The sequence below is a fragment of the Bradyrhizobium sp. 4 genome, from assembly GCF_023100905.1.
Classification (GTDB): domain Bacteria; phylum Pseudomonadota; class Alphaproteobacteria; order Rhizobiales; family Xanthobacteraceae; genus Bradyrhizobium.
The window spans coordinates 2,219,718-2,276,564 of the sequence record NZ_CP064686.1; the positions used below are offsets into that span (position 1 = coordinate 2,219,718).

51 protein-coding genes and 1 pseudogene (2 of these 52 running past the window's edge) are annotated in these 56,847 nt (G+C 64.2%); 30 read left to right on the plus strand and 22 right to left on the minus strand.

The features are described 5' to 3' along the window. The 3 genes in view from IVB45_RS10190 to IVB45_RS10200 are tightly spaced (at most 14 nt apart) and all read right to left on the minus strand, a layout consistent with a single transcriptional unit that may run on beyond the window. Positions 1-7: the 5' portion of an SDR family oxidoreductase gene (locus tag IVB45_RS10190; protein ID WP_247360089.1), read on the minus strand. 794 nt of this gene lie to the left of the window's left edge; only the first 7 of its 801 coding nucleotides appear in the window; it begins with the start codon at positions 5-7; its stop codon lies off the left edge, out of view. A gap of 1 nt (position 8) precedes the next feature. Continuing rightward, positions 9-563 carry a carboxymuconolactone decarboxylase family protein gene (locus IVB45_RS10195; protein WP_247360088.1) on the minus strand — a complete coding sequence of 185 codons (555 nt, stop codon included), beginning with the start codon at positions 561-563 and terminating at the stop codon, positions 9-11. A gap of 14 nt (positions 564-577) precedes the next feature. Beyond that, a complete protein-coding gene (locus IVB45_RS10200) occupies positions 578-1,390 on the minus strand; it encodes an SDR family oxidoreductase (RefSeq protein ID WP_247360087.1) in 813 nt (270 codons plus the stop codon). Between the two features lie 233 nt (positions 1,391-1,623). On the opposite strand from IVB45_RS10200, the gene IVB45_RS10205 reads away from it, so the two are divergent. Genes IVB45_RS10205 through cyoD form a run of 4 tightly spaced genes read left to right on the plus strand, consistent with a single transcriptional unit; the run spans position 1,624 to position 5,474 of the window. Beyond that, the gene (locus IVB45_RS10205; RefSeq protein ID WP_027568765.1) at positions 1,624-2,457 is read left to right on the plus strand and encodes a ubiquinol oxidase subunit II; all 834 of its coding nucleotides are present in this window, start codon (positions 1,624-1,626) and stop codon (positions 2,455-2,457) included. Next, positions 2,447-4,447: a cytochrome o ubiquinol oxidase subunit I gene (cyoB, locus tag IVB45_RS10210; protein WP_247360175.1), complete on the plus strand. Its 2,001-nt coding sequence runs from the start codon at positions 2,447-2,449 to the stop codon at positions 4,445-4,447. Before IVB45_RS10205 ends, cyoB begins: the two co-directional genes overlap by 11 nt. Continuing rightward, positions 4,447-5,088, plus strand: coding sequence for a cytochrome (ubi)quinol oxidase subunit III (locus IVB45_RS10215; protein ID WP_247360086.1), 642 nt, complete (start codon positions 4,447-4,449; stop codon positions 5,086-5,088). The genes cyoB and IVB45_RS10215 overlap by 1 nt, the downstream gene beginning before the upstream one ends. Next, a complete protein-coding gene (gene cyoD, locus IVB45_RS10220; RefSeq protein ID WP_018457172.1) occupies positions 5,085-5,474 on the plus strand; it encodes a cytochrome o ubiquinol oxidase subunit IV in 390 nt (129 codons plus the stop codon). Before IVB45_RS10215 ends, cyoD begins: the two co-directional genes overlap by 4 nt. 217 nt (positions 5,475-5,691) lie before the next feature. On the opposite strand, the gene IVB45_RS10225 is transcribed toward cyoD, so the two are convergent. Continuing rightward, positions 5,692-6,480: a thermonuclease family protein gene (locus tag IVB45_RS10225; RefSeq protein ID WP_247360085.1), complete on the minus strand. Its 789-nt coding sequence runs from the start codon at positions 6,478-6,480 to the stop codon at positions 5,692-5,694. 196 nt (positions 6,481-6,676) lie between these two features. Here IVB45_RS10225 and IVB45_RS10230 point away from each other — a divergent pair, with 196 nt between their 5' ends. The 4 genes from IVB45_RS10230 to IVB45_RS10245 all read left to right on the plus strand — a co-directional run bounded on the left by IVB45_RS10230 (position 6,677) and on the right by IVB45_RS10245 (position 11,630). Continuing rightward, positions 6,677-8,275, plus strand: a complete 1,599-nt coding sequence (locus IVB45_RS10230) for a GMC family oxidoreductase (protein WP_247360084.1) — start codon at positions 6,677-6,679, stop codon at positions 8,273-8,275. Positions 8,276-8,282: 7 nt separating this feature from the next. Next, positions 8,283-8,732 carry a gluconate 2-dehydrogenase subunit 3 family protein gene (locus tag IVB45_RS10235; RefSeq protein ID WP_247360083.1) on the plus strand — a complete coding sequence of 150 codons (450 nt, stop codon included), beginning with the start codon at positions 8,283-8,285 and terminating at the stop codon, positions 8,730-8,732. A 91-nt stretch (positions 8,733-8,823) separates the two neighbouring features. Beyond that, positions 8,824-9,843: a trypsin-like peptidase domain-containing protein gene (locus IVB45_RS10240; protein ID WP_247360082.1), complete on the plus strand. Its 1,020-nt coding sequence runs from the start codon at positions 8,824-8,826 to the stop codon at positions 9,841-9,843. A 59-nt stretch (positions 9,844-9,902) separates the two neighbouring features. After that, on the plus strand, positions 9,903-11,630 hold the full coding sequence (locus tag IVB45_RS10245; protein ID WP_247360081.1) for an FAD-dependent oxidoreductase: 1,728 nt from the start codon (positions 9,903-9,905) through the stop codon (positions 11,628-11,630). Between the two features lie 122 nt (positions 11,631-11,752). Here the strand turns inward: IVB45_RS10245 and IVB45_RS10250 are convergent, their stop codons facing one another. Then, a complete protein-coding gene (locus IVB45_RS10250; RefSeq protein ID WP_247360080.1) occupies positions 11,753-15,229 on the minus strand; it encodes an indolepyruvate ferredoxin oxidoreductase family protein in 3,477 nt (1,158 codons plus the stop codon). 188 nt (positions 15,230-15,417) lie between these two features. Here IVB45_RS10250 and IVB45_RS10255 point away from each other — a divergent pair, with 188 nt between their 5' ends. The 3 genes from IVB45_RS10255 to IVB45_RS10265 all read left to right on the plus strand — a co-directional run bounded on the left by IVB45_RS10255 (position 15,418) and on the right by IVB45_RS10265 (position 18,958). Continuing rightward, a complete protein-coding gene (locus IVB45_RS10255; protein ID WP_247360079.1) occupies positions 15,418-16,386 on the plus strand; it encodes a hypothetical protein in 969 nt (322 codons plus the stop codon). 204 nt (positions 16,387-16,590) lie between these two features. Further along, complete coding sequence (locus IVB45_RS10260) at positions 16,591-17,292, plus strand: isochorismatase family cysteine hydrolase (protein WP_247360078.1); 702 nt, start codon at positions 16,591-16,593, stop codon at positions 17,290-17,292. A gap of 10 nt (positions 17,293-17,302) precedes the next feature. After that, the gene (locus IVB45_RS10265) at positions 17,303-18,958 is read left to right on the plus strand and encodes a regulator (protein ID WP_247360077.1); all 1,656 of its coding nucleotides are present in this window, start codon (positions 17,303-17,305) and stop codon (positions 18,956-18,958) included. Here IVB45_RS10265 and IVB45_RS10270 read toward each other — a convergent pair whose 3' ends face one another. The 10 genes from IVB45_RS10270 to IVB45_RS10315 form a co-directional block, all read right to left on the minus strand. Beyond that, positions 18,959-19,783: a carbohydrate ABC transporter permease gene (locus tag IVB45_RS10270; protein ID WP_247360076.1), complete on the minus strand. Its 825-nt coding sequence runs from the start codon at positions 19,781-19,783 to the stop codon at positions 18,959-18,961. It abuts the gene before it with no gap. Then, positions 19,780-20,718, minus strand: a complete 939-nt coding sequence (locus IVB45_RS10275; protein ID WP_018457161.1) for a sugar ABC transporter permease — start codon at positions 20,716-20,718, stop codon at positions 19,780-19,782. The genes IVB45_RS10270 and IVB45_RS10275 overlap by 4 nt, the downstream gene beginning before the upstream one ends. After that, positions 20,715-22,037, minus strand: coding sequence for an extracellular solute-binding protein (locus IVB45_RS10280; RefSeq protein ID WP_026233315.1), 1,323 nt, complete (start codon positions 22,035-22,037; stop codon positions 20,715-20,717). Before IVB45_RS10280 ends, IVB45_RS10275 begins: the two co-directional genes overlap by 4 nt. Positions 22,038-22,115: 78 nt before the next feature. Continuing rightward, positions 22,116-22,895: a sulfur oxidation c-type cytochrome SoxA gene (gene soxA / locus IVB45_RS10285; RefSeq protein WP_247360075.1), complete on the minus strand. Its 780-nt coding sequence runs from the start codon at positions 22,893-22,895 to the stop codon at positions 22,116-22,118. After that, positions 22,892-23,209, minus strand: coding sequence for a thiosulfate oxidation carrier complex protein SoxZ (gene soxZ / locus IVB45_RS10290; RefSeq protein WP_027568779.1), 318 nt, complete (start codon positions 23,207-23,209; stop codon positions 22,892-22,894). Before soxZ ends, soxA begins: the two co-directional genes overlap by 4 nt. Next, complete coding sequence (locus tag IVB45_RS10295; RefSeq protein ID WP_027568780.1) at positions 23,209-23,676, minus strand: SoxY-related AACIE arm protein; 468 nt, start codon at positions 23,674-23,676, stop codon at positions 23,209-23,211. The genes soxZ and IVB45_RS10295 overlap by 1 nt, the downstream gene beginning before the upstream one ends. 8 nt (positions 23,677-23,684) lie before the next feature. Next, complete coding sequence (gene soxX / locus IVB45_RS10300; protein WP_247360074.1) at positions 23,685-24,137, minus strand: sulfur oxidation c-type cytochrome SoxX; 453 nt, start codon at positions 24,135-24,137, stop codon at positions 23,685-23,687. Beyond that, positions 24,130-25,401: an NAD(P)/FAD-dependent oxidoreductase gene (locus IVB45_RS10305; protein ID WP_247360073.1), complete on the minus strand. Its 1,272-nt coding sequence runs from the start codon at positions 25,399-25,401 to the stop codon at positions 24,130-24,132. The genes soxX and IVB45_RS10305 overlap by 8 nt, the downstream gene beginning before the upstream one ends. Before the next feature lie 54 nt (positions 25,402-25,455). Continuing rightward, positions 25,456-27,642: a molybdopterin cofactor-binding domain-containing protein gene (locus tag IVB45_RS10310; RefSeq protein WP_247360072.1), complete on the minus strand. Its 2,187-nt coding sequence runs from the start codon at positions 27,640-27,642 to the stop codon at positions 25,456-25,458. 11 nt (positions 27,643-27,653) lie between these two features. Next, on the minus strand, positions 27,654-28,103 hold the full coding sequence (locus IVB45_RS10315) for a (2Fe-2S)-binding protein (RefSeq protein WP_247360071.1): 450 nt from the start codon (positions 28,101-28,103) through the stop codon (positions 27,654-27,656). Between the two features lie 257 nt (positions 28,104-28,360). On the opposite strand from IVB45_RS10315, the gene IVB45_RS10320 reads away from it, so the two are divergent. Continuing rightward, complete coding sequence (locus IVB45_RS10320) at positions 28,361-29,980, plus strand: B12-binding domain-containing radical SAM protein (protein ID WP_247360070.1); 1,620 nt, start codon at positions 28,361-28,363, stop codon at positions 29,978-29,980. Between the two features lie 4 nt (positions 29,981-29,984). Here the strand turns inward: IVB45_RS10320 and IVB45_RS10325 are convergent, their stop codons facing one another. Further along, positions 29,985-31,373, minus strand: coding sequence for an MFS transporter (locus IVB45_RS10325; RefSeq protein ID WP_247360069.1), 1,389 nt, complete (start codon positions 31,371-31,373; stop codon positions 29,985-29,987). A gap of 169 nt (positions 31,374-31,542) precedes the next feature. Between IVB45_RS10325 and IVB45_RS10330 the strand changes: the two genes are divergently transcribed. Both IVB45_RS10330 and IVB45_RS10335 read left to right on the plus strand, forming a co-directional pair. Continuing rightward, a complete protein-coding gene (locus tag IVB45_RS10330; RefSeq protein ID WP_247360068.1) occupies positions 31,543-32,604 on the plus strand; it encodes an isocitrate/isopropylmalate family dehydrogenase in 1,062 nt (353 codons plus the stop codon). Positions 32,605-32,845: 241 nt separating this feature from the next. After that, positions 32,846-33,199 (plus strand): UBP-type zinc finger domain-containing protein, encoded by a 354-nt coding sequence (locus IVB45_RS10335; protein ID WP_247360067.1) that lies wholly within the window; start codon positions 32,846-32,848, stop codon positions 33,197-33,199. Between the two features lie 111 nt (positions 33,200-33,310). Here IVB45_RS10335 and IVB45_RS10340 read toward each other — a convergent pair whose 3' ends face one another. Then, positions 33,311-34,054: an SDR family oxidoreductase gene (locus IVB45_RS10340; protein WP_247360066.1), complete on the minus strand. Its 744-nt coding sequence runs from the start codon at positions 34,052-34,054 to the stop codon at positions 33,311-33,313. A 162-nt stretch (positions 34,055-34,216) separates the two neighbouring features. Here IVB45_RS10340 and IVB45_RS10345 point away from each other — a divergent pair, with 162 nt between their 5' ends. The 5 genes and pseudogenes from IVB45_RS10345 (at position 34,217) to IVB45_RS10365 (ending at position 40,354) form a co-directional block, all read left to right on the plus strand. Then, positions 34,217-34,987: a methyltransferase domain-containing protein gene (locus IVB45_RS10345; protein ID WP_027568788.1), complete on the plus strand. Its 771-nt coding sequence runs from the start codon at positions 34,217-34,219 to the stop codon at positions 34,985-34,987. Between the two features lie 183 nt (positions 34,988-35,170). Next, positions 35,171-36,172: a DctP family TRAP transporter solute-binding subunit gene (locus IVB45_RS10350; RefSeq protein WP_247360065.1), complete on the plus strand. Its 1,002-nt coding sequence runs from the start codon at positions 35,171-35,173 to the stop codon at positions 36,170-36,172. 151 nt (positions 36,173-36,323) lie between these two features. Beyond that, positions 36,324-36,800: pseudogene (locus IVB45_RS39045) on the plus strand (TRAP transporter small permease subunit); the annotation flags it as partial. Between the two features lie 219 nt (positions 36,801-37,019). Then, entirely contained in the window at positions 37,020-38,300 is a 1,281-nt protein-coding gene (locus IVB45_RS39050) for a TRAP transporter large permease subunit (protein ID WP_245287869.1), read from the plus strand. A gap of 122 nt (positions 38,301-38,422) precedes the next feature. After that, positions 38,423-40,354: an alkyl sulfatase dimerization domain-containing protein gene (locus IVB45_RS10365; protein ID WP_247360064.1), complete on the plus strand. Its 1,932-nt coding sequence runs from the start codon at positions 38,423-38,425 to the stop codon at positions 40,352-40,354. 184 nt (positions 40,355-40,538) lie between these two features. Here the strand turns inward: IVB45_RS10365 and IVB45_RS10370 are convergent, their stop codons facing one another. Continuing rightward, positions 40,539-41,609, minus strand: coding sequence for a glycosyltransferase family 4 protein (locus tag IVB45_RS10370; protein WP_247360063.1), 1,071 nt, complete (start codon positions 41,607-41,609; stop codon positions 40,539-40,541). Between the two features lie 277 nt (positions 41,610-41,886). Here IVB45_RS10370 and IVB45_RS10375 point away from each other — a divergent pair, with 277 nt between their 5' ends. Genes IVB45_RS10375 through IVB45_RS10390 form a run of 4 tightly spaced genes read left to right on the plus strand, consistent with a single transcriptional unit; the run spans position 41,887 to position 47,792 of the window. Continuing rightward, positions 41,887-43,650 carry an ABC transporter ATP-binding protein gene (locus IVB45_RS10375; protein WP_247360062.1) on the plus strand — a complete coding sequence of 588 codons (1,764 nt, stop codon included), beginning with the start codon at positions 41,887-41,889 and terminating at the stop codon, positions 43,648-43,650. 56 nt (positions 43,651-43,706) lie between these two features. Continuing rightward, positions 43,707-45,911: an amylo-alpha-1,6-glucosidase gene (locus IVB45_RS10380; protein ID WP_247288461.1), complete on the plus strand. Its 2,205-nt coding sequence runs from the start codon at positions 43,707-43,709 to the stop codon at positions 45,909-45,911. Between the two features lie 22 nt (positions 45,912-45,933). Further along, entirely contained in the window at positions 45,934-46,455 is a 522-nt protein-coding gene (locus tag IVB45_RS10385) for a PRC-barrel domain-containing protein (RefSeq protein ID WP_027568795.1), read from the plus strand. Between the two features lie 23 nt (positions 46,456-46,478). Then, the gene (locus IVB45_RS10390; RefSeq protein WP_247288462.1) at positions 46,479-47,792 is read left to right on the plus strand and encodes an MFS transporter; all 1,314 of its coding nucleotides are present in this window, start codon (positions 46,479-46,481) and stop codon (positions 47,790-47,792) included. Between the two features lie 38 nt (positions 47,793-47,830). Here IVB45_RS10390 and IVB45_RS10395 read toward each other — a convergent pair whose 3' ends face one another. From IVB45_RS10395 to fixL, 4 genes are all read right to left on the minus strand, one after another. After that, positions 47,831-48,532 (minus strand): helix-turn-helix domain-containing protein, encoded by a 702-nt coding sequence (locus IVB45_RS10395; protein ID WP_007594028.1) that lies wholly within the window; start codon positions 48,530-48,532, stop codon positions 47,831-47,833. An 84-nt stretch (positions 48,533-48,616) separates the two neighbouring features. Then, positions 48,617-49,057, minus strand: a complete 441-nt coding sequence (locus IVB45_RS10400) for a response regulator (RefSeq protein WP_247288463.1) — start codon at positions 49,055-49,057, stop codon at positions 48,617-48,619. Positions 49,058-49,115: 58 nt separating this feature from the next. Then, positions 49,116-49,733 carry a response regulator FixJ gene (gene fixJ, locus IVB45_RS10405; RefSeq protein ID WP_247288464.1) on the minus strand — a complete coding sequence of 206 codons (618 nt, stop codon included), beginning with the start codon at positions 49,731-49,733 and terminating at the stop codon, positions 49,116-49,118. A 3-nt stretch (positions 49,734-49,736) separates the two neighbouring features. After that, complete coding sequence (gene fixL, locus IVB45_RS10410) at positions 49,737-51,254, minus strand: sensor protein FixL (protein ID WP_247288465.1); 1,518 nt, start codon at positions 51,252-51,254, stop codon at positions 49,737-49,739. A gap of 204 nt (positions 51,255-51,458) precedes the next feature. Between fixL and IVB45_RS10415 the strand changes: the two genes are divergently transcribed. The 7 genes from IVB45_RS10415 to ccoG all read left to right on the plus strand — a co-directional run. Continuing rightward, a complete protein-coding gene (locus IVB45_RS10415; protein ID WP_247360061.1) occupies positions 51,459-52,292 on the plus strand; it encodes a universal stress protein in 834 nt (277 codons plus the stop codon). A 38-nt stretch (positions 52,293-52,330) separates the two neighbouring features. Next, positions 52,331-52,756 (plus strand): CBS domain-containing protein, encoded by a 426-nt coding sequence (locus IVB45_RS10420; RefSeq protein ID WP_247360060.1) that lies wholly within the window; start codon positions 52,331-52,333, stop codon positions 52,754-52,756. A gap of 322 nt (positions 52,757-53,078) precedes the next feature. Next, a complete protein-coding gene (gene ccoN / locus IVB45_RS10425) occupies positions 53,079-54,728 on the plus strand; it encodes a cytochrome-c oxidase, cbb3-type subunit I (protein ID WP_247360059.1) in 1,650 nt (549 codons plus the stop codon). Between the two features lie 10 nt (positions 54,729-54,738). Then, positions 54,739-55,473 (plus strand): cytochrome-c oxidase, cbb3-type subunit II, encoded by a 735-nt coding sequence (gene ccoO, locus IVB45_RS10430; protein ID WP_007594017.1) that lies wholly within the window; start codon positions 54,739-54,741, stop codon positions 55,471-55,473. 13 nt (positions 55,474-55,486) lie between these two features. Beyond that, the gene (locus IVB45_RS10435) at positions 55,487-55,651 is read left to right on the plus strand and encodes a CcoQ/FixQ family Cbb3-type cytochrome c oxidase assembly chaperone (RefSeq protein ID WP_007594016.1); all 165 of its coding nucleotides are present in this window, start codon (positions 55,487-55,489) and stop codon (positions 55,649-55,651) included. Between the two features lie 6 nt (positions 55,652-55,657). Continuing rightward, complete coding sequence (ccoP, locus tag IVB45_RS10440) at positions 55,658-56,533, plus strand: cytochrome-c oxidase, cbb3-type subunit III (RefSeq protein WP_027568802.1); 876 nt, start codon at positions 55,658-55,660, stop codon at positions 56,531-56,533. Between the two features lie 111 nt (positions 56,534-56,644). Next, positions 56,645-56,847 carry the 5' end (the start) of a cytochrome c oxidase accessory protein CcoG gene (gene ccoG, locus IVB45_RS10445; protein WP_247360058.1) on the plus strand. The gene runs 1,264 nt beyond the window's last position, so the window shows 203 of its 1,467 coding nt (coding positions 1-203); it begins with the start codon at positions 56,645-56,647; its stop codon lies off the right edge, out of view.

Here is a 56,847-nt window from a genome sequence, read left to right on the forward strand (position 1 = left end):
AGCGCATGTCAGTTCACTCCCGGAATCGGGTACTGCTGGAGTACCTCTTTGTAATATGGCTCGTTGTCGATCTTCATGGTGGCGAGCACGCGCACCACACCGCAATAGAATGCGATGGTCAGCACGAGGTCGACCATGTGCTCGTCCGAGAGATGCTGCCTGATCTCGGCAAAGGTCGCATCCGACATCGCGAGCTCGCGCACCATCTCGCGGGCACCTTTCAGGATCGCCTTGGCCTGTGGCTCGAGCGTCGAGGGCTTGCCCTCGGTCTCAGCCATCAGGCCGGTGATGTCATCATCGGTGACGCCGAACTCCTTGCCGATCTTCACGTGGTGAGTGAACTCGTATTCCGACTTCTCCATCCAGCCGACCTGGAGGATCGCAAGCTCCCGCAGGCGCCGGTCGAGCTTGCTCTTGAAGCGGATGTAGCCGCCGATGCCGTTGAAGGCGCGCGCCATCTCCGGCGAGTTGACCAACAGCTTGTGCAAATTGGTGTTGCGCTTGAGCATGTCGCGATATTCGGGCGCGACCTGATCGGCCTCGAGATAGGGCAGGCGGGCCATCCCTGATATTCCTTTCAGTGTTCTTGTGATTCACGTTCGGGCGCTTGCAGCGTCACCCCGCCGTCCACCACCAGCACCTGTCCGGTGATATAGCGCGCAAAATTGCTGAGCAGGAATTTGACGGCATGGCCAACGTCCCAGCCGGTGCCTTCCGTTTTCAGCAAAGACGCCTTGGCCCGCTGGGCGCGCGCCTGTTCGCTCATGCCGCGGCCATAGACCATCGGCGTGTACATCGGCCCGGGGCAGATGCAATTGACGCGGATGTTGTCGCGGCCGTGATCGACCGCCATTGCGCGGGTCAGGCCGATGATCGCGGCTTTCGAGGTCGAATAGGTCGTCAGGCCGCGCGGCCGCAGCGCCGAGATCGAGGAGATGTTGACGATCGCGCCGCCCCGCGCGGTCTTGATCATGGCAGGGATCGCGTGCTTGGAGAGCAGGAACATGCTCTCGACATTGACCTGCATGACGCGGCGATATTGCTCGGGCGCTTCGTCGACCACGCTGCCGCGGCTGCCGATGCCGACATTGTTGTCGAGGAAATCGAGCTGGCCCCAGCGGTCGAGCGCGGCTTCGACCAGCGTCCTGCAATCGCTCTCGCTGGTGACGTCGCCGCCATGCGCCGCGGCCATGCCGCCTTCGGCTGCGATCATCTCCGCGGTGCGTTCGGCGAGCTTGAGGTCGCGATCGGCCACCAGCACTTTGGCGCCGGCGCGAGCCAGTAGAATTGCGGCGGCGCGACCGTTGCCGATGCCGTCGCCGGCAGCGCCGCCGCCGCTGACCAGCGCCACCTTGCCGGCGAGACCGGGATCGTCCTCGGGCCCCTGCATGTCGTTTCATCCCGATTATTTTCGTGCACTCTAGCAATCGCCCCGAGCGGAGAGAAGGGCCGGGCTCCCGCTTTCATGTCATTGACATCGCATGGAATTGCATGCCGCCGCACGAGAAGGGCGAACGATCGACCCGCGCCGTTAGGAACCGACCTCACGAGATCGCGTTTGTTGCGGAGCCTTTCCCGCGTTAGGCTCTGTCCCGGGGCTTCCCAACCGCCAGTGGCTTGCCGATGAATCTGCTCGATCCACAAGGGCCTGTGGCTGCGGCCAACAGCACCATCCTGGTCGATTCCGTCTTCATCATGCTCGCGATCGTGGTGCCGACCATCATCGCCATCCTGGCCTTTGCATTCTGGTTTCGCGCCTCGAATCCCAAAGCAAAGTTTCAGCCCGACTTCGTCTATTCCGGGCGGGTGGAGATGGTGGTGTGGGCGATCCCCGCGCTCACCGTGATCCTGCTCGGCGGCGTCGCCTGGATCGGCTCGCACCAGCTCGATCCCGCGGCACCCGTGCCCGGCACCGGCAGCCCGGTTCGCATCCAGGCCGTCTCGCTCGACTGGAAATGGCTCTTCATCTATCCGGACCAGCGCATCGCCACCGTCAATACGCTGACGGTGCCGGCAGGCGCCGAGCTGAATTTCCAGCTGACGTCGTCGAGCGTGATGAACACCTTCTTCATCCCGCAACTCGGCAGCATGATCTACACCATGAACGGCATGGTGACGAAGCTGAACCTGCGCGCCGACAATGAGGGCAAGCTCCAGGGGTTGTCGGCACATTTCTCCGGCGACGGGTTTCCGGACATGATGTTCGACGTCAACGTGGTCTCGCCGCTCGCCTTTCCGGATTGGGTGGCGACCACGGCGAAGAGCGATGCTGTCCTCAATGAGGACAGCTACAAGAAGCTGATGCAGCAAGGCATCGAAAAGGGCAGGCCGACCTACCGGCTGGATGACCCCAGGCTGTTTGATCTGATCGCGACCCAGCACATTCCCCCGGGACCGGGTCCGGAACTCGCATCCGAGGCCGGTCGGTCGCACAGTGGAGGCCATGATGCTCGGTAAGCTCGATTGGTCGGCCATTCCGTTCGATCAGCCGATCCCCCTGATCGCGGGCGCCGTGGTGTTGGTCGGGATTCTCGCCGTGCTGGCCTGGGTCGTGGTGAAGGGGCATCTGCCCTATCTCTGGCACGAGTGGATCACCAGCGTCGACCACAAGCGGATCGGCGTGATGTACATCCTGCTGGCCTCGGTGATGCTACTGCGCGGCGGCAGCGACGCCATCATGATGCGGATCCAGCAGGCGGTGGCCTACCAGTCGCAAGGCTATCTGCCGCCGGAGCACTACAATCAGATATTCTCCGCGCACGGCACCATCATGATCTTCTTCGTGGCGATGCCGTTCGTGATCGGACTGATGAATCTCATCGTGCCGCTCCAGCTTGGCGTACGAGATGTCGCTTTCCCGACGCTCAATTCGGTCGGCTTCTGGCTGACCGCGACCGGTGCGCTGCTGGTCAATCTCTCGCTCGTGATCGGCGAGTTCGCCCGGACCGGCTGGCTCGCGTTTCCGCCGCTGTCGGAGCTGTCCTACTCGCCGGGCGTCGGCGTCGATTATTACGCGTGGTCGCTGCAGATCTCCGGCATCGGCACGTTGGTTGCCGGCATCAATCTCGTGACGACGGTGCTGAAGCTGCGCACCAAGGGCATGAACTATCTGCGCATGCCGATGTTCTGCTGGACCACGCTGGCCTCGAACCTCCTGATCGTCGCGGCTTTCCCGATTTTGACCGCCACCCTCGCGATGCTGCTGCTCGACCGCTATCTCGGCTTCCACTTCTTCACCAATGAGGCCGGCGGCAATGTCATGATGTTCATGAATCTGATCTGGGCCTGGGGGCATCCCGAGGTCTACATCCTGGTGCTGCCGGCCTTCGGCATCTTCTCCGAGGTGGTCTCGACCTTCTCCGGCAAGGCGCTGTTTGGCTATCGCTCGATGGTGCTGGCGACCATGGCGATCTGCGTCATCTCCTTCATGGTCTGGCTGCATCACTTCTTCACGATGGGAGCGGGCCCCGACGTCAACGCTATCTTCGGCATTGCCAGCATGATCATCGCGATACCGACCGGGGTGAAGATCTACAACTGGCTGTTCACGATGTATGGCGGCCGCATCCGCTTCGAGACGCCGATGCTGTGGTCGATAGGCTTCATGGTCACCTTCATCATCGGCGGATTGACGGGCGTATTGGTCGCGGTGCCGCCGGCCGATTTCATCCTCCACAACAGCATGTTCCTGGTCGCGCACTTCCACAACGTCATCATCGGCGGCGTGCTGTTCGGAGCCTTCGCCGGCTTTGAGTACTGGTTCCCAAAGGCGTTCGGCTTTCGCCTCAACGACCGCTGGGGCAAGCTCGCGTTCTGGTTCACTTTCCTCGGCTTCTACGTCACCTTCATCCCGCTCTACGTCGCCGGCATGCTCGGCATGACACGGCGCATGCAGCACTATGACGTCGCGGCGTGGCGGCCCTGGATGCTGGTTGCAGCCGTCGGCATGGCCGTGCTGACGATTGGCGTGATCTGCCAGATCGTGCAGCTCGTGGTCAGCATCCGCAACCGCGAAGCCCTGCGCGACCGCACCGGTGATCCCTGGGACGGCCGTTCGCTGGAATGGGCGACGTCGTCGCCGCCGCCGGTTTTCAACTTCGCTTTCAACCCCGATGTGCGCGGCGAGGATGCCTACTGGGATCTGAAGACCCATGCCAAGCAGCAATCCCTCGGTCATGATGCGCCCGAGTATCATGACATCGAGATGCCCAGGAACTCGCCGACCGGGTTCGTCTGCGCGTTCTTCGCCACGGTCATGGGCTTTGCGCTGATCTGGCACATTTGGTGGATGGTGATCTTGGGCGGTATCGGAGCGTTCGCGACCTTCGTCGTGTTCGCCTGGCGCGACCATGACGAATACGTCATTCCGGCCGAGGAGGTCGCGGCGATAGACCGCGTCAACCTCGAGGAGCGGCGTAGCCTCGTCAGCATGGCGGGGACAGTCTGATGTCAATGACCGCGACCGCCGGCCGTGCGCACGCCGATCCCCATCACATCGGGCTCGTCATCGGGCATCCCGGCCCGGCGCCGAAGCGCATCGTGACCGCCTATGGCTTCTGGGTCTTCCTGCTCTCCGACATCGTGATGTTCTCCTGCTTCTTTGCGGCCTATGCGGTGCTGGCCGACCAGACCGCCGGCGGTCCGAAGGGTTCGGAGATATTCGAGCAGCGGAACGTCGCGATCGAGACTGTCTGCCTGCTGCTGTCGAGTTTCACGTGCGGCATGGCGAGCATCGCAGCCGATGTGCGAAACCGGTTCTGGTTCTATCTCGGGATGGCGGTGACGTGTTTGCTCGGCCTCATCTTTCTCGTCATTGAGTTTCGCGAATTCGCTGATCTCGTTGCCCGAGGCTATGGCCCATCGCGCAGCGCTTTCCTGACCTCGTTCTTCTCGCTGGTCGGCTGCCACGGCCTCCACGTCTCGGCCGGCATATTGTGGCTTCTCACCATGATGGCCCAGGTCTTCGCAAAGGGTTTTCGTGCCGACGTGCTGCGCCGGATGATGTGCTTCGCGCTGTTCTGGCATGCGCTTGACATCGTCTGGGTCGGAGTCTTCTCCGTTGTCTATTTGCTTGGGAGTGGCGTATGAGCGATCAGACGCATATGCCGGCCGGCCATGACCTTGCGCCGGGCGATGAGGAGCAACACAGTGTCGGCACGCGCATCCTCGGTTACGTGGTCGGTCTTGTTCTGGCGCTGCTGCTGACGGCGACCTCGTTCTTCATCGCCGGCACGGATCTGGTCTGGCAGCCTTCCATTCCCGTCGCGCTGATCGTGCTGGCGATCGCGCAGATGGGCGTGCACCTCGTGTTCTTCCTGCACATCACCACCGGCCCCGATAACACCAACAACGTGCTGGCGCTGGCTTTCGGACTGTTGGTGGTCTTCCTGGTGGTCGGTGGCACTGTCTGGATCATGGCGCATCTGAATGCGAACATGCCGGCCATGGATCAGATCATGCCGATGCGCCGCTAAGGGCGCACAAAAAAGAAGAGCCGCTTGTTGTGACAAGCGGCCCAAGTCTAGGGAGGAAACGCCCGAGCAAAGCAATCGGGCCGGAGCCGGATTGCCGCCAAGGAAACGCTCGCGCAAAGCGCTTGCGTACGCTTACAAATGCAGCAACTCCCGATAGAGTTCAATTCCGGATGAATACTGTCTCCGGTTGCCGCTCACGGGTGCGTGATGGGCTTCGTTATTTCGGCCGCCGGCAATTGTAGGCCTTGCGGAAGCCCGCAGCCTGGGCGTCGTCCTCCGAGCAGAACCAGCGGTCCGGTTTGGTGGTCGCGGGGTAGCTCGGGCAGCCCCGTAAATGGTAGATGCCGATGTTGCCGGTCACGCGCGCGCGGACCGCAAGCTTGCCTTTGATGCCACAGCTCGGCGGCATCGTCAGATCCTCGGGAAACAACACCGCGCGAATCTCCTTGTCGCGATCGGCGCGGCAGGCTGCGCCCAGGAGCGCGCCGTCCTTCTTGCCGGTGCGGAATTCTTGCGGTGCAACAAAGCAGCCCTTCCAGATTCCGGCCGAGGTTGATTTCGCGTCGGCCGCGGCCGACTTGATGTTCGCCTTGACCGGCTCGCGGGCGATGGCAAAGCCCAGCTTGACCAGCTGCTCGTTCAAGCTGGTCTTGTCGCCTTCGGCCGTGCAGATCGCGCGGTGCCGCTTGCCAAAACTCTTTTCCGGTCCGACATCGTCGCAACGCACCGATCGCTTGCCAATCAGCTTGGCGAGCTGGTCGCGGGCCTCGATGCCGCAGGTCCAGGGATCGGCGTGATCGTCGATGCAGACCTGGTCCAGCTCGGGTGCGTCGACGCCGTCGAGGCGGTAGGTGACGTCGCCGAGCTGGATGGCGTTGCCATCGCGGACCGTCGCGGCGGCGGTCAGCGCCGAGGCCGGGCCGGAGGTGCCCAGAAATCCGGACAGGGCAATAAAGGAAACGAGCGCAAAAGCGCGGGCGCTGGCAAAGGACTTTCGGAAGGACATAAGGTCTCGCTATCGATGGCTCGTGCGCCTTGTTCCTAGCATCCGGATGTTGCGATACCAATGGTCTGCGCCCCGCGAAGTGCGACATTCCGGCCTCGCGGCTTTACTCAGCCGTAGCTCTGATCCTATCGTTCGCCGGCCTTGCGGAGCGGAGGCCGAATCGCCCGGGAAGCGGCGAAGGGAGGAAAAATTTGCGATGAAAGACCCCGTGGACGTCCTGATCATCGGCGCCGGCGCTTCCGGCGCGGCGGTGGCGTGGTCGCTGGCCGAGACCAAGATGCATATTCTCTGCCTGGAGCAGGGCGGCTGGATGAACCCGGCGGAATATCCCAGCACGGGCCGGGACTGGGAGGCCAAGTTCTACGGCGAGTGGTCGTCCAGCCCCAACGTCCGCGGCCGCCCCGAAGACTATCCGATCAACGACGACGATTCGCCGATCAAAGTCGTCAACTATAATGCGGTCGGCGGCTCGACGGTGATGTACACCGCGCACTGGCCGCGGCTGCATCCCTCCGATTTCAAGGTGAGGACGCTCGACGGCGTCGCCGACGACTGGCCGATCGACTACGACGCGCTGACCCCGTTCTTCGAAGAGAACGACCGGATGATGGGCACGTCCGGCCTGTCGGGCGATCCGCTCTCACCGCTGACGCATCCGCCGATGCCGCAACAGCCGATGGGGTTGTCCGGTGCGATCATCGGCAAGACCATGAACAAGCTCGGCTGGCACTGGTGGCCGTCGGATACGACAGTCGCGACCATGGACTACGAGGGCCGCGCGCGCTGCATCAATCTCGGCCATTGCACGCCAGCCTGCGCGCAAGGCGCCAAGTCCTCGACCGACATCACCTATTGGCCGCACGCGGTCCGCGCCGGCGTCGAGCTGCGGACGCACTGCCGGGTGCGTGAGATCACCACCGACGAGAACGGCATGGCCACCGGCGTGGTCTATTACGACAAGGACGGCGTCGAGCAGTTCCAGCCGGCGCATGTCGTCATCATCGCCTGCAACGGCGTCGGCACGCCGCGGCTGCTGCTGAATTCGGCATCGAATCGCTTTCCGAACGGGCTTGCCAATTCGTCCGGCCTCGTCGGCAAGAACCTGATGTTCCATCCTTATGCGCAGATCTACGGCTACATAAAAGAGCCGACCGATAGCAACCGCGCGCCGCCGACCTGCCTGTGGAGCAAGGAATGGTATGACACGGACCTCTCGCGCGGCTTCGTGCGCGGCTATGGCGTTCAGTTCGTGCGCGGCGCGGGGCCGGTGTTCGAGGCTGTCGTCAGCGAGCAGAGGGGCATTCTGCCGTGGGGCGCCGATCATCACCGCATCTTCCGCAAGCTCAACGGCCACCGGCTCGGCTTTTCCGCGATCTGCGAGGACCTGCCGGAGGAGCATAACCAAGTCACGCTCGATCCGGTCTTGAAGGACGGCCACGGCATTCCCGCGCCGAAGATCGACTACACGATCAGCGAGAACAGCCGGAAGATGATGGAGCATGCGCTGGCGCGCGGGCGGGAGATTCTCGAAACCGCGGGGGCGAGCGACATCTGCGTCAACTCGCCGATCCCGTGGGGCGGCTGGCATCTGCTCGGCACGGCACGCATGGGCACCGCCCCCGAACGCTCCGTCGTCAATGAATGGGGCCGCTCGCACGACGTCAAGAATCTCTTCATCGTCGATGGCAGCATCTTCGTCACCTCGGGCGGGGTGAACCCGACGTCCACCATTCAGGCCCTTGCGCTCTACATCGCCGACCAGATGAAGCAGCGCCTCGCCAATTTGTTCGATTGAGGCCGACATGTCCGCAGACAATCAACTGACACGCAGCCAGTGCGACGACCTCCGCGCTATCGCCGCGATGATCGTTCCCGCGAGCGATGAGTACAAGGTGCCCGGCGCCGACGACCCCGCGATCCAGGCTGACATGCTGGCGACGCTGGGGCGTGACGCCAAATTGGTGGCGGCGGCGCTCGATCATCTGGCGCGGCTCGCGGGCCGACCGTTCGCCGAGCTCGATGCGGCCAGGCGCGATGCGGTGGCGCAGGAGTTTCGCAGTTCCGGCGGCGCGGCTGCCGCGACGCTCGTCCGCGTGGTGCTGCAATGCTACTACCGCGATGACCGTGTGCTGCGCTCGCTCGGCCTCGAGCTACGCGCGCCGTTCCCCCTGGGTTACGTGCTGCCGGATGGCGACTGGTCGTTGCTGGATCCGGTCAAGGCAAGGGCGGGCGCGCTGCGACGGGCGCCCTAGCCACCCGGGCAGTCCAGCCTTGCGCCCCGGACGGGTCCCTTGCGCCTCACGGAGCAGGCCACCATCTGTGTGAGCCTCAAGGACTCCTATCATGCTGGATTTCACCTCAGATACCGTCGATGACGCCGCGTCATCGCGAACGGAAACGGCTGTCCCGGTCGATGACCGGGCCTTGCTGGACGCCTATTCCAATGCCGTCATCGACGTGACCGACCGCGTCGGTCCGGCCGTCGTGCGCGTCGAGACCGGACCAAAGGTGCCGAACGGCCGCGAGCGCGGCGGGCTCGGCTCGGGCATCGTGATCTCGCCGGACGGACTCGTGCTCACCAATAGCCACGTGGTCGGCTCGTCGAAGGAGATCCGGCTGCGCGACGTCGAGGGCCATGTCGGCGACGCCCGGGTGCTCGGCGTCGATCCCGACACTGACCTTGCGCTGCTCCGCGCCAACGGCGTGCGGGACTTGCCCTATGCGGCGCTCGGCAACTCCAAGACCTTGCGGCGCGGTCAGCTCGTGGTCGCGATCGGCAACCCGCTCGGCTTTGAATCGACCGTTACCGCCGGAGTGGTCTCGGCGCTCGGGCGCTCGATCCGCTCGGTCAGTGGCCGCACCATAGAGGACGTGATCCAGACGGATGCTGCGCTCAACCCCGGCAATTCGGGCGGGCCGCTGGTGTCGTCGAATGCCGAGGTGATCGGCATCAACACCGCGATCATCAATGGCGCGCAAGGCATCTGCTTCGCGGTCGCCAGCAACACCGCGCAATTCGTGCTGTCGGAAATCATCCGCCACGGCTATGTCCGCCGCGCCTATATCGGCGTGGCCGGCCAGACCGCGCCGATCCCGCGGCGGCACGCGGTGCTGGCCGGCGTCGAGAACAAGATGGGCGCGCTGCTGGCGCAGATCGAGCCGGACGGGCCGGCGGCGAAGGCGGGCCTGTTGTCCGGCGATGTCGTGATCGGCCTCGACGGCGTCGAGATCAACGGCGTCGACGATCTGATCCGTGTGCTCGATCGCGACCGGATCGGCCGGCAGCTGGCGATGGACGTGCTGCGGCTCGGCCGCCTGCGGGCGATCGATATCGATCCGGTCGAGCGCAAGCCGGCCCGCTAGCGTGTGGGCGCCCAAGCGGGGTATGACGGTGTCATGCCTCGCTTCGGGAACCCCGCCGCATGATGCCGGCGCATGAGACCTACGATGTCATCGTCGTCGGCGCCGGCGCCGGTGGCATGACGGCTGCGGCCGTCGCCGCCGCCGAGGGCCTGCGCGTGCTCGTGATCGAGAAGACCGCTTTCGTCGGCGGCACGACCGCATGGTCCGACGGCATGATCTGGATTCCCGCCAATGCCAAAATGAAAGAGGCGGGGCTCTCCGATAGCGTCACGGACGCCGTGCGATATTTGTCGAACACGGTGCCGGAGCCCGCCAATGCGGGCCTCCGCGCCGCTTTCCTCGCGCGCGGACCGGAGGCAGTCGCCTATCTCCAAGCCAACACGCAAGTGCGGCTCCAGCCGGTCAAGGCCTGTCCGGACTATTATCCGGAGCGATTGGGCGCGACGCCGGGTGGGCGCGTGCTCGAGCCGGTCGTCTTCGACGGCACGCAGCTGGGCGCGCATTTCGCGCGGGTGCGCGCGCCGCTGCCGGAGTTCACGTTGTTCGGCGGGATGATGGTCAACCGCCTCGACATCCCGCATCTGCGGCGGGTCGGAAAATCGCTGCGCTCGGCTCTTCGCGCGGCGCGGCTGGTTTCGGAGTATGCGTGGCAGCGCCTGCGCAGCCCGCGCGGCACGACGCTGCATCTCGGAAATGCGCTCGCCGCGCGGCTGTATGCCTCGCTGCTGGCCCGGCAGGTCGAGATCCTCTTTAGTGCGGACGTCGAAGGCCTGTCGACGCAGGGCGAGCGCGTCGGCGGCGTAATTATCCGTCATGGGGCGCGCGATCGGCTGATTGCCGCGCGACGTGGTGTGGTGCTGGCGACCGGCGGCTTTTCACACGACGCGACCTTGCGCAAACGCTTCCTCCCACCCGCGGCCGGATTTATCTCGGCGGCCCACACGTCCGGTACGGGCGACGGGCTCCGCCTCGCGACCGCAACCGGCGCAGCGCTCAATACGGATGCGACGAGCCCGGCCTATTGGGTGCCGGCCTCGCTGTTTCGGCGCGCCGATGGCAGCCGCGGCGTTTTCCCGCACACAGTGAGCGACCGCGCCAAGCCCGGCGTGATCGCCGTCAATGCGGCCGGCCGGCGCTTCGTCAACGAGGCACTCTCCTACCACGAGTTCGTGCTCGCCATGCTGCGCGACGGCGACGGCGAACCGGACCGGCCGTTCTATCTGATCTGCGACCGTCCGTGCCTGTGGAGCTACGGCCTTGGCCGCATCAAGCCGTTCAGGCGCAGTGTCCGGCGCTATGTGGCGAGCGGGGAGTTGGTCGAGGCCGCTGATATCGCGCAGCTCGCCGCGAAGATCGGCATCAAGCCGTCGACACTCGCGGCGACCATCGCGAGCTACAACGAAGGCGCAAAGGAGGGCCGCGATCCCGAATTCGGACGCGGAAGCACGATCTATCAACGCCATCTTGGAGACGCAGCTCACAAGCCCAACCCGTGCGTCGCGCCCATCCTCTGTGCGCCGTACTTTGCGATGCGGATTTATCCGGCTGATCTCGGCACGGCGATTGGCCTGAAGGTGGATGCCCAGGCGCGCGTGTTGCGCGAGGACGGCACGCCGGTTGCCGGGCTCTATGCGTGCGGCAACGACATGGGCTCGATCATGAACGGCAATTGTCCCGGGCCGGGGCTCGCGTTGGGACCGGCACTGACATTCGGGTACATCGCAGGGCGCCATCTGGCGGAGGGGAGTGTGGCAGCGGCGCCGATCGCCGCTACGACGTCGGTCTAACTATCTCCACTGCAGTCATTGCGAGCGCAGCGAAGCAATCCAGACTGTCTCTGCGGAAAGATTCTGGATTGCTTCGTCGCAAGGGCTCCTCGCAATGACGGCGAGAGGGTTCGGGCCTACCGCTACTCCGCAGCCGCCGCAAAGCGGCTGTTCTCCAGTTCCGCTTCCAGCCGCGCCTTCTCCGCCGCCGCCAGTTTGATATTGGCTTCCTTGACATGCCCGAAGCCGCGGATGGTCTCCGGCAGCCGCGCGAGCCTCGCCAGCAGCGGGATCTGCTCCGCTTTCAGCCCGGCGATCCGCTGATCGATCATGTCGAGATAATCCGCGACCAGCTTCCGCTCAGTCCGGCGCTCCTCGGTTCGGCCGAACGGATCGAACGCGCCGCCGCGCAGGAACTTCAGCCTGGCGAGGACGCGGAAGGCGTGGATCATCCAGCCGCCGAATTCCTTCTTCTGGAGATGTCCGGTGGTCTTGTCGCGCTGCGCGAAGATCGGCGGGGCCAGATAGAACTTCAGCTTGAAGTCGCCGTCGAATTTCTCCGAGACCTTCTTGGAGAAGCTGCCATCGGTGTAGAGCCGCGCGACCTCGTACTCGTCCTTGTAGGACATCAGCTTGAACAGGTTTTTCGCGACAGCCTCGGTCAGCTCCGTGGACGCTGGCGAGGCAGCCGCTTCCGCCTTGCGCGCCTTGGCGACAGCGGCGAGATAGCGGTCCGCGTAGGCCCTGTCCTGATAGCCGGTCAAAAACTCCGCGCGCGTCGCGATGATGTCGTCGAGCGACTTCGTCGGCGCGGAGGCCCGGCTCCTGAATTGCAGCACGCTACGCACCCGCGACATGTCGTGGGCGGCGAGTCGTCCCCAGCTGAAGGCGAGCTTGTTCATTTCGATCGCGGCCCCGTTGATCTCGATGGCGCGCAAGAGCGCCTCCAACGACAACGGGATCGCGCCCTTCTGGAAGGCGAAGCCGAGCATGAACGGGTTGGTCGCGATCGAATCGCCCATCAGCGCCGAGGCAATGCCGGTGGCGTCGATGATGTCGAGGTTCTTGTCGCCGACAGCGTCCCGCAGCACCGTCTGCATCGTGCCCGCCTCGAAATCGAGGTCGGGGTTTTGCACGAAGCTCGCGGTCGGCTGCAGGTCAGCGTTGACATAGGCCTTGGTCACGCCGCGTTCGGCGCGGCTGAGCGCGGAGGGACCTGCCGAGACGATCATGTCGCAGCCGAGGATGACGTCGGCGCCGCCTGTGGTGATGCGGACCGCGGAGATGTCTTCCGGCTTCGCGGCGATGCGCACATGGCTCATCACGGCGCCGTTCTTCTGCGACAGGCCGGTGAAATCCAGAGCCGAGCAGCCGCGGCCGTCGACATGGGCGGCCATGCCGAGCAGCGCGCCGATGGTGATGACACCGGTGCCGCCGATGCCGGTCACGAGGATGTTGTAGGGGGCGTCGAGCTCACGCGCGGGGGGCAGCGGCAGGTCGGCGAACAACTGGCCCGAGTCTACCGCCGAGGTCTTGATCCGCTTGAGCGTGCCGCCATGCACGGTGACGAAACTCGGGCAAAAACCCTCCACGCAGGAGAAGTCCTTGTTGCAGTTCGACTGGTCGATCTGCCGCTTGCGGCCGAACTCGGTCTCGAGCGGCTGCACCGAGACGCAGTTCGAGGCTTGCGAGCAATCGCCGCAGCCTTCGCAGACGAGCTCGTTGATGAAGGCGCGCTTGGCGGGATCCGGATACAGCCCGCGCTTGCGGCGGCGGCGCTTTTCCGCGGCGCAGGTCTGATCGTAGACGATGACCGTAAGGCCCTTGATGTCGCGCAGCTCGCGCTGCACGGCGTCGAGCTCGCGGCGGTGATGGACGGTCGCGCCTTGCGGGAAGTAATTGCCGTCAGGGTATTTGGTGGGATCGTCCGAGACGATCGCGAGGCGCTTGACGCCCTCGGCCCAGACCTGATGCGCGATCTGGGCGACGTTGAAGGCGCCCTCGGCCGGCTGACCGCCGGTCATCGCGACGGCGTCGTTGTAGAGGATCTTGTAGGTGATGCTGATGCCGGCGGCCGACGCGGCGCGGAGGGCAAGCAGTCCGGAATGGGTGTAGGTGCCGTCGCCGAGGTTCTGGAAGATGTGCTTCTCGGTGGTGAAGGGCGCTTGTCCGATCCAGTTCACGCCCTCGGCGCCCATATGCGAGATCAAATCGGTGCGGCGGGTCGGCATGCTCAAAGCCATGCCGTGGCAACCGATGCCGGCCATGGCGCGGCTGCCCTCGGGCACGCGCGTCGAGGTGTTGTGCGGGCAGCCCGAGCAGAAGAACGGCGTGCGCGCGAGCTTGATTTGCGCGGAGGCCGGAACAGGAGTGTCGAAGGCCTCGAGCCGGGCGAGGCGCTGCTCCAGCACCGGGCTGTGGTGGCCGAGCTTGCGCAGCCGGGCCACCAGCGCGGATGCAACGAGAGTCGGCGTCAGCTCGCCCTCGCTTGGCAATAGCGGCGCGCCGCGCTCGTCGCGTTTTCCCGTCACGGTCGGGCGCCTGGACGCATCGATATTGTAGAGGATGCGCATCAGCTGGTCTTCGATGAAGCCGCGCTTCTCCTCGACGACCAGCACGTCCTGAAGTCCTTCGGCGAAGCGCTTGGCCCCGCTTTCCTCAAGTGGCCAGGTCAGTGCGACCTTGTAGATGCGCAAGCCCAAATCCTGCGCGTCCTTGTCGGTAATGCCCAGATCGGCCAGCGCCTGCCGCAGATCGAGATAAGCCTTGCCAGTCGCGACGATGCCGAGCCGTGCCGGTCTGGAGTCGAGCACGATGCGGTCGAGCTGGTTGGCGCGGGCAAAGGCCTGCACCGCCGCCATCTTGGGGCCGAACAGGCGCTTCTCGGCGTCCAGCGGCGGGTCGGGCCAGCGGATGTTGAGGCCGCCGGGCGGCATCTCGAAATCGTCAGGGAGCTTGATCTGGATGCGTTCGGGGTCACTATAGATCGAGGCCGAGCTTTCCACCGTTTCGCTGATCGCCTTGAAGCCGACCCAGCAGCCGGAGAAGCGCGACAGCGCAAAACCGTAGAGGCCGAGGTCGAGATAATCCTGCAGTGTCGCCGGGTTGATCACGGGGATCAGCGCCGCTGCAAATACCTGTTCGCTCTGGTGCGCCAGTGTCGAGGATTGGCAGCCGTGGTCGTCGCCGGCAAGCGCGAGCACGCCGCCATTGAGCGAGGTACCGGCGGCATTCGCATGCTTGAGCGCATCCACCGAGCGATCGACGCCGGGGCCCTTGCCGTACCAGATTCCGAACACGCCATCGACCTTGGCGCCGGGAAACAGGCCGACCTGCTGGCTGCCCCAGACGGCGGTCGCCGCGAGGTCCTCGTTCAGGCCGGGGACGAAGGCGATGTCGTGCTGCTGGAGATGTTCCTTCGCGCGCCACAGCGCGTGGTCGTACATGCCGAGCGGGGAACCGCGATAGCCCGAGATGAAGCCGCCGGTGTTGAGCCCCTGCAGCCGGTCGCGTTCGCGCTGCAACATGGGCAGCCGGACCAGCGCCTGCGTGCCGGACAGGAAGATCCGCTTCGATTCGAGCCGGTATTTGTCGTCCAGCTCGACCTGCATCAGCGTCATTTCAGGAGTCCTCGTCTCTTGTTCGGCTTTTATTCGACTTGGTATTCGACTTGGGGTTTGCGCTGCGGGAGGGAGGAGCGGCTGCGCGACGCGAATTGTGACAGTCAAAGGGATGCGCAGACGAAGTCAATATCGCTGGCCGCATCCGTGGCGCTCCTGCTAGTCATGGCTTGCTTGCGGAGGACATCATGACGGCACAAGCGTTCGATACCGAGATCACGGAGACCGACGGAGCCCTGATCGGGCCGTGGCGTCAGCCGCGTCAGATGCTGCAAGCCCAAACCTACGACGCGCACGCCTCGATCCACGACGACGCCACCGCGCAGAAGCTCGGCTTCAAGGGCGGCACCATCGAGGGTCCGACCCATTTCAGCCAGTTCGCACCGCTGGGTGCGCGTTTGTGGGGACAGGCCTGGTTCGAGAGCGGCTGTCTCTCCGCGCATTACCGCAGCGTCTGTTACGAAGGCGAGGAGGTGCAGGCGATCCTGTCGAAGCCGTTGCCCGGCACCAGCCAGTGCCAGATCCAGATGGTCAAGCGCGACGGCACGGAGGTGCTGCGCGGCACGGCCTCGGTCGGAGAACCGCACGCCGCGACCGCGCTGGAGGCGCGTCTTGGCGAACTCAAGCCGCTCACTGATCCCGTGATCCTGCGCGACGTGAAGGTCGCGCAGACGAGCCGGCGCCAGGCGGTGCGGATGGCGTTCGATCAGATCATGGGCGACCTCTATCCGTTCTCGCTGCGGCAGAAGCTCGCGGTGATCACCGAGACCTCGCCGTATTATTCAGGCGTCGGCAATCCTTCTTCGAATCCGTGGGGCAGGGCGATCATCCCGATGGAGATGCTGAGCGTGCTGTTCCAGTACCGCTCCAAGGACGATCCTCTCCCGGCCAAGGGACCGGCCGTCGGTCTGTTCGCCGACCAGGAGATCAGGCTGGTGAAGGGCCCGCTGTTTGTTGACGAGGAGTACGAAGTCGAGCGCGAGGTTGTCGCGCTCTCCGGCAGCCGCCGCACCGAGAGCGCCTGGGTGAAGACGCGCGTGTTCGACAAGACAAACATTGTGGTCGCGACCATGCTGCTGAACATGGCCACGCTGAAGGATTCCTACGCACCGTATGAGGAAGAATATCGACGGCTGTACGGAGATACTGCCCGCTAAAAACGAGCTTCGTTGTCGCTCATCCTCTAGGCAAATGCACGTCGCAAAGTCGTCGCACAGCGAATAAGCAGACGCGAGGCAGCCTGATAACGTTCTGACAGTGCAGCAAATTTTCCCGCGCTGTCCGCCCGATCGTCATTGTACACAATGGCACGGCGCTTGCAGAACTCCTGGCACAGAGAGTTCTCGCGAGGGGCGGGCGTCATGTTGAACTCAAGCAAGCCGACATTGGGCGCGATCAGCGCCGAACCCGGGCCGATCGCACTCGACTTGTCGGCCACCGCGCTCCTCATCATCGACATGCAGCGCGACTTCATGGAGCCCGGCGGCTTCGGCGAGACGCTCGGCAACGACGTCAGCCAGCTCGCGCGCGTGGTGAAGCCGATCGGTGCGGTGCTGAAGGCCGCGCGGGATACCGGCATGCTGGTGATCCACACGCGCGAGGGCCATCTGCCCGATCTCTCCGACGCGCCGCCGGCGAAAGTCGAGCGCGGCGCGCCATCCCTTCGCATCGGCGATCCCGGTCCCATGGGCCGCATTCTCATTCGCGGCGAGGCGGGCCACGACATCATCCCGGAGCTCTATCCGCTCGACAGCGAGATCGTGATCGACAAGCCCGGCAAGGGCGCGTTCTACGCCACCGAGCTCACCGACGTGCTGGAGAAATACGGCATCGAAAATCTGCTGGTGTGTGGCGTCACCACCGAAGTGTGCGTCAACACCACCGTGCGCGAGGCCAACGACCGCGGCTATCGCTGCGTCGTCATCTCGGACGGCTGCGCGTCCTACTTTCCTGAGTTTCACGAGATGGGCCTGAAGATGATCAAGGCCCAGGGCGGCATCTTCGGCTGGGTCGCAAGCTCAGCCGCGGTTCTGGAGGCGATGAAGATTTCCACATCAGCGTAGGGGCATCACCATGAGCACAGGCACGACAGGGACGGCCGGCACCTCCGAGTTCAAGCCGGCACTATGGACACCGGGCGACTGGAACGCGTTTTTCGGCTTCGGCACCAACATCCTCGTCAACATGCTGGTGCTCACAGGCCTGTTACGCTTCGTTTTGAAGATGCCCGACTCACTGGTGTTCGGCCGCATCCTGCCCGCACTCGGCTTGATGATGTGTCTTTCCACCTTCTACTACGCATTTCTCGCTTATCGCCTTGCGCAGAAGACCGGCCGCACCGACGTCTGCGCGCTGCCATCGGGCGTCAGCGTGCCGCACATGTTCATCGTCACCTTCGTGATCATGCTGCCGATCACGATCAAGACCGGTGATCCGCTCAAGGGTTGGTCGGCGGGCCTGGTCTGGGTGTTCTTCCAGAGTTTTATCCTAATGATCGGTGGCTTCATTGCGCCTTTCATTCGAAAGATCACGCCGCGTGCGGCGCTGCTCGGCACGCTCGCCGGCGTATCCGTCACCTTCATCTCGATGCGACCGGCACTCGAAATGTACATGACGCCGCAGATCGGCCTGGTCTGCTTCGCCATCATCCTGGTGAGCTGGTTCGGCGGCGTGAAATATTGGCGCGGCATTCCCGCCGGTCTCGTTGCGATCGCGGTGGGCATGGTCATCGCATGGGGGTCGAATCTGTTCGGCCTCGGTCTCGGTGGACTGAGTGTCAAGGGCGTCGGTGATGCCTTCGCTAATTTCGGCTTCTCGGTGCCGATCCCGGCGGTGGGCTACGTCTTCTCCGGCTTCGAATTCCTCGGAATCATCCTGGTTACGGCCATTCCGTTCGGCATCTATGATCTCGTCGAAGCCATGGACAATGTCGAGAGCGCGGAAGCCGCCGGCGACGAATATCCGACCACGCGCGTGCTCACCGCCGACGGAATCGTCAGCCTGATCGGCTGCCTGATGGGAAATCCCTTCATCAATGCCGTCTATATCGGCCATCCCGGCTGGAAGGCGATGGGCGGCCGGATCGGCTATTCGGCCGCGACCGGCGTCATGGTGGTGGTGCTGGCCTGGTTCGGCATCATCTCGGTGCTGCTGGCGCTGGTGCCGGTCGTCGCGATCTCGCCGATCCTGCTCTATATCGGCATGCTGATCGGCGCGCAGGCGTTCCAGACCACGCCGGTCAAGCACGCGCCCGCCATCGTGCTGGCACTGACGCCGCATCTGGCTGCGTGGGCCAAGCTCCAGATCGACACCATGTTGGGCTCGACCATGAACGCGGCTGCGACGGTCGGCGGAATGGCCGCCGACAAGGCCGACGCGGTCAAGGCGGCCGCGATCGCCGCCTTGCCGCAGCAGGGCGTGTTCTATCACGGGCTCGAGATCATGGGCGGCGGCTCCATCCTCGGCGGCCTGATCCTGGGTGCGATCGGTGTCTTCATCATCGAGCGCGACTTCGAGAAAGCCTCGGCGTTTGCGCTAGTTGGTGCGGTTCTGACCTACTTCGGCTTCATGCACGGCGAAGCCGTCGGCATCGGCGGCGGCTTTGGCGTCACGCCCGCGGTCGCGTTCGCCTATGCCGTGATGGCCGCCGGTCTATTCGCGGCCAGCAGGCTCGGCGCGAGCGAGCCCTACATGCCGCATGCGGACATGCACGCGGCACCGGCGGAGTAGCTACCCGCCTTTGACGGCACCCGCGGTGAGCCCGGCGACGATCTGTCGCTGGGCGAACACCGTCAGCAGCAGCACCGGGAGGGTGACGATCAGCGCGGCGGCCGCGAGCGGCCCCCAGCTCAACTGGTCGAACGAGATCATGTTGTAGACGGCAACCGGCAGGGTGCGGGTCTCGCGTCCGGCCAGCACGATGCCGAACACAAAATTATTCCAGGAGAAGATCACGGCCAGGATGAAGGCGACCGCGATGCCGGGCTTGGCGATCGGCAGCGCGACATGGTGGAAGACCTGCCAGCGCGTGGCGCCGTCGATCAGGGCTGCTTCTTCCAGCTCCATCGGCGTCGTTTCGAAATAGCCGATCATGATCCAGATCACGATCGGCACCGTGACCACGAGGTGGATGATGATCTGTGGCACCAGCGTGCCGAGCAGTCCCAGCCACTGGAACATGAGAAACAACGGGATCAGATAGGACAGGCCCGGCGTGATGCGGGCGATCAGGATCACGATCGCGGATTTGTGCGCAGCCATCCGCGCAATCCCGTAACCGGCGGGAACGCCGACGAGCAGCGCAAGCAGCGTCGCACTGCCGGTGACGATCAGGCTGTTGATGAAATAGGTCAGAAAGCGGTTGGAGGCGAGCACGTCGGCATAGTTTTTCCAGGCGACATGCTCGGGAAAGAACACCGGCGGGTAGGCGGCGTTGTCGATCTCGAATTTGAGCGACAGCGACAGCATCCAGAGAAAGAACAGGATCGCCGGCGACACGATAAGGAACACCGAGAACCACAGGCCGATCTTGCCGATGATTTGCCTTGGACTCATGTGCCGCTCGCGATCTCGGTCCACAGCATGCGTTGGCGAGCATAAAGCATCACCGCCGCGAGCAGAACGATCAGCAGGAAGAACACGACCGCGATCGCCGAGCCGTAGCCGAGGTCGTAATAGGAGAAGGCGACGCTGTAGAGATAGATGTTGATCGTCTCCGACGCCGATCCCGGTCCGCCCTGGGTGATTGCGAAAATGATGTCGAAGCTCTTCACGGCGTCGATCATGCGGATCATGCCGGCGATGAACAGGAATGGCATGATCAGCGGCAGGGTGATGAAGCGGAACACCTGCCAGATGCTCGCGCCATCGATCTGTGCACTTTCATAAGGCTCTGTCGGGATCGCGGCCAGGCCGCCGAGCACGATCAGCATGACCAGCGGCGTCCATTGCCAGGTCTCGACCAGCACCAGCGAGGGAATGACGGTCGCGGGATGGAATACCCAGAGCTGCGCTGGGATTCCGACCAGTGACAGCAGATAGTTCAGCACGCCGAGCTGCGGGTGGAACATCATGGTCCAGACCAGCGCGATCGCCACCGGCGTCGCCATCATCGGCATGATGAAGACGCCGCGCAGAAAGCCGCGGCCGGGGAATTTCTGGTGAAACACCACGGCCGCGAACGTGCCGAGCACGAGCGGCAGCAGCACGGAGAGTGCGGTGTAGACCAGCGTATGTCCGATGGCCTCAATGAAGCGGGGATCGCTCGTCAGCCGCAGATAGTTGGACAATCCCACGAAGGTGGTCGACGAGCCAACCTTCCACTCGTTCAGGCTCATCCAGATCGTGAAGACCCACGGGAAGATGATGATCGCGATCACGACGACCAGCGCCGGGACCACGAACGGCCAGTAGGACGGCGGCCGCAACTCCTTCTCCGGCGCGGCATCAGACTGTGCCGCGCCCGGAGTCGATTGTGTCAACGCACTCACGCCTTCTCGCTACGCTCCAGGATCGGCCGGTACTGATCGTTGGCCTTCTTCAGCTCGGCGGCAGGATCGGCGCCGGACAAGGTCGCAGTGACCGCGGCGCCGACGATGTCGCGGAATTCGGCGACCGGAATCACGACGGGCAGGCCGAGCTTGCTGATCTTGCCGGAATCGATCACCGATTGCAGCCATTCCTTGGTCTTGACGCCCTTCTGGACCTCGGGATCGCCGAGGATCGAATTGCGGAACGGCACGCCGCCGCCGGCCTGCAGCAGCCGCGCGCCCTGGGTTTTCGAGACCACCCATTGGCAGAGCAGATAGGCGGCTTCCTTGTTCTTGCTTGCAGCGGCAACGCCGATGCCGTCGCCATAGGTCGAGGAATATTGGCCCTTGGGGCCGGCGGGCACGACGGTGTAGCCGACCTTGCCGACAACGCGCGAGGCGGCCGGGTCTTCCAACGGCGGCGCCCAGCCGACGCCGTCGATCCACATCGCGGATCGGCCTTGCGTGAACGAGGCCATCGACTCCATCCAGTTGAAGCCGGCGACGCCTGGAGGTGCCGACTTTGTCAGGAGCGTCTGATACAGCTTGGTCGCGGCAATGGCTTCCGGACCATCGGTCAGGATGTTGCCCTTGGCGTCGAGGAATTCCCCGCCATAATTGAGGAAGAAGTTGCTCCACATCGCCATGTTGGCGTTGCGCAAGCCGCGCCCGACAAAGCCGTAGATGCCTTCCTTGGTATCGGTGAGCTTCTCGGCCGCCGCGGCCATCTCGTCGAGGGTCTTGGGAACGGCGACGCCCTTCTTCTCGAACAGCTCCTTGTTGTAATAGAGGATGAAATAATCCACCGACCACGGCAGTGACAGCATCTGGCCCTTGTCGTTCCTGGCATATTGCAGGCCCGCGGCCGAGAAGTCGCTCTCGACGAGATCGGGCGCGGTCAGCGCCGGGTCCTTCATGAAGGGCGTCAAGTCGGCGAGCCAGCCGGCCTTCTCGAACTGCCGCTTCTGCACGTGATAGCTGAGATGGACGACGTCGAAGCTCGGACGGCCCGAGGTGAACTCGATCACCACCTTCTGGCGCTGCTGCTGCTCGGGAATCTGCTCCGCTTCGACCTGGATGCCGGTGAGCTCGGTGAACTCCTTGACGTATTTTTGCAGGTTGTCGCCGCGGGGCCCCTTGGCGAGGATCACCTCGAGCTTGGTCCCTGCGTATTTCTTCCAGTTCACCTCGGCGCGCGCCGGCAATCCCGTCAGGCTGAGCGCGCCAGCTGCGGCAGTGCCGGTCAAGAGCGTACGACGCGAGATTTTGTGGTTGACCACTTGAGGTCCCTCCCTATGACTCAATTTGGGCGGATACTAGCGGCCGTTCCGCGTCTGCCTAGCCCTAATCTGTGGAATTCAGGGCCGCACGGCCGGCGTTTCCATCGGCAAGCCATGCGCCCGCGACATCAGATAGAGTTCGAGCGCGACCAGCTCGGGCGCGCCGAAATCATAGGCCTGGGCGCGGACACCCGTCATGCAACTGCGTAGCCGCCGCTCCAGCGATCCCAGCGTCTGCCATTCCAAGCGATAAAGCGGATAGCCGGTCGGCTGTCCCTGCGTGATCGGCGCGCCGGCAAGCCGGTTGTTGAAATTGTCGTCGTGGCAATTGGTGCAGGCAAGGTTGAGCTGCCCTTCGCGCTGCATGAAGAGGTCGCGGCCCTGCTCGACGAATGACTTCAATTGCGGATCGTCGCCGGCCGTGATCGCGATGCCGCGCGATTGATGCGCGACGAAGGCGGACAGGGCCAGCAGGTCGCGGCTCTCGTAGGGGAGCGGCGTTGCCTGCTGATGATTGCTGCGGCACAGATTGATGCGCTGGTCGAGCGTGACCGGGCGTGCCAGCGCCTTGTCGAAGGCCGGGTAGCGCGCCGCGACCCCTTTCATGCTGCCGCGTGCATCGCCATGGCAATCCGCACAGGCCTTGTCGGCGCTGCCGGTCCTCTTCGTCCACAACGCCTCACCGTCGAGCACGAACAGCATGCCGGGATTTGAGCTGTCGTCATCCTGCATCGCACGCGTGTCCGGCCCCATAAACGAATAGCCGGAGCGACGCGCGTCCAGTCGAATCTCGCCGGCGAGCAGGGCAGGGGCCGTGGCGAGGAGCGCCGCGGCCGATATCGCGCGCCAAAAACTCATTCGACCGTGATCGACGCGGACGCGCTGGACGAATAGCCGTTGTCGCCGATCCATTCGAACTCGAACTTGCCGCTCTCCTTCGCGACCGTGAAGAACGACAGATAGGGATTGGCCGCGATCGCCGGGAAGAGATCGGCGCGAAAAATCTCGGTGCCGTTGTAGCGGCACGTGAAGCTCGTGATGATGTCGCGCGGGACCAGCGCGCCGTCCGCGGTATGGCGGAAGCCGGTCTCCATGATGTGCGAGGTCAACGTGCGGATCTCGACGATTTCGCCGCGTCTGGCTTTCGCCGGAACGTTGATGAGCGCGGCCATCAATTCATCTCCTCGGTGCAGGCGGCCAGCGTCACGACGATTTCGGTCGTGACCTGCCAGAACGTGTCGTCGGAAAGGCGCGCGATCGCCACCACCTTCTGGGTATCCGCGAGCCGAATCCGGGTCGAGATTTGGGCGCGGCCGGAGGAGGGGCCGAGATGGAAGTTGCCGATGTTCGGCTGCGGGTTCTTCTCGTTGAAGACGTGGATGCTCTTGACGTAGTCGTTCGCCGTCATCGGACTCGCGACGCTCACGGTCAGCGGCACCGTGTTGCCGTTCTCGACTAGCGGCGGAATGTCGAGCTTCACCTTGCCGGTGCGTACAGGTGCTTCGCCGACGACGTTGCGGATCGCGGCGGTGAGCATCGCCGGTGTCGCTTCGAGCGGTCGCAGGGTGACGATCGGGATCGTCCCGGCGACCGTCACGCTTCCGGCAAGGTTCAGGAATTGTCGTCGCGTGGTCGGCATGAACAGTCCTAGTCCCGAAGCGCTGCAATAAAAGCCACGATGTCCTCGATCTCGGCGGCGGACAAGATCGGTTTGCCGACGAAATTTCGCCCGACCCGCACGAGGTGATCGGTGCGATAATAGGACGGCATGATGGTCTCCGGGTTGAAGCGCGCCGCATCGACCAGTCGAAGCCGCAACTGGCTCACCGTCCAGCGGTTCCCCGCACCCGAGAGGTCAGGCGCGAGGTCGCCCTGGAACCGGGTCTCCGGGAAGGGGCCGGAATGGCACAGGATGCAGGTCGTCGTGCGCGCGAGCACGAGCGCGCGCCCGCGCGCGGCATCGCCGGGCGCGCCGGTGAGCGATTCCGCAATGCCGTCGCCGGCGATATTGTAGGGCAGGAGCTCCTCGGCTCCCGCATGGCAGGCGAAGGCGATACTGGCGGCGGTCAGCGCTGCGATATGGGCCAATGTTCTAGCCAAAGGTGTCCGCCGTGATGGTTTGAAACCAGCGCTCGGCTTCGGTTGCCTCGCGGGCGCGCAATTCGCGCGGCGCATCGACCGGGCTGGTCGCGCCGCCCTCGACCTCGGCGAAGATGTCGCCCCTGGGCTGGTAATTGCCCGCGAGTGAAAAGCCGTAGCCGGGTGCGACAATGTTGTAACAGACGCCCGTCAGTCGCGGCGTTTCTGGTGCGCGGCCGGCAAGGAGGCTCACGATCGCGGCGGCGCAGGCCTTGCCTTGTGCGCTTGCCGCGGATGCCGATTTGGGAATGCCCCCGCCCAGGCAGGCATCGCCGATGACGTGGATCTTCGGGACGAGTTTCGATTCGAAGGTGACGGGATCGATCGGGCACCAGCCGGTGGCATCCGCAGCGCCCGCGACCTCGGCGATGCGTCCGGCTCGCTGCGGCGGGATGACGTTGGCGACATCAGGCGTGTAGTTGCCGAATTCGGTGACGATGGTCCTTGTCGCGGGATTGACCGAGGTCACGCGGCCGCCTTGCGACAGCCCGATGCGTTCGATCATGTCGCCGTAAAGCTCCTTCCACGCCTTCTCGAACAGTCGCTGCTGGGAGAAATTGTCCTTGGCATCGAGGATCAACACTTTCGAGCGCGGCTTCTTGGTTTTCAAGTAATGCGCGATCAAGCTGGCGCGCTCGTAAGGCGCCGGCGGACAGCGCGAGGGATTGGCGGGGATCGCAATGGCGACAGTGCCGCCGTCCGGCATGGCCTCCAACTGGCGACGCAGCAGCAGCGTCTGCGCGCCGGCCTTCCAGGCATGCGGCATCTTTTCTGATGCCGCGTCGTCGTAGCCAGGCAGAGCCTCGAAATGGAAGTCGATGCCGGGAGAGAGGACGAGACGATCATAGGGAAGCGCAACGCCATCGGCCGTCACGACGCTGCGCAGCTGCGGCTCGATTGTGGTCACGGCCTGGCTGATCACCGTCACGCCTTCGGCACCGAGCCTGTCATAGCCAAATTGCTGAGCTTCGATGTCGCGCAGGCCGGCAATTACCTCGTTGCTGAAGGGGCAGGAGGTGAAGACCGCATTGGGTTCGATCAGGATGACTTGCAAGTTTGCCTGCGCGCGCTTCAGCGCGCGGGCGCACGCGGCGCCGCCAAAGCCGCCGCCGACCACGACGACGCGGCCCGCCGATTGCGCGCGCAGGATCGAAGGAACGGCGAATGATGTGGCCGCGGCGGTGATGCCGAGGACGGCATCCCGCCGTGTCACCGGCGCATTCATGAGTCTTGTCCGGAAAGGGTGCCGCGGCGAGCGTTACGGCCGCCGCGGCGTTTCTCAGGCGAAGGTGATGTTCTGATCGCGTAACGGCACCGAGCGGATGCGTTTGCCCGTCGCCGCGAAGTATGCGTTGAGCACCGCCGGTGCCGCGACGCCGATGGTCGGCTCGCCGACGCCGCCCCAGAACCCGCCGCTCGGCACCATCACCGATTCGACCTTCGGCATCTCGTTGATGCGCATCGAATTGTAGGTGTCGAAGTTGGTCTGCTCGATCTTGCCGTCCTTGACGGTGCAGCCGCCGTAGAACAAGGCACTAAGGCCATAGACGAAGGAGCCTGCGATCTGTCGGTCCACCTGCGCCGGATTGACGACGTAGCCGGGATCGGTGGATGCGACGATACGATGCACCTTGATCTTGTTGCCGTCGGTCACCGAGATTTCGGCGGCGCCGGCGACATAGCTGCCATAGCCCATCACCTGCGCGATGCCGCGATAGATGCCCTGCGGCGCCGGGGTGCTCCAGCCGATCTTCTCGGCCACGGCGTTGAGCACCGCCAGATGCTTGGGATGATTGCCCATCAGCTTGCGGCGGAATTCGAGCGGGTCCTGGCCTGCGGCCTGGCCCAGCTCGTCCATGAAGCATTCCATGTAGATCGCGTTGTGATTGACGTTGACGCCGCGCCAGAAGCCCGGCGGAACGTGCGGGTTGCGCATCGCATGCTCGACCAGCAGGTTCGGCACGGAGTAACCGAACGCGGCTTCGCCGGACTGGGCGACGCCCTGGAACGCGGCCGGATCCATGCCGTTCTGCAGCGCTTCGGGGCGGAGCGAGAACAGGATCGATTGCCCGGATAGGCGATAGTGCAGCGCGACCAGATTGTTGTCCGCATCGAACGCGCCGGTCATTTTGCACTGGGTGATCGGGTGATATCGGCCGTGCGCCATGTCCTCTTCGCGCGACCACAACAGCTTGATCGGCGTGCCCGGCATCTCCATGGCGATCAAGACGGCTTGGCGGACGTAGTCGGTCTGGCCGCGCCGGCCGAAGCCGCCGCCGGGCATCACCTTGTGCACGTCGCACTTCTCCGCCGGCAGGCCCGACGCTTCCAACGTGGCCGCGAAGGCCGCCTCGCCATTCTGCGTGCCGCACCAGACCTCGCATTTGTCCGCCGTGTAGAGCGCCGTGGCGTTCATCGGCTCCATGGTGGCGTGGTTCTGGTAGGGATAGCTGTAGACGGCCTCGATCTTCTTGGCGGCACCGGCAATCGCCGCCTTGGCGTCGCCGTTCTTGTTGCCGACATAGGCCGGCTGCCCGTTGTCGAGACCCTCGGTCAGCCATTTCGCGATCGACTCGCTCGAGACCTTGGCGTTGTCGCCCTCGTCCCAGACGATCGGCAGCGCCTCCAGCGCGGTCTTGGCGTGCCACCAGGTGTCGGCAACGACCGCGACCGCGGTGTCGCCGACCTTGACGACCTTCTTGACGCCTTTCATGCCGGTGATCTTGGCTTCGTCATAGCTCTTCAGCTTGCCGCCGAACACCGGGCAGTCCTTGATCGCGGCGTTCAGCATGCCCGGCTGCTTGACGTCGATGCCGTAGATCATGGTGCCGGTGGTCTTCTCGGCGGTGTCCAGCCGCTTCACGCCCTTGCCGATCAGCTTCCAGTCCTTGGGGTCCTTCAGCTTGACGTCGGCCGGTGGCGTCAACTTGGCCGCGGCCTCGGCCACCTTGCCGTAGGTGGTGGTCTTGCCGGACGGCGTGTGGGTGATGACGCTGTTCGCGACCGTGCATTCGGACGCCGGCACTTTCCACGCCTCGGCGGCAGCCTGGATCAGCATCACGCGCGCGGTGGCACCGCCCTTGCGGACATAGTCTTGCGAAGAGCGGATGCCGCGGCTGCCGCCGGTCGAGAAATCGCCCCAGACGCGCTTGCGGGCGACGCTCTGGCCCGGTGTCGGATATTCGGTCGAGACCTTCGACCAGTCGCATTCGAGTTCCTCGGCGACCAGCTGGGCAAGGCCGGTGAGCGAGCCCTGGCCCATTTCGGAGCGGGCGATGCGGATGACGACGGTGTCGTCGGGCCTGACCACGACCCAGGCGCCGATCTCGGGGGAGCCGTCGGCCGCGCGGACCACGGCGGGGCCGCCGAAGGGGATATCGAGGCCGATTGCGAGACCTGCGCCGACCGCGGCGGTGCCGACGACGAAGGCACGGCGGTTCATCCTGGGAGAGACATGCTTGTTCATGTGGCGGCTCCTTACGCGCTTGCGATCGTGTGGATCGCTTCGCGCACCTGCTGGAAGGTGCCGCAGCGGCAGATATTGGTGATGGCCTCGTCGATGTCGGCGTCGGTCGGCTTCGGCTTCTCGCTCAGCAGCGCCGCCACCGCCATGATCATGCCGCTCTGGCAATAGCCGCATTGCGGAACATCTTGGGCGATCCAGGCTTCCTGCACTTTGTGCAGTGCGTTGCCGGAGGCGAGCCCTTCGATGGTCGTGATCTTCTTGCCTGCGGCCTCGCTGACCGAAACGCCGCAGGAGCGGGTGGCGACGCCGTCGATGTGAACGGTGCAGGCGCCGCATTGTGCAATGCCGCAGCCATATTTCGTACCGGTCAGGCCGGCATTCTCGCGGATCGCCCACAGCAGGGGCGTATCCGGCTCGACGTCGAGCGTGAAGGTTTTTCCGTTGATTGTTAGGTTTGCCATCGCAGTCCCCTGATTGGCCCAATCCATCGACTGGACTCAGCGGCGCAATGTGTCCGGCAAATTGGAAACGTTCAAATCAATAGTCCGAGGGGTAACCGGCGGGGATTCCTTCCCCGGGCGCCCGCGGCATGGCTTGGGGCGACGTTTACTGGCTTCCGCGCCGCCCCCCTTGGAACTGAGAGCGACAGTTTGTCCCTTTTGCCGGGGTGCAAGTCGACAATGCTCTGCTACAGTGGAATCAGCCAAAAAGAGGTTCCATGAACGTACCGCAGCCTTGCAAAGTCCTGATGCTCTATCCGCTGTTCTCGGCAGAGTCCTTCTGGAGCTTTGGCGAATCCTGCAAAGTGTTGGGCGTAAAGCGCCCCGCGGCCCCTTTGGGGCTGATCACCGTTGCCGCGATGCTGCCCGAGAGCTGGACGGTCCGGCTGATCGATTGCAACACGGAAGCCTTCAGCGACGAGGATCTTTCCTGGGCCGACGTCGTCTTCACCGGCGGAATGATGCCGCAGCAGGCCGACACGCTGCGCCTGATCGAAATTTGCCGTGCCGCGGGCAAGCCGGTGGTCGTCGGCGGTCCCGATCCCACCTCGAGCCCCCATATCTATGAGAGGGCCGACTTCCAGGTGCTCGGCGAGGCCGAAAGCGTTCTCCACGAATTCGTCGCCGCGTGGGACAGTGGCGCACGCTCCGGCGTCTTCATCGCGCCGAAATTCCAGGCCGACGTCACCAAGACGCCGGTGCCGCGCTTCGACCTGCTCAAGTTCGAGGATTACCTTTATCTCGGTGTGCAGTATTCCCGCGGCTGCCCGTTCACCTGCGAGTTCTGCGACATCATCGAGCTCTATGGCCGGGTGCCGCGAACCAAGACGAACGAGCAGATGTTGGTCGAGCTCGACAGGCTCTACGCCATGGGCTACCGCGGCCATCTCGACTTCGTCGACGATAATTTCATCGGCAACAAGAAGTCGCTCCGGCTGTTCCTGCCCCAGCTCGCCGAATGGCAGCGCGCCCACGGCTATCCCTTCGAATTGTCCACTGAAGCCTCTGTCAATCTGGCCGACGATCCCGAACTATTGGACCTGATGGGCCAGGCGAATTTCTTCGCCATCTTCGTCGGTATCGAAAGTCCGGATCCGGCGACGCTGGTCGCGATGCGGAAGAAGCAGAACACGCGGCGCAACATCGCCGAGAGCATCCACAAGATCTACGCCGCGGGCATGCTCGTCACCGCGGGTTTCATCGTCGGCTTCGACAATGAGAAGCTCTCGATGGCTGATGCCATGATCGACTTCATCGAAGAGGCGGCGATCCCGGTCAGCATGGTCGGCCTGCTCTATGCCTTGCCGAACACCCAGCTGACGCGCCGCCTGGAGCGCGAAGGCCGGCTGCATCCGGGCCATGACCTGGCGCCGACCATCGGCGCGGATCAGTGCACCGCCGGGATCAACTTCGATCCGGTGCGTCCATTGCGCGACATCCTGACGGACTACAAGCGCGTGCTGGAGCACATCTACAGCCCGGCGGCCTATGCAAGGCGCATCGACCGTCTGATGACGCTGCTCGACCGCTCTCGCCAGCGCCAGGAGCTCGCGGAAGGCGATATCCGCGCCCGGATCGGCGCGATGGAAACGGTGCACAAGGTCGTCACAGCCCTTCCCGAGGCGCGCGGGCCGCTGTGGCAGACCTTCATGAACTGCGCCAAGCGCGACACCACGTCGGCGCGGATTGCCGTGCAGATGATCGCCGCCTATGCGCATCTCGGGCCGTTCTCGCGCAAGGTCATCGCTGCCATCGATACGCGCCTCGCCGCACTCGACGAGGAGACGGTCATTCCGGTCGCGACCGTCGAGGTGACGGTGGCCCGACATCTGGCCTGACGGTCTACTTCACCGCCAGCCGCAAAAAGCTCATCACGCTGCCGAGTGCCGCGAACCCGGCGCCGAGTGCCAAGGCCACGACCGCGCCGTCGTGACCGGCGAGCGAGAAGCAGGCTGCGGCGAGCGCCGCCCCCGTCGTCTGCCCCGTCAGGCGCGCGGTGGCGACGATGCCCGAGGCGCTGCCGCTGCGATGCGGTGGCGCGCTCGACATCACCGCCTTCATGTTCGGCGCCTGGAAGAAGCCGAAGCCCATGCCGCAAATCACCATCCGCCAGATGATGTCGGGAATCGCAGGATTGGCCGGCAGCATCGCGAGCAGCGCCATGCCGAGGCCGAGCAGCACGAGGCCGATGCCGCCGAGCAGTCCGACCGCGTGCCGGTCGGAGAGGCGCCCGGCGATCGGCGCCATGATGCCGACCACCAGCGGCCACGGCGTCATGAAGAAGCCGGTCTCGACCTGCGAACGCCCCAGCACGTCCTCGAAATAGAACGGCAGCGAGACGAAGGCGAGGCCCTGCACCGCAAAGGAACACACCGCCGTCGCCGCCGACAGCGCGAACATCGGCCGGCTGAACAGGTCGATCGGCAGCATCGGCGCCGGATGGTCGGCATGGCGGCGCGTCAGGATGAAGCCGAGCGCGAGAGCCGTGACCAGCTCGATGCCCACGACCACCGGTGAGAGATTATGCGCAGCACTGCCGATGCCCGTGATGAACAGGCCGAGGCAGGCCGACGCGAGGGCCGCGCCGAGAAAGTCAAAGCCGTGATCGGCGCGCGGCGTCTTCGGCAGCATCGCAAATCCGATGCCGAGCGCGACGAGGCCGAACGGGATGTTGACGGCGAACAGCCATGGCCACGGGCCAAGCGCGAGGATGGCGGAGGCGATCGAGGGACCGAAGGTGAAGGCGGTCGCGACCACCAGCGCGTTGTGGCCGAAGCCGCGGCCGAGCATCCTTCCGGGATAGACGAAGCGCACCAGCGCCGTGTTGACGCTCATGATGCCGCTCGCACCCAGCCCTTGCAGCGTGCGCGCAACCAGCAGGCTCTCCAGCGACCAGGCCACCGCGCAGAACAGCGAGGCGATGGTGAACAGGATCAGGCCGCCAAGATAGATGCGCTGGTGCCCGACGATCTCGCCGAGTGCTCCCAGCGGCAGCAGCGTCGCCACCAGCGCGATCTGGTAGACGTTGACCACCCAGACCGATTGCTCTGGGCTGACATGCAGGTCGCCGGCAATGGCGGGCAGCGCGATGTTGGCGATCGCGGTGTCGAGCGAGGCCATCGCCAGCGCGGTGAAGATCGCGGCAATGGCCCAGTGCCGCTGTGCGGCTGGAAGGCCGTCGGAAATGGTGTGGTCGGGCTCGCGCGCGCCGGAAGGTAACGTGATTGTCATTGCGTGGGCGCGTGGCTCCGGAGGCCGGCTACAGGGGACTTGGCATGTACTACGGCGCGGCCGCGTTCCACAGGCATATGCTTGCATGCAGTGTATGCGCGAAGGCTGGGCGATGAACCTGCGCGCCGGCGTATGATCGCGCGAACTGCTGCAATGTCAGGGGAGCGCCATGCACATCGTCGTTTTGCCCGGTGACGGCATCGGGCCTGAGATCACGACCGCGACATCAGGCGTGCTGCGCGCGGCCTCCGAGCGCTTCCAGCTCAATCTGCGGCTGGAGGAGCACGCAGTCGGCCATGCGAGTCTCAAGCAATTCGGTACGACGGTGCGCCCCGAGCTGCTCGACATCGTCCGCGCCGCCGACGGCCTGATCCTCGGGCCGACCGCGACCTTCGATTTCAAGGACGAGGCCCATGGCGAGATCAACCCGTCGCGGCATTTTCGCAAGAACCTCGACCTCTACGCCAATGTCCGGCCGGCACGCACCTATGCGGGGCTGTCCGGCCGGGTCGGCGATTTCGACCTCGTCGTGGTGCGCGAGAACACGGAAGGGTTTTACGCCGACCGCAACATGGAGCAGGGCAATGGCGAGATGCTGGTCACATCGGACGTCGTGATCTCGCTACGCCGGATCACGCGCCTGTGCTGCGAGCGCATCGCGCATGCGGCGTGCCGGCTGGCGATGAAGCGGCGTAAGCATTTGACCATCGTGCATAAGGCCAATGTGCTCAAGCTTGGCGACGGCATGTTCCTCGAGATCTGCCGCGAGACGGCGAAGGCCTATCCCGGTCTTGGGGTCGACGACATCCTCGTCGACGCCATGATGGCGCATGTGGTGCGCAACCCCGACCGCTTCGACGTCATCGTCGCCACCAACATGTTTGGCGACATCCTGTCCGATCTCACCGCCGAGCTCTCCGGCAGCCTCGGGCTCGGCGGCTCGCTCAATGTCGGCGACAGCCACGCCATGGCGCAGGCCGCGCATGGCTCGGCACCTGACATAGCCGGACAGGACGTTGCCAATCCGGTCTCGTTGATCCTGTCCACGGCGCTGCTGCTCGGATGGCACGGCGAGAACAGCGGCGCGGTGCGTTACGAGGAAGCCGCACGTGCGATCGAGGCGGCGGTCGCGAAGGCGATCGGCGAGGGCAGGGCGACACGCGACGTCGGCGGCAAGCTCGGCACGATCGCAGCGGGGGTCGCGATCGCGGAGATCCTGCAGGCGGGGTGAGTGGTCACGCGGGGGCTTGCGAGGTTTTTTTGAGGGCCCGAAACAAAAAAACGCGAAAACAACCCCATGCACAGTAGAGCGCCCCTTGATCGATAAGGGATTTTCGAACCGCGTCACGACGACATTCGCCGCCGCCATGACGTTGACCCGTCGGGCAAAACACTGGCAAAATGCGATCGTGGCGGAGATCGCGGCGTGAATGCATCGGTGGTGGCCGCGGGCAATTTCGGTGAGCTGACCTATGAAGTCTGAGAGGGGTGGCATCAATCTCGCGGCCAAACCAAGCGGAACGGGGTGCGTGGAATGCTCGGATGCGGGCGGGTGGTGGTTTCACCTTCGCAGATGTGTCGAATGCGGTCACATCGGCTGCTGTGATGCGTCACCAAATCAGCACGCAACGAAACACAGCGCGGCGACAGGTCATCCGATCATCACGAGCTTCGAGCCGGGCGAACGATGGTTTTACGACTATCGCACGGGAGAGGCTTTCGCCGGCCCGAAGCTTCAAGGTCCTCACGCGCATCCGTTGGATCAGCCGGTGCCCGGACCGGACGGCGCGGTGCCTCCAGACTGGCAAACGCTGCTGCATGAGTAAGGCGGTAGGCCGTAGGATGGGTAGAGCACTTGCGAAACCCATCAGGTTTCACGTCGTATGCTGTCGATGGGTTTCGCTGCGCTCTACCCATCCTACGAAGTCCAATCGGTTCTAGAACTGATACCTCCGCAGCCCCCCATCCACCGGGATCACCGTGCCCGTGATGTACCGCGCCACCGGTGACGCCAAGAACACCGCCAACGCCGCTAGGTCCTCCGGCTCGCCCCAATAGCCGACCGGGATCTCTTCCTCCGCGAAGCGCTCGCGATAATCAGGCGCGTAGTTGCGGCGGATCTGTTCGCTCATGATGCGGCCGGGCGGGATGCAGTTGATGGTGATGCCGTGCTCACCGATCTCGCGCGACAGGCCCTTGGCCCAGGCGTGCACGGCGGCTTTGGCGGCGAACGCGGCGTTGAGGCCTTCCGGCTCGGACTTGCCGGTGATGTTGACGATGCGGCCCCATTTGCGTTCGATCATCTGCGGCAGCAGCGCATGCGCGATGCGGCGGTAGCTGGTGAAATTCAGCGCGATCGCCTCGTCCCATTGGCTGTCGGGCGCATCGACGGGGAGGGGGCGGCTGCCGCCGGCATTGTTGATGAGGATGTCGACATGGCCGAGCTCTTTGAGCGCGAAGGCCGAAATCTTCTCGGCCGAGTCCTTGGCCATCACGTCCTGCTCGAAGGGCGTGATCAGACCGGAGCCGACTTCTTTCACCAGTTCGGCGAGCAGGTCGGTCCGCCGTGCCACGCCGATGACGCGCACGCCTTCGGCAGCCAAGCCCTTGGCGATGGCACGGCCGATGCCGACGCTGGCTCCGGTGACGACGGCGGCTTTCGATGTGAGCCCGAGATCCATGGTGACACGCCCTCTTGTTCGCTTTTCTGCTTGTCGCTGGGCCGTTCGTTTTTCTGTTCGTTTCCTGCCCTGTCCCCGTCAGCCTGATTTGCCCGACCGGGACGAGCAGTGGTAACCAAGAGCCGCGTTGAAGGAAACACGAAAAAGAAAAGGCGCCGAGCGATGGTCTGGGATCCGCAGCAATATCTGAAATTCTCCGGCCACCGGCTCCGGCCCGCCGTCGACCTCTTGATGCGGATTCCGGATTCTGGTCCGCGTGCGGTTGCCGATCTTGGCGCCGGCGCCGGCAACGTCACCAAGCTGATCAAGGAGCGTTGGCCGGACGCGACGGTGACCGGTGTCGAGGGTTCGGCCGAGATGGTCGCCGCCGGCCGCAAGGCGGCGCCGGATGTGGAATGGTCACACGAGGACCTCGGCCACTGGCGCCCGACGAAGCAATATGACGTCGTCTATTCCAATGCCGCACTGCACTGGCTGCCCAATCATGCGGCCCTGTTTCCATCGATCATGGAGAAGGTGACGCCCGGCGGAATGCTCGCCGTGCAGATGCCGCGCAACTTTCTGGCGCCCTCGCATGTGCTGATCGGCGAGACCGCGCTGAACGGCCCCTGGCGGTCCAAGGTCGAGCATCTCGTCACGCCGCCGCCGGTCGAAGCGCCGGCCTACTATCACGGTCTTCTTGCTCCGATGTCGGCCAATATCGACATCTGGGAGACCGAATATCTGCAGGTGCTGGAAGGCGAGAACCCCGTGAAGGAATGGACCAAGGGGACCTGGCTGACGCGCTATCTCGACATCTTGCAGGGCGACGAGAAGGCCGCGTTCGAAGCTGCCTATGGGATGCGGGTCGCGAAAGCCTATCCGAAGAACGCCGCGGGACAGACGCTGTTTCCGTTCCGGCGTCTGTTCATGGTTGCCCAGCGCAACGGCTGATCGCACTGCCGCAATGCGACATAAGCGCTCGCTTCCGGAACGGCAGCAGGAGCCGGGTTGCGCAAGATAGCTTGGCTGCGGCAAATTGGGCTTAGGTCTAGTTGTTCGGGTGGCGGATTGCTGTCAGTACTGAAATCGGAAAACAAAAAGACCCGGTTTTAGAGGTTGTTGGGAGGTTCGTTCATGCGCAAGCTGCTTCTTGCGGTCGCGGCCGCAGCCATTCTTTTGGCGCCAGCCGTTGTCGAGGCCCAGAGCCCGATCGTCATCAAATTCAGCCACGTCGTCGCCAACGACACGCCCAAAGGCAAGGGCGCCCTGAAGTTCAAGGAACTTGCGGAGAAATACACCGACGGCAAGGTAAAGGTCGAAATCTACCCGAACTCCACGCTGTACAAGGACAAGGAGGAGATCGAGGCGCTGCAGCTCGGCTCGGTGCACATGCTCGCCCCTTCGACCGCGAAGTTCGCCCCGCTCGGGATCAAGGAGTTCGAGGCGCTCGACCTGCCCTGGCTGTTCAAGGACGACCAGACCTATTCCAACGCGATGAAGGGCACGATCGGCAAGTGGCTGTTCGATAAGCTGGAGACCAAGGGCATCACCGGGCTCGCTTACTGGGACAACGGCTTCCACATGCTCTCCGCCAACCGCGCCCTGATGAAGCCGGCCGACTTCCAGGGTCTCAAATTCCGCATCTCCGGATCGAAGGTCGCCGACCAATATCTCCGGATCATGGGCTCGATCCCGCAGATCATGGCGTTTTCCGAAGTCTACCAGGCTTTGCAGACGGGCGTGGTCGACGGCTGCGAGAACACCGCGTCCAACTACCTGACGCAGAAGTTCTACGAGGTGCAGAAGGACATCACCGTGTCCTATCACGCGCACCTGCAATATGCCGTCATCGTCAATTCGAAATTCTGGTCCGGCCTGCCGCCCGATATCCGCGCCCAGCTCGAGAAGGCGATGAACGAGGCGACCGACTACACCAACCAGATCGCGCACCAGGAAAACGAGGACGCGCTGGCCGAGATCAAGAAGACGGGCAAGACCACGCTGCATTATCTGACTGACGCCGATCGCAAGGCGTGGCAGGAAGCGATGCAGCCGACCTACAAATGGGCAAAGGGGCGGGTCGGGCAGGAGGTGCTCGATCTCGTCGCCAAGGAACTCGACGTCAAGATGAACTGACGCCGGCGCGCTCTGAGAACAACCATGAACGGTCGGGGGTGATCGCACTCCCGGCCGTTGCTCTTGAATGATCAGCCAAGCTGAGGGGACCAAGTTGCTGCGTGCATTGAATCGTGTGCTCGATCATCTCGAGGAATGGCTGATCGCGACGATGATCGCGGCCGCGACATCGCTCATCTTCGTTGCCGTGCTGCACCGATATGGCGCCGGGCTGTCGATCGACATCGCCAAATGGGCGGAGGCGCGCAACCTGGCCTTGCTGGCCGTCCCCGCGCGAGCCGCGTTCGTCTGGCTTGCCGCTCTCGACCTGTCCTGGGCGCAGGAACTCTGCATCTACATGTTCATCTGGATGGCGAAGTTCGGTGCGGCCTACGGCGTGCGCACCGGCATCCATGTCGGCGTCGACGTCCTGGTCAATATCCTTCCCGGCGGATCGCGACGCCGCGTCATCACGTTCGGCCTGATGTGCGGCGCCCTTTTCACGGCGATCGTGTGCTATTTCGGGGCCGCGTTCGTCAGCCAGATGTGGCAGACCGGCCAGCAATCCAACGATTTGGAAGCGCCGATGTGGCTGGTGTATCTCACCATCCCGCTCGGCTCCGGGCTGATGTGCTTCCGCTTCCTGCAGGTCGCCTGGTCGTTCTATCGCACCGGCGAGTTGCCGCATCACGACATGGCCGGCGTCGAGGGCGTCGAAATAGACCCGGTCCATCCGGCCCCGGTCACGCGCAGTCAGGTCGTCCGCGACGAACGCAGCCCGCTCGGCTGGGTCCTGATGTTGTTGCCGGTCCTGATCGTCGCCGTGTGCTTCGCCCATTCGGCGCACGTGATCACGCTGCCGCAAGGCCTGCGTGTCGCCGTCGTCTTCGGCCTCCTGCTGTCGTTGATGCTCACGGGCATGCCGATCTCGATCGCGCTCGGCCTGACCGTGCTCAGCTTCATGTTCACGTTGACCGACGTGCGGACGGAATCGGTGGCGCTGAAGCTGTTCACCGGCATCGAGAGCTTCGAGATCATGGCGATCCCGTTCTTCATCCTTGCCGGCAACTTCCTGACCCATGGCGGCGTGGCGCGCCGGATGATCACATTCGCGACTTCGCTGGTCGGTCATTGGTACGGCGGTCTTGCGCTCTCGGGCGTGGTCGCCTGTGCGCTGTTCGCCGCGATTTCCGGCTCGTCGCCGGCCACCGTGGTTGCGATCGGATCGGTGATCCTGCCCGCGATGGTCGCGCAGGGATTTCCGAAGAGGTTCGGGGCGGGCGTGATCACGACCTCCGGCTCGCTGGGAATTCTCATTCCACCGTCGATTCCGATGGTTCTTTTTGCCGTCTCCACCAACACCTCCGTCGGCAAGCTGTTCATCGCCGGCATCGTGCCGGGACTCGTGCTCGCCATGCTGCTCGGCGCCACGACGTTCTATCGGGCCTGGCGTAACGACTATCCGAGGATGCCGAAAGCAACCCTCTACGAGCGCTTCGATGCGTTCCGCAAGTCGATCTGGGGTATCCTGCTGATCGTGATCGTGATCGGCGGCATCTACAGCGGCCTGTTCACGCCGACCGAAGCTGCCGCCGTCAGCGCGGTGTACGCCTTCATCGTCGCCGTGTTCATCTACAAGGATCTGAAGCTGCGAGACGTGCCGCGGGTGCTGCTGTCGTCGGCAAATCTTTCGGCGATGCTGCTCTACATCATCACCAACGCCGTCCTGTTCTCGTTCCTGATGACTTACGAGAACGTGCCGCAAGCGCTCGCGCAATGGATGATCGACCAGGGCCTCGGCTGGATCGGCTTCCTCCTCGTCGTCAATCTCCTGCTGCTGTTGGCCGGCAACGTGATGGAGCCGTCCTCGATCATCCTGATCATGGCGCCGATCCTGTTTCCGGTTGCGATCAAGCTCGGCATCGATCCGATCCATTTCGGCATCCTGATGACGGTGAACATGGAGGTCGGGCTGTGCCATCCGCCGGTCGGCCTCAATCTCTACGTCGCCTCGGGCATCGCCAAGATGGGTATCACCGAGCTCACGGTCGCGGTGTGGCCGTGGCTGCTGACGATGCTGGGATTCCTGGTGCTCGTGACCTACTGGCCGGGTCTGTCGCTGTGGCTGCCAAGATTGCTGGGCATGTAGCCCGCGAACACGCTGCATCCTCTCCACCTGTGGGCGCGGGGAAACGCATCACTCCGTCCCCACCATGGCAATCGACCGCGAGATGCGGTTAGATGCCGCACGCAGGCGGGGAGGAGATCAAGATGACGGACACGTCCAGCAACGAGCCGAAGGGCGCAACACCGTCCGTTATCGCGCAGCAAACGGCGATGCTGAATGCGTTGCCGTTCTCCGACACGCGGGATTTCGACGATTCCGCGCGCGGCTTCCTCGGCACCATCGAAAACGCGGAGATCAGCAATCCGCAAGGGCGGACGGTCTGGAGCCTCGAGCCTTACGGCTTTCTCGCCGCCGAGCAGGCGCCGGCCACGGTCAATCCGAGCCTGTGGCGGCAGTCGCGGCTCAACATGCAGCACGGCCTGTTCGAGGTCGTGCCCGGCGTGTACCAGGTGCGTGGGCTCGACATCGCCAACATGACGCTGATCGAAGGCGACAGCGGCGTCATCGTCGTCGACACCCTGACCTCGATCGAGGGCGCGCGCGCCGCGCTCGAACTCTACTACAGGCACCGCGGCCAGCGACCGGTCGCGGCCGTGATCTTCACGCACACCCACACCGACCATTGGGGCGGCGCGCGCGGCGTGCTGGAGGAGGATGCACGCGCGAGCGGCGGCGTGCCGGTCATCGCGCCGAACTTGTTCATGGAGCATGCCGTCTCCGAGAACATCATCGCGGGACCTGCGATGCTGCGGCGGGCGCAGTACCAGTTCGGGCCTCTCCTCGCCAAGGGCGCGCGTGGGCAGGTCGATTGCGGCCTCGGCAAGTCGATGGCAGCAGGGTCGGTGGCGCTGCTGCGGCCGACCGATTTGATCATGGCGACCGGCGACCGGCGCGTGATCGACGGCGTCGAATTCGAATTCCAGATGGCCCCGAACAGCGAAGCGCCGGCGGAGATGCATTTCTTCATCCCGCGCTACAAGCTGTTGAACCTCGCCGAGAACTGCACCCATAATTTCCACAATCTGCTGCCGTTCCGCGGCGCCGACGTACGCGACGCGCTGGCCTGGTCGAAATATCTGGGCGAGGCCTTGCAGCTCTGGGATGGCAAGGCGGAGGCGATGTGCGGCCAGCATCACTGGCCGGTGTGGGGACGCGAACGCATCGGAACGATGATCCGGCAGCAGCGCGACCTCTATAAGTTCGCGCATGACCAGACCATCCGCCTGATGAACCACGGCCTCACCGCGGCCGAGATCGCCGAAACGATCCAGCTGCCCGAGAGCCTGGAGGGCGCCTGGCACGGCCGCGGCTATTACGGCCACATCCGGCACAATGTGAAGGCGATCTATCAAAAGTACCTGGGCTGGTACGACGCCAATCCGGTCAATCTCGATCCGCTGCCGCCGGTGGAGTCGGGCAAGAAATATGTGGAGTACATGGGCGGCGCCGACGCCATCCTCGCGCGGGCGCGTGCCGATTTCGACAAGGGCGAATTCCGCTTCGTGGCGCAGGCGCTCGGCCATCTCGTCTTTGCCGAGCCGGACAATCAGGCTGCGCGTGCGTTGCTGGCGGATACGCTGGAGCAGCTCGGCTACGCCGCCGAAAGCGCGACCTGGCGCAATGCCTATCTGTTCGGCGCGCAGGAATTGCGCCAGGGCATGCCGAAAGTGCCGGCGCGGCCGCCCATGCCGCGCGAGACGCTGGCGGCGCTGCGCACCTCACAGCTCTGGGACGTGCTCGGCATCCGCCTCAACGGACCGAAGGCGGAAGGAAAGCACATCGTGCTGAACTGGAGCTTTTCCGATACCGGCGAGACCTTCGTGCTCAATCTGGAGAACTGCGCGCTCACCTACACAGAGGGCATGCAGGCGGAAAGCGCCGATGCCAGCTTCACGCTCGCGCGGTTGACGCTCGACGAGGTGATCGCAAAACTGACCAGCTTCCCGGAGGCCGTGGCCGCCGGCAAGGTCAAATTCGTCGGCAACCCGATGCGCCTAGCCGAGCTGATGGGCCTGATGGACGAATTCCCGCGCATGTTCGAGATCGTCGAGCCGAAGCGGGCGGTGGTGAGGTAGCGCTAAGCCTTCTTCCGTCATCGCGAGCGCAGCGAAGCAATCCAGAATCTCTCCGCGGGGACGGTCTGGATTGCTTCGCTGCGCTCGCAATGACGGTTGATAGAGAGGAGCGCGCCCCACAAATGTCGATGGCCGGGACATGCCCCGGCCATGACGGTCGCGATGGGATGGGCGCGTGCTCCTGCTACTCTGCGCTGCTCACCAGCTTGATCCGCGGCGCCTGTTCCTCGCCAAGGCTGCGATAGGCTGCGAGATAATCCAGCGCCATGCGCCGCGCCGTGAAGCGCGTCTCGAACTGCTTGCGGATGACGGAGCGGTCGAGTTGCTGCAGGCGGCCGACGACGCCGGCGGCGCTGAGGACGTCCTCGACGACGAAGCCGGTGAGGCCCTCGTCGATGATCTCCGGCACCGAGCCGCGGTTGAAGGCGATGACCGGCGTTCCGCAGGCCATCGCTTCGATCATCACCAGGCCAAACGGCTCCGGCCAGTCGATCGGCAGCAAAAGGCCCAGCGCGCCGCTCAAGAAGTCCGACTTCTCGTGATCGCTGATCTCGCCGATGAATTCCACCAGCGGATTGTTCTCGATCATCGGCCGGATCAGCTCGTCATAGTAATCCTGGTCGGCACGATCGACCTTGGCTGCGATCTTGAGCGGAATGCCGCAATGCGTCGCGATCTTGATGGCGCGATCGACGCCCTTTTCCGGCGCGATACGGCCGAGCACGGCGAGGTATTCCTGCTTCGCCTGCTTCGGCGTCAGCAGATTCTCGGGCAGGCCGTGGTGGATCGTCCTCACCCAGTTCGCCTGCGGCACCGGCCGGCGCTGCGCGTTCGAAATCGAGACGACGGGGACCTTCGAGAAGGTATTGAAAACCGGTTGATGCTCCGGCAGATCGAGCCGGCCGTGCAGCGTGGTCAGGAACGGCGTCGGCTGCCGGTAGAACAGCGACCACGGATAATAATCGAGATGGAAATGGAGGAAGTCGAACTCCTCGTCGTCACATTTCTGCCGCACCCGCTCCAGCATCACCATGTGCAGAGCATTGGGATCGCGCACGGAACCGTCGAGGCGGAGCGCCCGCGGCCATAACGCGTCCAGCTTCGCCGAGGTTTGCGAATCGCCGCTGGCGAACAGCGTCACGTCGTGGCCAAGAGCCACCAGCTCTTCCGTCAACCAGTGCACCACCCGCTCGGTGCCGCCATAAAGCTTGGGTGGAACTGCCTCCGTCAACGGAGCAACCTGCGCGATGCGCATCTCACCATCTCCTCTGTGCGATCATGATTGTAGAAAGCCCCCGCCTGTTCAGCACCGGCATGCCAATCAAGGGAACGTTCCCGCACTTGCGAAGTTCCTCCTTCCGAACGTTACTTATTCGACACGTCGTATGCTCGTCGCGATGCTGCCATCACATCATCGCAGAACGCCCGCATCCGCATGTCGTGATCAGTGTGCCCGGGAACCGAGGCGAAGTGGTCGATGTTCAGTCGACTAACAGAAAAATTGAAAACATCACGACGGGGTCGATAATCACATGGATCATCTTTCTGGGTATGCGCACCGGCCGTTTGCCTTTGTTTTGCGCTATCTTCGGCGCCGGCTCGCGTCGCATCTCGTGATCCTGGCGGCTGTGGTGGCGGCCGTTGCCTGCTCCGTAGGCACGCAGTATGGCGTCAAATCCCTCGTCGACAGTCTGTCGGCCGGCGCTGCGCATGGTGGGAGCGTATGGCTGGCATTCATTTTCCTCATGACGCTGATCGCCGCCGACAATTTCCTTTGGCGGATCGCGAGCTGGACGGCCAGCTTCACCTTCGTGCGTGTCACGGGTGATCTGCGCCGTGACATCTTTCGTCATCTGACCGGCCACGCGCCGAGCTACTTCTCCGACCGCATGCCCGGCATGCTGACCAGCCGCATCACCGCGACGTCGAATGCGGTGTTCACGGTCGAGAACATGTTCGTCTGGAATGTGCTGCCGCCGTGCATCGCAACGGTTGCGGCCATCGCGCTGATCGGAACCGTCAGTCCCTACATGGCGCTCGGCCTGATCGTGATCGCCGGCGGCATGGTGCTTGCGATGTTCCGCCTCGCCGCCGCAGGAAAACCGCTGCATGACGACTTCGCCGACAAGGCCGCCGTCGTCGACGGCGAGATGATCGACGTCATCAGCAACATGCCGCTGGTGCGCGCCTTCTGCGGCATCGGGCACGAGCATGAGCGGTTCGACGCGACTGTGAACCGGGAGCTCACCGCACGCGGCCGCAGCCTGCGCTATCTGGAGAAGCTGCGGCTTATCCATGCCGGCGTCACTGTCGTGCTCACGATCGCCCTGATGGCCTGGGCGATCATGCTCTGGCAGGATGGCCGGGCGACCACCGGCGACGTCGTGCTGGTCTGCACCCTCGGTCTCTCCATTTTGAATGCGACGCGCGATCTCGCGGTGGCGCTGGTCGACGTCACCCAGCACGTTGCCCGGCTGACCGAGGCGATCGCCACGCTGCTGGTGCCGCATGGATTGCGCGACCATCCCGAGGCCGAGCCGCTGGTGAAGAGCGGCGCCGCGATCGCGTTCAACAATGTCACCTTCGGCTATCCCGCAGCTGAGAAGATCTTCGAGCGCTTCAGCCTGCGCCTGCAACCCGGCCAGCGCGTCGGCCTGGTGGGCCAGTCCGGCGGCGGCAAGTCGACGTTGTTCACGCTGCTGCAGCGCTTCTACGATACCGACGAGGGCAGCATCACCATCGACGGCCAGGACATTTCCAAGGTGACGCAGCAGAGCCTGCGCGAAGCGATCTCGGTCGTGCCGCAGGACATTTCTTTGTTCCACCGCTCAATTCGCGAGAACATCCGCTATGGTCGCCCGAACGCGACCGACGACGAGGTGCTGCGTGCCGCAATTGCGGCGCGCTGCGATTTCGTCGAAAGCCTGCCTGGTGGTCTCGACACCATGGTCGGCGACCGCGGCGTCAAGATGTCCGGCGGCCAGCGCCAGCGCATCGCGATTGCGCGCGCCTTCCTGAAGGACGCGCCGATCCTGCTGCTGGACGAGGCGACCGCCGCGCTCGACAGCGAATCCGAGGAGGCGATCCGCGAGGCGTTGTCGCGGCTGATGCGCGGCCGCACGGTCATCGCGATCGCGCATCGCCTCGCTACCCTGCGCAATTTCGATCGCGTGGTCGTGTTGAGGGGTGGTAAGATCATCGAGGACGGGTCGCCTGAGCGTCTGATGCAGGGCCACGGGCCCTATCGTGAGCTGGTCACGCAGGAAATGAGCCGGCTCGCCCAGGCCGCAGCGTAAACCAACAGTCGCGTTCGAGTCGGTTGCGTGTCGAAACAAGCGCAGGGGAGCTGCTGATGTCGGCTGAAGCCGTTACCCAATTCGTCTCCGTGACGCGGACCGTGGACCAGGTCGCGGAGCAGCCTTTCTATATTCCGATGACAGGACCGTCGGCGCGGCCGCGGCGTTCGCTCAAGCACGACGACACCTTTATCGTGCTCGACAGCCATGGCGACATCGGCGCTTCGGCCGGCGGGCCCGATGGGCTGTTTCATCACGACACGCGCTACCTCGCGAGGCTCGAGCTCGTGCTCGACGATCTCCAGCCGTTGCTGCTGGGCTCGAACCTGCGCGACGACAATTCAGCCCTGACCGTCGATCTCACCAATCCCGACATCTACCGGCAGGGCAGCCTCGTGCTGCAAAAGGATCTGCTGCACATCGTGCGCACGATCTTCCTGTGGCGCGGCACCGCTTATCAGCGCATCGGCGTGCAGAACCACGGCGACCGCCCGGCCGGCTTCGCGCTGACGCTGCTGTTCGACAACGATTTCGCCGATCTGTTCGAAGTCCGCGGCGAGCGGCGCCCGCGCCGCGGCATCGGCTCGAGCCGGCTGTTGGGACCAACCGACGTGCTGTTCGACTACCGCGGTCTCGATGACGCCGAGCGCACCACGGGCCTGCATTTCGACCCGCGCCCGACGAAGCTGTCGGTGAATGCCGCGACCTGGCAGCTCGAACTCGACCCTCACGAGTCGAAATCCCTGTTCGTGGCCGTGTCCTGCAATCGGCCGATCGCGGAGAAGCCGGCGCGCTTTTTCCAGAGTTTGCTCGCCCATCGCCGCGAGATGCGGCAATCGACGATGGGCGCCACCAGCATCGAGACCTCCAACAACATCTTCAATGAGGTGCTGTGCCAGGCCATGGCCGACCTCAACATGTTGATGACGGAGACGCCGCAGGGCCGCTATCCCTATGCGGGGATTCCCTGGTACTCGACGACATTCGGCCGCGACGGGCTGATCACGGCGCTGCAGATGCTGTGGGTCGATCCGCGAATCGCCAAGGGTGTGCTGCGGCGGCTCGCCCATTTCCAGGCCAAGGCGGTCGATCCGCTCGCCGATGCCGCGCCGGGCAAGATCCTGCACGAGATGCGCGGCGGCGAGATGGCGGCGCTGCGCGAGGTACCGTTCGCGCAATATTACGGCAGCGTCGATTCCACGGCCTTGTTCGTCCTGCTGGCGGGAAGCTATTTCGAGCGCACCGGCGACGAGACGACGTTGACCGACCTGTGGCCGGCCATCGAGGCGGGGTTGGCCTGGATCGACGGCCCCGGTGACCCCGACAAGGACGGCTTCGTCGAATATCAGCGCGCTACGGAAAAGGGCCTCGCCAACCAGGGCTGGAAGGATTCCTACGACGCGATCTTCCATGCCGATGGCCAGCTTGCGGAAGGCAATCTCGCGCTGGCCGAGGTGCAAGGTTACGTCTTTGCCGCCAAGCGGCTCGCCGCGCGCTGCGCGCTCCGGCTCGGCAAACCCGATCTTGCCAGGAAGCTCGAGGCCGAGGCCAAGACGCTGGCCGAGCGTTTCGAGGCCGCGTTCTGGTGCGAGGAGCTCGGCACCTATGCGCTTGCACTCGACGGCAAGAAGCGGCCCTGCAAGGTGCGGACCTCCAACGCCGGCCAGGTCCTGTTCAGCGGCATGATCCGCGAGGACCGCGCGCGCCTCGTCGCCGCCGATTTGATGCGGCCGCATTTCTTCTCGGGCTGGGGCATCCGCACCGTCGCTGTCGGCGAGGTGCGTTACAACCCGATGTCCTATCATGATGGGTCGATCTGGCCGCACGACAATGCGCTGATCGCGCTCGGGCTCGCGCGCTACGGGCTCAAGCATTCGGTCGCGCATGTCTTCAAGGGACTGTTCGACGCCGCGACCTACATGGACCTGCGCCGGTTGCCCGAATTGTTCTGCGGCTTCCGGCGCGAAAAGCGGCGCGGCCCGACGCTCTATCCGGTCGCCTGCGCGCCGCAGGCCTGGGCTAGCGCCACGGCGTTCACGCTATTGGAGGCGGCGCTGGGCATCGAGTTCGACGTGGACCGCGGCGAGATCCGGCTGCGCAATCCGCATCTGCCGGCGTTTCTGCATGAGGTGATCTTGCGCGATCTGCGTCTTGGCGAGTCCAGCGTGGACCTGCGCGTCAGCCGCCATGGCGACGACGTGGCGCTGGAGGTGTTGCGCACGCGTGGCCAGATTCAGGTCTCGATCGTGCTGGCGCGCTAGCGGCGCGCCGGAAGGAGGGTGCATGCGTACCGCCGGATGGTTGGCCTTGGGCGTCGTGATCGTCGGCGGAATGACGCTCGCCGTGTCACGTGCCGCGGAGGAGTCGCCCGCACCCGCGACTGAAGCGAATGCACCGCCGACGGCGCAACCGCCGGCGTCATCGGTCCCCGTCACGCCAAAGAATGCCGCGCCACCGCCGTCGGTCACGATCATCGGCGCGAGCGATGCGCACGGTGTGCTTGGCCGTGACGTGCTCAGCGCGGCGAACGAGGACATGGGCCGCATCGTCGACGTCATCGTCGATCGGAGCGGGCACGTGCGCGCTGCCGTGATCGATTTCGGCGGCTTCCTCGGCGTCGGCAGCCGCAAGATCGTGGTGGACTGGAACGCGATGCGGTTCGGCAAGATCGTCAACAAGAAGGACAGCATCACGCTGGAATTGACCAAGGCACAGGTCGCAGCCGCGCCAGAATACAAGGAGGACACGCCGATGGTGGTGCTCGGCGCGTCCGGCAGCCTGCAGCCGCTGCAAGCTGTTCAGTGAGGCGCGGGGAGGGATGGCCGCCGGTGCTGTTGTCGAGGAAGCCGAATCATGCGGATCGCGAGGGCCGCGTTGAGCAGGATAACGTCTCGGCGCCGTCGCCGGCCGGCATTCCGGCGCCGTCGCGCCAGAGCCTGCGCGGCCTCGACTGGTTCATCTTCTTCCTCGCCGACGTGCAGACCGGATTCGGGCCGTTCATCGCGGTCTATCTGACGACCCAGAAATGGACCCAGGTCGAGATCGGCCTCGTGCTGTCGATCGGGGGCATCGTTGCCCTGATCGGCCAGATGCCAGGCGGCGCCATCATCGATGCCGCGAAATCCGAGCGGCTGGTCGCCGGCCTCGCGATCGCCACCATCGGCTGCTGCGCGCTCGCCTATGCGGCGATGCCGATCTTCCCCGTGGTGGTGGCTGCGGCCACCTTGCATGCGGCAGCGAGCTGCGTGCTCGGACCGGCGATCGCGGCGATCAGCCTCGGTCTGGTCGGCCCGCTCGCGATCGGCGAGCGTCTCGGCCGCAATGCGCGATTTGCTTCGCTTGGTAACGGCGTTGCGGCCGCGGTGATGGGAACGGCCGGCTATCTGCTGTCGAGCCGTTCGGTATTCCTGGTGACCTTCCTGCTCGCAATCCCCACTTTGATCGCGCTCTCTCGCATCCGCGAGCACGAGGTCGACATCGCGCGCTGTCACGGCGAGATGCCGCGCGAGGCGGAGGATCGCGGCGACACCAATATCTGGCATCTGATCCGGCAGCGGCCGCTCATTGTCTTCGCGGTCAGCGTGCTCTTGTTACAGCTCGCGAACGCCTCGATGATGCCGCTGATGGCAAGCGCGGTGACGGCGCGATCGAGCGAGTGGGCGACGGTGCTCGTAGCCTTTTGCATCGTCGTGCCGCAAGCGATCGTGGCACTGCTGTCGCCGAGCGTCGGGCGCAAGGCGCAAGCATGGGGTCGCAGGCCGCTACTGCTGATCGGATTCGCGGCGCTGACGATTCGCGGTCTACTGTTCGCGACCGTGCGCGATCCGTATCTGCTGGTGCTCGTGCAGGTGTTCGACGGCCTCACTGCGGCGGTGTTCGCGGTGATGATCCCGCTGATCGTGGCCGACGTCGCCTTCGGCAGCGGCCATTTCAACCTTGCGCAGGGCATCGTCGGCACGGCCATGGGCATCGGCGCGTCGCTGAGCACCGCGCTCGGCGGCTATGTCAGCGATAAATTCGGCAATGCCATGGCGTTCACCGGACTGTCCGGCGTCGCGGCGACGGGACTTCTGCTCATTCTGCTTGTGATGCCGGAGACGCGGCGCAAGGGCATGATCGCAGCAAAAGAAATGGCCGGCTGAATCAATCAGCCGGCCATGAGGGGGTGGGAGAGGGGAGATCAGGCGTCGAGATTGTGCAGGCGTGCGCGGTTGCGCAACACGATCTGGCGGGCGCCGGAGAAGCCGAGAATGCCCTGGGCGTGAAGCTGTGACAGCGCGCGCGAGACGGTCTCGAGCGTGAGACCGAGATAGTCGCCGATGTCGCGGCGGCACATCGGCAGCGCCATCATGCCGGCAACTGCGAGGCGGCGGTCCATTTCGAGCAGGAAGGTTGCGACGCGCTCCATCGCGGTCTTGCGGCCCAGCAGCAGCATGTGGTCTTCGGCATGGCGAAGCTCACCAGCGGTCATGGCCCAGAGCTTGCGGGCGACCTGGACGTCGGTGGCTGCGGCCTTCTCGAGGCTCGCGCGCTTCACGAGGCGCACCGTGGTGTCAATGATGGCTTCAGCAGCGAGGCGATGGGTGGTGCCGGATTCGAGGCCGAACACGTCGCCGGGAAGGTGGAAGGAGCCGATCTGGCGACGGCCGTCGGAGAGAAGCTTGTAGCTGCGCACGGCGCCGGTGACGACCTGATAGACGTACTCGGCCGGCTCGTCCTCGCCATAGATCTCCTCTTCCTTGCGGTAGGAGAACTCGGTGGCAACGAGGCCGACATGGCCAGCGATCGCACCGAACTGGTCGGAGACGGGATGGCCTGGGGCGATCTTGCTGCCGTTGATCTGGGTCTTGATCGCCTGGGTGTTGATCGTCTGGGTCAGCATCTGCGCCATCTCCGTTGTGATGACGCTTTGTTACGCGGTATCGGGTGCCTCGAAAATTTCGCGAGATATCTTAAGGGGGGTGCCTTACGTAGAATCCCGTAGGTCAGCGTGGACCCGGTTCTGGATGGCGTGGCGAATGCGTTTGATCAGGTTTTCGTCCAGAAGCGGCTTCAGAATCACTTCATTCACGCCTGCGGCCGCCGCCCGGGCCGAGATATTCGAGTCGGGATAGCCGGTGATCAGGATCACCGGGGTGTCGCCCTCGGACTGGCGCAGCCGCCCGGCCAGCTCGATGCCGTTGATGTCGGGCATCTTGTAGTCGATCAGGTAACAGTCTGCACCGGACGGGCTCGCCGCATTGAGCAGCGCCGTGGCGTTCCTGAAGGTCCGCACGGCAAAACCGTCGGTTTCCAACAGAAAGCGCAGGGAGCCCAGCACGGCGGCGTCGTCGTCCACCACATAGACGGTTAATTTCGCGGGTGACGACATCGGGAGCCGCTCAGGATGGGAGCTGATCGCAATCATTCCGATCTGGTAGCACAGGGCGGGCGGACGGTTTTGACTTGCCTCAATCCTGGTGACTTCAATCGTTGAGCATTCCGGCCCGCATTGCCAGCCGCACCAGTTCCGACAGGCTGTTGGCCTGCATCTTGGTCATCACATTGGCCCGGTAGACCTCGATGGTGCGTGGGCTGATGTCGTACTCGCGGGCGATCAGCTTGTTGGAGAGGCCCGCGATCAGCCCCTCCATGACCTGGCGTTCCCTGGGGCTCAGGGAAGCGACGCGAGCGGCGACATCCTGGGCGATGGCGTCGTTCTTGGCCGCCGGCTCGCCCTCGCGGATCGCTGATTCGATCATGGCGACGAGGCGGTCATCTTCGAACGGCTTTTCCAGGAAATCCATGGCACCGAGCTTCATCGCCTCGACCGCGAGCGGCACGTCGCCATGGCCGGTCATGATCAGGATTGGAAACCGGCTGCGCTGCGCCTTGAGGCGCTTGAGAAGCTCGATCCCGTCGATGCCGGGCATGCGCACGTCGGAGACGACGCAACCGAAGGCGAGGCCGGGCAGGGCGTCGAGAAAACCCTGCGCGTTGTCGAACAGTGTGACGCCGAAGCCAGCCGAATCCAGCAGGAAATTCAGCGAATCCCGCATCGCCTCGTCGTCGTCAATGACGTAGATGATTCCCTTGGTCGTCATGGATCAGTTCTCGTCGGCTGCCGGCAACGTGAAGCGGAATGTCGCTCCACCCGATGCGTTGCTCTCGGCCCACATCCGGCCGCCGTGAGCCTCGATGATCGAGCGGCTGATGGAGAGTCCCACGCCCATGCCGGTGTCCTTGGTGGTGAAAAAAGTCTGAAACAGGTTCGGCATGACGTCGTCCTGGAAGCCGGAGCCGGAATCGGAGACCTCGATCTCGATCATGTCGTCGGCGACGCGGGTGTTGGTGACGACGAGCTCGCGCCGAGGCGACTGCGCCATCGCTTCCAGCGCGTTGCGGAAGAGGTTGACCAGCACCTGCTGGATTTGCACCCGGTCGGCGAGCACGAGATCGGCATTGGGATTGAGGCTGAAGCGAAGCTGCACGTCCTGCTCGCGCGCGCCTGCCAGCCCGAGGGCGCCGGCCTCCTCGATCAGCTTGGACAGGCTCTCGATCCTTTTCTCCGATTCGCCGCGGGAGACGAAGTCGCGCAAGCGGCGGATGATCTGGCCGGCGCGCAGCGCCTGCTCGGCGGCCCGGTCCAGCGCGCTCTCGATCTTCGGCGTATTCGGATCCTGGCTTCCGGCGAGCAGCCGCCGCGACCCCTTCATGTAGTTGCTGATCGCTGCCAGCGGCTGGTTGAGCTCGTGAGCGAGCGCGGACGCCATTTCGCCCATCGCGCTCAGCCGCGAGACGTGGACAAGTTCGGACTGCAGTTCCTGGAGCCGCGCCTGGGTTTTCTGATGCTCGGTAAGATCGCGGACGAAACCGGTAAAATAGGGCTCGCCGCCCGACTGCATCTCGCCGATCGACAGGTGCATCGGAAAGGTCGTGCCGTCGCGGCGCTTGCCGGTCACGATCCGGCCGATGCCGATGATGTGCGGGTCGCCGGTGGTGCGATAGCGCGCGATGTAGCCGTCGTGACGTGAGCTGTCGGGCTCCGGCATCAGGATGCGGACGTTCTGGCCGATCGCCTCCGACTCGACCCAGCCAAACAGGCGCTCGGCCGCCGTGCTGAAGAACTGGATGATGCCGTGGCCGTCGATGACGATCATGGCGTCGGGAATCGTCTGGAGGATCGAGCGGAGGTGACTCTCGCGGGTGCGCAGGGTCTCCTCGACCTGCTTTTCCTCATCGACGTCAAGAAAGATGCCGCTGAGATGTCGGGCGGCGCCGGCGTCGTCCCGAATTAGCCCCGCGCGGGCGCGGATCCACTGCGCTCTGCCCGACGCCCCCGTGACCCTGAACGACACGTCGAAGCTGCCGCCCCGTTCGGAGACGCGCCGGATCGCACTCTCGATCCGCTCGCGGTCGTTCGGCTCCAGCCGGGACAGGAACAGCGCGTAACTCACCGATTGGCCGGATTCGATTCCGAACAGGATTCTGGCCGTCTCCGACCACTCCAATTCCAGTGTCTTGAGATCGAGATCCCAGGTCCCGACGCCAAATCCCTCGATTCGAACGCGGAAATGTTCGCCCCGGCCGTCATCTTGCGGATGAATCACACGGGTCGGCGCCACACGATCACTCCCATTCTGATGCGGGGAACCGCACAGCGTTGCCGTCGGCAATGTACCCAAGGAGGGGCCAGAGGCAAGTTCCGATGTCTTATACCATTGGCAGATTTCGGGCGCGCGCGGTGATCCAAGGTTTTGATCTATCTCATCCTGCCAGCCGGCGGCCGGCTTACGATCGGATCAAAGCTCATTGCCCCGGAGACTCCGATGACATACGCGACCGTGATGGTCAGCCTGGCGCTCGATCAGCCCAACGAGGCGCGGCTTCAGGTCGCGGGCGAGCTTGCCGAACGATTTGAGGCGTCGATCATCGGCGTTGCTGCGGCGCAGTTCGCGCCGCCGCTCTACTTCAGCGATGGCGCCGCAGCGCAGGGACTGATCGATGAGGGAGAAGCCTCGGTCAAGCGACGCCTGGGCGAGCTCGAGGCGCAATTCCGCGCCGCGATCAGGAATCGCGGCGGACATGTGGAATGGCGCAGCGCCATGGATTTCCCGGCGCGCTTTACGTTCACCCAGGCGCGTTGCGCCGACATCATCGTTACCGGCGGGCAGAGCCCGGCCTTCTCCGACGCCTTCGCGCTCGCGAGCCCAAAGGATCTGGTGATGCAAGCCGGCCGGCCGATCCTGGTCGTGCCTGACGGCGTCAACTGGCTCGACCTGCGCAGCGTCCTAGTGGCGTGGAAGGATACGCCGGAAGCCCGGCGGGCGCTGGCCGATGCGCTGCCGATCCTGCGCAAGGCCAGGGATGTCACCGTCCTTGCAATTCCCGAAGGCGACGACGATCGTCCCGCCGCGGTCGCTGGCGTGACTGACGTGACGGCGTGTCTTGCCCGCCATGGCGTGACCGCGATCGCGCGCGTTTCCGAAGCGGCCCGCAACGAAACTGTCGCCGGGCAACTGGAGAAGATTGCCGGCGATGTCGGCGCCAGCCTGATCGTCGCCGGTGCCTACGGTCATTCGCGCTTCCGCGAGCTGATCCTCGGCGGCGTCACCGAGTATCTGGTTACTCAATCTGCCCGCTGTGTGCTGCTGTCGCACTGACGCGGGAGCGGTGCAAGACGAATCAAAGAGGACGCGCCGTGTACAGATTCCTTGAGCAGACCGTCGACGGCTACATGACGCACGACGTCAGGACGGTGAGGCGCGACCTCGACCTGCTCGCGCTCAGCGAGATGTTCGAACGCGACGATTTCAATTCCTATCCCGTAGAGGACGACGGGCAGGTCGTCGGCATCGTCACCAAGTTCGACATCCTGAAGTGCTTCGCCTTCACGCCGAGCCAGATGTTGCCGCGCTACCACGACCTGATGAGCCGCAAAATCGGCGACGTCATGACGCCCGACTTTATCTATGTCAGCCCCGACACGCGGCTGACGCGCGTGCTCCAGATCATGGTCGAGCACCGCATCAGGAGCATCATCGTGCTCGACGGAGCGCAGAAGCTGGTCGGAATCATCGCCCGCGAGGACGTTATCGCGGCGCTCAAGGCGGCGGCACGCGAGTGACGTTTCCCCTTCTCCCCTTGTGGGAGAAGGTGGCATAGGCGGCCTTCGGCCGCCGTTCTTAAGAACGCCGAAGCGAAGCTTCGGCTATGGCGCCGGATGAGGGGTCTCTTTCCTCGGACAGACGTTTGCCGAGGAGGCGACCCCTCACCCAAATGAGTCCGCCGCACGGTCCTCGCCGCCCTCTCCCGCAAGGGGAGAGGGCACATCAACTGGCGGTGGCGCAACTCTCACATTAACAGAAATCCACATAGCTTGATTTCAATCAATTCCCCGCGAGGGCGAATGTGGTTTCTGGCCCTGTGTTCTTTCAGAGAGAATCCGCATGAGCCAGCCCTCCATCTCCAAGTCCATGACGTCAGGTGAAAGCGGCCTGGCTGTCGTGTTCGCGGTCACCGCCTTCCTCTGCGTGATTGCCTCGGCCAAGGCGCTCGATGCGCCCTTCGCCTTCCATGCCGCGCTGAGCGCGGCGGCGAGCCTCGCCGCGGTCTTCTGCATCATCAACCGTTACCTCGACCGGCCGGCGGCGCTGCCGCCTGCGGAGATCAATGGGCGCCCCAATTACAACATGGGGCCGATCAAGTTCTCCTCCGTCATGGCGATGTTCTGGGGCATTGCCGGCTTTCTCGTCGGCCTCATCATCGCCTCGCAACTGGCGTGGCCGGCGCTGAACCTCGATCTGCCCTGGACCAGCTTCGGCCGCCTGCGTCCGCTGCACACGTCCGCAGTGATCTTCGCCTTTGGCGGCAACGTCCTGATCGCGACGTCCTTCTACGTCGTGCAGAAGAGCTGCCGCGTTCGCCTTGCAGGCGATCTCGCGCCCTGGTTCGTCGTCGTAGGCTACAATTTCTTCATCCTGATCGCCGGCACCGGCTATCTGCTCGGCGTCACCCAGTCGAAGGAATATGCCGAGCCGGAATGGTACGCCGATCTGTGGCTGACCATCGTCTGGGTCACCTATCTGCTGGTCTTCCTTGCCACGATCATCAAGCGCAAGGAGCCGCACATCTTCGTCGCGAACTGGTTCTATCTCGCCTTCATCGTGACGATTGCGGTCTTGCATCTCGGCAACAACCCCGCGCTGCCGGTCTCGGTGTTCGGCTCGAAATCCTACATCGCCTGGGGCGGCATCCAGGATGCCATGTTCCAGTGGTGGTACGGCCACAACGCGGTCGGCTTCTTCCTGACCGCCGGCTTCCTCGCCATCATGTACTACTTCATCCCGAAGCGGGCCGAGCGGCCGATTTACTCCTACCGTCTCTCGATCATCCACTTCTGGGCGCTGATCTTCCTCTACATCTGGGCCGGCCCGCACCATCTGCACTACACGGCGCTGCCGGACTGGACCCAGACGCTCGGCATGACCTTCTCGATCATGCTGTGGATGCCGTCCTGGGGCGGCATGATCAACGGCCTGATGACGCTGTCGGGCGCCTGGGACAAGCTGCGCACCGATCCCGTGCTGCGCATGCTCGTGGTCTCCGTCGCCTTCTACGGCATGTCGACCTTCGAAGGCCCGATGATGTCGATCAAGGTGGTCAACTCGCTCAGCCACTACACCGACTGGACCATCGGCCACGTGCACTCCGGCGCGCTCGGCTGGGTCGGCTTCGTCTCCTTTGGCGCGCTCTACTGCCTCGTGCCCTGGATCTGGAATCGCAAGGGCCTCTACAGCCTCAAGCTCGTCAACTGGCACTTCTGGATCGCGACGCTTGGCATCGTCCTCTACATCTCGGCGATGTGGGTGTCCGGCATCCTCCAGGGTCTGATGTGGCGCGCTTACACCTCGCTCGGCTTTCTCGAATATTCCTTCATCGAGACTGTCGAGGCGATGCATCCCTTCTACATCATCCGCGCTGCCGGCGGCGGGCTGTTCCTGATCGGCGCGTTGATCATGGCCTATAACCTCTGGATGACGGTTCGCGTCGGCGAACAGGAAGTCCAGATGCCCGTCGCTCTCCAGCCGGCGGAATGAGGAGTTTTCCATGTCGTTCTGGACACGCCACCAAATCTTCGAAAAGAACTCGATCATCCTGATCGTTGGCATCCTGCTGGTGATCGCGATCGGCGGTCTCGTCGAGATCACCCCGCTGTTCTACCTCAAGAGCACGATCGAGGCGGTCGACGGGATCCGGCCGTATACGCCGCTGGAGCTCGCCGGGCGCAACGTCTACATCCGCGAGGGCTGCTATCTCTGCCATTCGCAGATGATCCGCCCCTTGCGCGACGAGGTCGAGCGCTACGGCCATTTCTCGCTGGCGGCCGAGAGCATGTACGACCATCCGTTCCAGTGGGGCTCGAAGCGCACCGGTCCCGATCTTGCCCGCGTCGGCGCCAAATATTCTGATGACTGGCACGTCACTCATCTGACCAACCCGCGCGCAATCGTGCCGCAGTCGGTGATGCCCGGCTATCCGTTCCTCAGCCAGACCGAGGTCGATCCGGACACGATCGCCGACCACATGCGCACGCTGCGGACCGTCGGCACGCCCTACACCGACGACCAGATCGCCAATGCGGGCGCCGACATGAAGGCCCAGGCCGATCCGGACAATGCAGGTTCCGACGCGTTCACCAAGCGCTACGCCAAGGCCGTGGTGCGCAACTTCGACGGCAAGGCCGGTACGCCGACCGAGATGGACGCGCTGATCGCCTATCTCCAGATGCTCGGCACGCTGGTCGACTTCAAGATCTACAACGAGAAAGCCAATCTTCGCTGAGAAGGCACCAACGATGAAAGCCATCCTGACCCTCGACAATCTCGCGTCCGGTCTCGTGACCACGATCTGGACGCCGGTGTTCGTCGCGATCTTTGTCGCGATCATCGCCTACGCATTCTGGCCCCGTAACAAGGCAGCTTTCGACGAAGCGGCACACCTGCCGTTGCGGGAGGAGTAAGAGATCATGACCGATCATCATAGCGACATCGATCCCGTCTCCGGCAGGTCCACGACCGGACATGAGTGGGACGGCATCAAGGAGCTCAACACGCCGCTGCCGCGCTGGTGGGTGATCAGCTTCTACCTCACCATCGTCTGGTCGATCGGCTACTGGATCGTGTATCCGGCCTGGCCGCTGATCTCCAGCAATACCACCGGCCTGTTCGGCTACTCGACACGCGCCGACGTCGCGGTCGAGCTCGCCAATCTCGAGAAGATCCGCGGGGCCAAGATGGTTGCGCTGGGCGCGGCCTCACTCGCCGACATCGAGAAGGATCCAGCCCTGCTCGCGCTCGCGCGAGCCAAGGGCAAGACCGTGTTCGGCGACAATTGCGCGCCGTGCCATGGCTCAGGCGGCGCCGGCGCCAAGGGCTATCCGAACCTCAACGACGACGACTGGCTGTGGGGCGGATCGCTCGACCAGATCATGCAGACCATCCAGTTCGGCGCACGTTCCGGTCACGCCAAGGGGCACGAAGGCCAGATGCTCGCCTTCGGCAAGGACGGCGTGCTGAAACCGGACGAGATCGTCACGGCCGCCAACTATGTTCGGGCACTGTCGGGCCTTCCGACCCGCAAGGGCTATGACGCGGCCAAGGGCGAGAAGATCTTCACGGAGAATTGCGTCGCCTGCCATGGCGACGGCGGCAAGGGCAACCCGGAGATGGGCGCTCCCAATTTGACCGACAAGATTTGGCTCTATGGTTCGGACGAGGCGTCGCTGATCGAGACCATCAGCCAGGGCCGCGCGGGCGTGATGCCGGCCTGGGAAGGGCGGCTCGATCCCGCCACCATCAAGGCAATGGCAGTTTACGTCCACTCGCTGGGCGGCGGAAAATAGCCAATCCGGGACAGGCGGGGGCGAACAAAAAAAGCCCCCGCTTGCGCTGGATCAACTGACGCGGCGGCGTCGGGTCTAGGTTTTATCGCACCTCTCGAAAAGCTCCAGGCGATGAACAGGACCGTGAACCCAAAAGAGCTCCCATTAGACGATGACAACGGGCCGCTCTATGTGGCCCAGAAGAAAGTCTATCCCCAGAGCATCTCCGGCACCTTCCGCCGGATCAAATGGGGCCTGATGGCGTTCTGCCTCGGCGTCTATTATTTCCTGCCGTTCGTGCGCTGGAACCGCGGCCTCGGTGCTCCGAGCCAGGC

What these genes read in the sequence shown, in the direction of transcription:
- IVB45_RS10240 (WP_247360082.1), top strand. Translation starts at nt 8,824, where the DNA reads ATGCTGGATTTCACCTCAGATACCGTCGATGACGCCGCGTCATCGCGA.
- IVB45_RS10345 (WP_027568788.1), top strand. Translation starts at nt 34,217, where the DNA reads ATGGTCTGGGATCCGCAGCAATATCTGAAATTCTCCGGCCACCGGCTC.
- IVB45_RS10320 (WP_247360070.1), top strand. Translation starts at nt 28,361, where the DNA reads ATGAACGTACCGCAGCCTTGCAAAGTCCTGATGCTCTATCCGCTGTTC.
- IVB45_RS10395 (WP_007594028.1), bottom strand. Translation starts at nt 48,532, where the DNA reads ATGCTGACCCAGACGATCAACACCCAGGCGATCAAGACCCAGATCAAC.
- IVB45_RS10195 (WP_247360088.1), bottom strand. Translation starts at nt 563, where the DNA reads ATGGCCCGCCTGCCCTATCTCGAGGCCGATCAGGTCGCGCCCGAATAT.
- cyoB (WP_247360175.1), top strand. Translation starts at nt 2,447, where the DNA reads ATGCTCGGTAAGCTCGATTGGTCGGCCATTCCGTTCGATCAGCCGATC.
- IVB45_RS10380 (WP_247288461.1), top strand. Translation starts at nt 43,707, where the DNA reads ATGTCGGCTGAAGCCGTTACCCAATTCGTCTCCGTGACGCGGACCGTG.
- ccoP (WP_027568802.1), top strand. Translation starts at nt 55,658, where the DNA reads ATGACCGATCATCATAGCGACATCGATCCCGTCTCCGGCAGGTCCACG.
- IVB45_RS10375 (WP_247360062.1), top strand. Translation starts at nt 41,887, where the DNA reads ATGGATCATCTTTCTGGGTATGCGCACCGGCCGTTTGCCTTTGTTTTG.
- soxA (WP_247360075.1), bottom strand. Translation starts at nt 22,895, where the DNA reads ATGAGTTTTTGGCGCGCGATATCGGCCGCGGCGCTCCTCGCCACGGCC.
- IVB45_RS10250 (WP_247360080.1), bottom strand. Translation starts at nt 15,229, where the DNA reads ATGACGCTGATGCAGGTCGAGCTGGACGACAAATACCGGCTCGAATCG.
- IVB45_RS10235 (WP_247360083.1), top strand. Translation starts at nt 8,283, where the DNA reads ATGTCCGCAGACAATCAACTGACACGCAGCCAGTGCGACGACCTCCGC.
- IVB45_RS10205 (WP_027568765.1), top strand. Translation starts at nt 1,624, where the DNA reads ATGAATCTGCTCGATCCACAAGGGCCTGTGGCTGCGGCCAACAGCACC.
- IVB45_RS10260 (WP_247360078.1), top strand. Translation starts at nt 16,591, where the DNA reads ATGTTGAACTCAAGCAAGCCGACATTGGGCGCGATCAGCGCCGAACCC.
- IVB45_RS10305 (WP_247360073.1), bottom strand. Translation starts at nt 25,401, where the DNA reads ATGAATGCGCCGGTGACACGGCGGGATGCCGTCCTCGGCATCACCGCC.
- IVB45_RS10255 (WP_247360079.1), top strand. Translation starts at nt 15,418, where the DNA reads ATGACGGCACAAGCGTTCGATACCGAGATCACGGAGACCGACGGAGCC.
- IVB45_RS10350 (WP_247360065.1), top strand. Translation starts at nt 35,171, where the DNA reads ATGCGCAAGCTGCTTCTTGCGGTCGCGGCCGCAGCCATTCTTTTGGCG.
- IVB45_RS10310 (WP_247360072.1), bottom strand. Translation starts at nt 27,642, where the DNA reads ATGAACAAGCATGTCTCTCCCAGGATGAACCGCCGTGCCTTCGTCGTC.
- IVB45_RS10225 (WP_247360085.1), bottom strand. Translation starts at nt 6,480, where the DNA reads ATGTCCTTCCGAAAGTCCTTTGCCAGCGCCCGCGCTTTTGCGCTCGTT.
- IVB45_RS10325 (WP_247360069.1), bottom strand. Translation starts at nt 31,373, where the DNA reads ATGACAATCACGTTACCTTCCGGCGCGCGCGAGCCCGACCACACCATT.
- IVB45_RS10270 (WP_247360076.1), bottom strand. Translation starts at nt 19,783, where the DNA reads ATGAGTCCAAGGCAAATCATCGGCAAGATCGGCCTGTGGTTCTCGGTG.
- IVB45_RS10200 (WP_247360087.1), bottom strand. Translation starts at nt 1,390, where the DNA reads ATGCAGGGGCCCGAGGACGATCCCGGTCTCGCCGGCAAGGTGGCGCTG.
- IVB45_RS10385 (WP_027568795.1), top strand. Translation starts at nt 45,934, where the DNA reads ATGCGTACCGCCGGATGGTTGGCCTTGGGCGTCGTGATCGTCGGCGGA.
- IVB45_RS10370 (WP_247360063.1), bottom strand. Translation starts at nt 41,609, where the DNA reads ATGCGCATCGCGCAGGTTGCTCCGTTGACGGAGGCAGTTCCACCCAAG.
- IVB45_RS10400 (WP_247288463.1), bottom strand. Translation starts at nt 49,057, where the DNA reads ATGATTGCGATCAGCTCCCATCCTGAGCGGCTCCCGATGTCGTCACCC.
- IVB45_RS10245 (WP_247360081.1), top strand. Translation starts at nt 9,903, where the DNA reads ATGATGCCGGCGCATGAGACCTACGATGTCATCGTCGTCGGCGCCGGC.
- IVB45_RS10415 (WP_247360061.1), top strand. Translation starts at nt 51,459, where the DNA reads ATGACATACGCGACCGTGATGGTCAGCCTGGCGCTCGATCAGCCCAAC.
- fixJ (WP_247288464.1), bottom strand. Translation starts at nt 49,733, where the DNA reads ATGACGACCAAGGGAATCATCTACGTCATTGACGACGACGAGGCGATG.
- IVB45_RS10365 (WP_247360064.1), top strand. Translation starts at nt 38,423, where the DNA reads ATGACGGACACGTCCAGCAACGAGCCGAAGGGCGCAACACCGTCCGTT.
- IVB45_RS10340 (WP_247360066.1), bottom strand. Translation starts at nt 34,054, where the DNA reads ATGGATCTCGGGCTCACATCGAAAGCCGCCGTCGTCACCGGAGCCAGC.
- ccoN (WP_247360059.1), top strand. Translation starts at nt 53,079, where the DNA reads ATGAGCCAGCCCTCCATCTCCAAGTCCATGACGTCAGGTGAAAGCGGC.
- cyoD (WP_018457172.1), top strand. Translation starts at nt 5,085, where the DNA reads ATGAGCGATCAGACGCATATGCCGGCCGGCCATGACCTTGCGCCGGGC.
- IVB45_RS10335 (WP_247360067.1), top strand. Translation starts at nt 32,846, where the DNA reads ATGAAGTCTGAGAGGGGTGGCATCAATCTCGCGGCCAAACCAAGCGGA.
- soxZ (WP_027568779.1), bottom strand. Translation starts at nt 23,209, where the DNA reads ATGGCCGCGCTCATCAACGTTCCGGCGAAAGCCAGACGCGGCGAAATC.
- IVB45_RS10330 (WP_247360068.1), top strand. Translation starts at nt 31,543, where the DNA reads ATGCACATCGTCGTTTTGCCCGGTGACGGCATCGGGCCTGAGATCACG.
- IVB45_RS10265 (WP_247360077.1), top strand. Translation starts at nt 17,303, where the DNA reads ATGAGCACAGGCACGACAGGGACGGCCGGCACCTCCGAGTTCAAGCCG.
- IVB45_RS10295 (WP_027568780.1), bottom strand. Translation starts at nt 23,676, where the DNA reads ATGCCGACCACGCGACGACAATTCCTGAACCTTGCCGGAAGCGTGACG.
- ccoO (WP_007594017.1), top strand. Translation starts at nt 54,739, where the DNA reads ATGTCGTTCTGGACACGCCACCAAATCTTCGAAAAGAACTCGATCATC.
- IVB45_RS10435 (WP_007594016.1), top strand. Translation starts at nt 55,487, where the DNA reads ATGAAAGCCATCCTGACCCTCGACAATCTCGCGTCCGGTCTCGTGACC.
- IVB45_RS10215 (WP_247360086.1), top strand. Translation starts at nt 4,447, where the DNA reads ATGTCAATGACCGCGACCGCCGGCCGTGCGCACGCCGATCCCCATCAC.
- IVB45_RS10230 (WP_247360084.1), top strand. Translation starts at nt 6,677, where the DNA reads ATGAAAGACCCCGTGGACGTCCTGATCATCGGCGCCGGCGCTTCCGGC.
- IVB45_RS10315 (WP_247360071.1), bottom strand. Translation starts at nt 28,103, where the DNA reads ATGGCAAACCTAACAATCAACGGAAAAACCTTCACGCTCGACGTCGAG.